The 57,162-nt window shown below is 67.6% G+C and carries 52 protein-coding genes and 1 other RNA gene (2 of these 53 running past the window's edge); 9 read left to right on the forward strand and 44 right to left on the reverse strand.

Annotated features, from left to right (window positions below; genetic code table 11):
- The 15 genes from dnaX to phoB all read right to left on the reverse strand — a co-directional run.
- Nucleotides 1-1,319, reverse strand: partial view of a DNA polymerase III subunit gamma/tau gene (gene dnaX, locus ABSH63_RS10035; protein ID WP_352889470.1) — the 5' portion only. Its footprint begins 250 nt before the window's first position; only the first 1,319 of its 1,569 coding nucleotides appear in the window; the start codon lies at nt 1,317-1,319; the stop codon falls past the left edge of the window.
- A gap of 104 nt (nt 1,320-1,423) precedes the next feature.
- Nucleotides 1,424-1,520: signal recognition particle sRNA small type (gene ffs / locus ABSH63_RS10040), an RNA gene on the reverse strand.
- 91 nt (nt 1,521-1,611) lie between these two features.
- Entirely contained in the window at nt 1,612-2,310 is a 699-nt protein-coding gene (gene tsaB / locus ABSH63_RS10045; protein ID WP_352889472.1) for a tRNA (adenosine(37)-N6)-threonylcarbamoyltransferase complex dimerization subunit type 1 TsaB, read from the reverse strand.
- Nucleotides 2,307-4,280 carry a DNA repair helicase YoaA gene (yoaA, locus tag ABSH63_RS10050; RefSeq protein WP_491630891.1) on the reverse strand — a complete coding sequence of 658 codons (1,974 nt, stop codon included), beginning with the start codon at nt 4,278-4,280 and terminating at the stop codon, nt 2,307-2,309. The genes tsaB and yoaA overlap by 4 nt, the downstream gene beginning before the upstream one ends.
- Nucleotides 4,240-4,794 (reverse strand): tetratricopeptide repeat protein, encoded by a 555-nt coding sequence (locus ABSH63_RS10055; RefSeq protein ID WP_352889475.1) that lies wholly within the window; start codon nt 4,792-4,794, stop codon nt 4,240-4,242. The genes yoaA and ABSH63_RS10055 overlap by 41 nt, the downstream gene beginning before the upstream one ends.
- Nucleotides 4,795-4,839: 45 nt before the next feature.
- Nucleotides 4,840-7,146, reverse strand: a complete 2,307-nt coding sequence (gene mrcB / locus ABSH63_RS10060) for a penicillin-binding protein 1B (protein WP_352889477.1) — start codon at nt 7,144-7,146, stop codon at nt 4,840-4,842.
- 100 nt (nt 7,147-7,246) lie between these two features.
- Complete coding sequence (locus ABSH63_RS10065) at nt 7,247-8,905, reverse strand: choice-of-anchor I family protein (RefSeq protein ID WP_352889478.1); 1,659 nt, start codon at nt 8,903-8,905, stop codon at nt 7,247-7,249.
- A 102-nt stretch (nt 8,906-9,007) separates the two neighbouring features.
- Nucleotides 9,008-9,724 carry a phosphate signaling complex protein PhoU gene (gene phoU / locus ABSH63_RS10070; protein WP_352889480.1) on the reverse strand — a complete coding sequence of 239 codons (717 nt, stop codon included), beginning with the start codon at nt 9,722-9,724 and terminating at the stop codon, nt 9,008-9,010.
- Between the two features lie 42 nt (nt 9,725-9,766).
- Complete coding sequence (gene pstB, locus ABSH63_RS10075) at nt 9,767-10,627, reverse strand: phosphate ABC transporter ATP-binding protein PstB (protein WP_352889482.1); 861 nt, start codon at nt 10,625-10,627, stop codon at nt 9,767-9,769.
- A 26-nt stretch (nt 10,628-10,653) separates the two neighbouring features.
- Nucleotides 10,654-12,369, reverse strand: a complete 1,716-nt coding sequence (pstA, locus tag ABSH63_RS10080; protein ID WP_352889484.1) for a phosphate ABC transporter permease PstA — start codon at nt 12,367-12,369, stop codon at nt 10,654-10,656.
- Between the two features lie 9 nt (nt 12,370-12,378).
- Nucleotides 12,379-14,643: an ABC transporter permease subunit gene (locus ABSH63_RS10085; protein ID WP_352889485.1), complete on the reverse strand. Its 2,265-nt coding sequence runs from the start codon at nt 14,641-14,643 to the stop codon at nt 12,379-12,381.
- 53 nt (nt 14,644-14,696) lie between these two features.
- Nucleotides 14,697-15,845, reverse strand: a complete 1,149-nt coding sequence (locus ABSH63_RS10090) for an OprO/OprP family phosphate-selective porin (RefSeq protein ID WP_352889486.1) — start codon at nt 15,843-15,845, stop codon at nt 14,697-14,699.
- 105 nt (nt 15,846-15,950) lie between these two features.
- On the reverse strand, nt 15,951-17,042 hold the full coding sequence (locus ABSH63_RS10095) for a PstS family phosphate ABC transporter substrate-binding protein (protein ID WP_352889487.1): 1,092 nt from the start codon (nt 17,040-17,042) through the stop codon (nt 15,951-15,953).
- Between the two features lie 116 nt (nt 17,043-17,158).
- Nucleotides 17,159-18,565 carry a phosphate regulon sensor histidine kinase PhoR gene (gene phoR, locus ABSH63_RS10100; protein ID WP_352889488.1) on the reverse strand — a complete coding sequence of 469 codons (1,407 nt, stop codon included), beginning with the start codon at nt 18,563-18,565 and terminating at the stop codon, nt 17,159-17,161.
- 7 nt (nt 18,566-18,572) lie between these two features.
- Nucleotides 18,573-19,265, reverse strand: a complete 693-nt coding sequence (gene phoB, locus ABSH63_RS10105) for a phosphate regulon transcriptional regulator PhoB (protein WP_352889489.1) — start codon at nt 19,263-19,265, stop codon at nt 18,573-18,575.
- 188 nt (nt 19,266-19,453) lie between these two features.
- On the opposite strand from phoB, the gene trxB reads away from it, so the two are divergent.
- Both trxB and ABSH63_RS10115 read left to right on the forward strand, forming a co-directional pair.
- A complete protein-coding gene (gene trxB, locus ABSH63_RS10110; protein WP_352889491.1) occupies nt 19,454-20,410 on the forward strand; it encodes a thioredoxin-disulfide reductase in 957 nt (318 codons plus the stop codon).
- 14 nt (nt 20,411-20,424) lie between these two features.
- Nucleotides 20,425-21,027: a glutathione S-transferase family protein gene (locus ABSH63_RS10115; RefSeq protein WP_352889492.1), complete on the forward strand. Its 603-nt coding sequence runs from the start codon at nt 20,425-20,427 to the stop codon at nt 21,025-21,027.
- On the opposite strand, the gene ABSH63_RS10120 is transcribed toward ABSH63_RS10115, so the two are convergent.
- The 8 genes from ABSH63_RS10120 to ABSH63_RS10155 form a co-directional block, all read right to left on the reverse strand.
- A complete protein-coding gene (locus ABSH63_RS10120) occupies nt 21,028-22,293 on the reverse strand; it encodes a tetratricopeptide repeat protein (RefSeq protein ID WP_352889493.1) in 1,266 nt (421 codons plus the stop codon). It lies immediately after the preceding gene.
- Nucleotides 22,294-22,295: 2 nt separating this feature from the next.
- On the reverse strand, nt 22,296-22,919 hold the full coding sequence (locus ABSH63_RS10125) for an energy transducer TonB (protein ID WP_434223267.1): 624 nt from the start codon (nt 22,917-22,919) through the stop codon (nt 22,296-22,298).
- A gap of 31 nt (nt 22,920-22,950) precedes the next feature.
- The gene (locus ABSH63_RS10130) at nt 22,951-23,355 is read right to left on the reverse strand and encodes an ExbD/TolR family protein (RefSeq protein WP_352889495.1); all 405 of its coding nucleotides are present in this window, start codon (nt 23,353-23,355) and stop codon (nt 22,951-22,953) included.
- A 23-nt stretch (nt 23,356-23,378) separates the two neighbouring features.
- Nucleotides 23,379-23,906, reverse strand: coding sequence for a MotA/TolQ/ExbB proton channel family protein (locus tag ABSH63_RS10135; RefSeq protein ID WP_352889496.1), 528 nt, complete (start codon nt 23,904-23,906; stop codon nt 23,379-23,381).
- Nucleotides 23,890-25,272, reverse strand: a complete 1,383-nt coding sequence (locus tag ABSH63_RS10140) for a MotA/TolQ/ExbB proton channel family protein (RefSeq protein ID WP_352889497.1) — start codon at nt 25,270-25,272, stop codon at nt 23,890-23,892. The genes ABSH63_RS10135 and ABSH63_RS10140 overlap by 17 nt, the downstream gene beginning before the upstream one ends.
- Nucleotides 25,269-26,030 (reverse strand): DUF3450 domain-containing protein, encoded by a 762-nt coding sequence (locus ABSH63_RS10145; protein ID WP_352889498.1) that lies wholly within the window; start codon nt 26,028-26,030, stop codon nt 25,269-25,271. The genes ABSH63_RS10140 and ABSH63_RS10145 overlap by 4 nt, the downstream gene beginning before the upstream one ends.
- Before the next feature lie 285 nt (nt 26,031-26,315).
- Nucleotides 26,316-27,791, reverse strand: coding sequence for a beta-helix domain-containing protein (locus ABSH63_RS10150; RefSeq protein WP_352889499.1), 1,476 nt, complete (start codon nt 27,789-27,791; stop codon nt 26,316-26,318).
- A gap of 33 nt (nt 27,792-27,824) precedes the next feature.
- Entirely contained in the window at nt 27,825-30,923 is a 3,099-nt protein-coding gene (locus ABSH63_RS10155; RefSeq protein ID WP_352889500.1) for a TonB-dependent receptor, read from the reverse strand.
- Between the two features lie 454 nt (nt 30,924-31,377).
- Between ABSH63_RS10155 and ABSH63_RS10160 the strand changes: the two genes are divergently transcribed.
- Complete coding sequence (locus ABSH63_RS10160) at nt 31,378-31,821, forward strand: C40 family peptidase (RefSeq protein ID WP_352889501.1); 444 nt, start codon at nt 31,378-31,380, stop codon at nt 31,819-31,821.
- A gap of 61 nt (nt 31,822-31,882) precedes the next feature.
- Here the strand turns inward: ABSH63_RS10160 and htpG are convergent, their stop codons facing one another.
- The 5 genes from htpG to rpsP all read right to left on the reverse strand — a co-directional run bounded on the left by htpG (nt 31,883) and on the right by rpsP (nt 35,926).
- Entirely contained in the window at nt 31,883-33,769 is a 1,887-nt protein-coding gene (htpG, locus tag ABSH63_RS10165; protein ID WP_352889503.1) for a molecular chaperone HtpG, read from the reverse strand.
- 263 nt (nt 33,770-34,032) lie between these two features.
- On the reverse strand, nt 34,033-34,386 hold the full coding sequence (rplS, locus tag ABSH63_RS10170) for a 50S ribosomal protein L19 (protein WP_352889504.1): 354 nt from the start codon (nt 34,384-34,386) through the stop codon (nt 34,033-34,035).
- 16 nt (nt 34,387-34,402) lie between these two features.
- Nucleotides 34,403-35,140 (reverse strand): tRNA (guanosine(37)-N1)-methyltransferase TrmD, encoded by a 738-nt coding sequence (gene trmD / locus ABSH63_RS10175; RefSeq protein ID WP_352889565.1) that lies wholly within the window; start codon nt 35,138-35,140, stop codon nt 34,403-34,405.
- Between the two features lie 8 nt (nt 35,141-35,148).
- Nucleotides 35,149-35,673, reverse strand: a complete 525-nt coding sequence (gene rimM / locus ABSH63_RS10180) for a ribosome maturation factor RimM (protein ID WP_352889505.1) — start codon at nt 35,671-35,673, stop codon at nt 35,149-35,151.
- A gap of 4 nt (nt 35,674-35,677) precedes the next feature.
- A complete protein-coding gene (gene rpsP, locus ABSH63_RS10185) occupies nt 35,678-35,926 on the reverse strand; it encodes a 30S ribosomal protein S16 (protein WP_352889567.1) in 249 nt (82 codons plus the stop codon).
- Between the two features lie 309 nt (nt 35,927-36,235).
- On the opposite strand from rpsP, the gene ABSH63_RS10190 reads away from it, so the two are divergent.
- Nucleotides 36,236-38,011 (forward strand): SLC13 family permease, encoded by a 1,776-nt coding sequence (locus tag ABSH63_RS10190; RefSeq protein ID WP_352889506.1) that lies wholly within the window; start codon nt 36,236-36,238, stop codon nt 38,009-38,011.
- A 3-nt stretch (nt 38,012-38,014) separates the two neighbouring features.
- On the opposite strand, the gene der is transcribed toward ABSH63_RS10190, so the two are convergent.
- From der to ABSH63_RS10270, 16 genes are all read right to left on the reverse strand, one after another.
- On the reverse strand, nt 38,015-39,418 hold the full coding sequence (gene der, locus ABSH63_RS10195; RefSeq protein ID WP_352889507.1) for a ribosome biogenesis GTPase Der: 1,404 nt from the start codon (nt 39,416-39,418) through the stop codon (nt 38,015-38,017).
- Between the two features lie 80 nt (nt 39,419-39,498).
- Nucleotides 39,499-40,647, reverse strand: a complete 1,149-nt coding sequence (gene bamB, locus ABSH63_RS10200) for an outer membrane protein assembly factor BamB (protein ID WP_352889509.1) — start codon at nt 40,645-40,647, stop codon at nt 39,499-39,501.
- Complete coding sequence (locus tag ABSH63_RS10205; protein WP_352889510.1) at nt 40,647-41,285, reverse strand: YfgM family protein; 639 nt, start codon at nt 41,283-41,285, stop codon at nt 40,647-40,649. The genes bamB and ABSH63_RS10205 overlap by 1 nt, the downstream gene beginning before the upstream one ends.
- Before the next feature lie 19 nt (nt 41,286-41,304).
- The gene (gene hisS / locus ABSH63_RS10210) at nt 41,305-42,600 is read right to left on the reverse strand and encodes a histidine--tRNA ligase (protein WP_352889512.1); all 1,296 of its coding nucleotides are present in this window, start codon (nt 42,598-42,600) and stop codon (nt 41,305-41,307) included.
- A 59-nt stretch (nt 42,601-42,659) separates the two neighbouring features.
- Nucleotides 42,660-43,778 (reverse strand): flavodoxin-dependent (E)-4-hydroxy-3-methylbut-2-enyl-diphosphate synthase, encoded by a 1,119-nt coding sequence (gene ispG, locus ABSH63_RS10215; protein ID WP_352889570.1) that lies wholly within the window; start codon nt 43,776-43,778, stop codon nt 42,660-42,662.
- A 22-nt stretch (nt 43,779-43,800) separates the two neighbouring features.
- Nucleotides 43,801-44,679 carry a helix-turn-helix domain-containing protein gene (locus tag ABSH63_RS10220; RefSeq protein ID WP_352889514.1) on the reverse strand — a complete coding sequence of 293 codons (879 nt, stop codon included), beginning with the start codon at nt 44,677-44,679 and terminating at the stop codon, nt 43,801-43,803.
- Complete coding sequence (pilW, locus tag ABSH63_RS10225; RefSeq protein ID WP_352889516.1) at nt 44,676-45,407, reverse strand: type IV pilus biogenesis/stability protein PilW; 732 nt, start codon at nt 45,405-45,407, stop codon at nt 44,676-44,678. The genes ABSH63_RS10220 and pilW overlap by 4 nt, the downstream gene beginning before the upstream one ends.
- Entirely contained in the window at nt 45,407-46,489 is a 1,083-nt protein-coding gene (gene rlmN / locus ABSH63_RS10230) for a dual-specificity RNA methyltransferase RlmN (protein ID WP_352889572.1), read from the reverse strand. The genes pilW and rlmN overlap by 1 nt, the downstream gene beginning before the upstream one ends.
- A 93-nt stretch (nt 46,490-46,582) precedes the next feature.
- On the reverse strand, nt 46,583-47,014 hold the full coding sequence (gene ndk, locus ABSH63_RS10235; protein ID WP_352889517.1) for a nucleoside-diphosphate kinase: 432 nt from the start codon (nt 47,012-47,014) through the stop codon (nt 46,583-46,585).
- A gap of 123 nt (nt 47,015-47,137) precedes the next feature.
- A complete protein-coding gene (locus ABSH63_RS10240; protein WP_352889518.1) occupies nt 47,138-48,397 on the reverse strand; it encodes a DUF1329 domain-containing protein in 1,260 nt (419 codons plus the stop codon).
- A gap of 273 nt (nt 48,398-48,670) precedes the next feature.
- Entirely contained in the window at nt 48,671-49,012 is a 342-nt protein-coding gene (locus tag ABSH63_RS10245) for a HesB/IscA family protein (RefSeq protein ID WP_352889520.1), read from the reverse strand.
- 16 nt (nt 49,013-49,028) lie between these two features.
- Nucleotides 49,029-49,403, reverse strand: coding sequence for an iron-sulfur cluster assembly scaffold protein (locus tag ABSH63_RS10250; RefSeq protein WP_352889521.1), 375 nt, complete (start codon nt 49,401-49,403; stop codon nt 49,029-49,031).
- Nucleotides 49,403-50,563: a cysteine desulfurase family protein gene (locus tag ABSH63_RS10255; RefSeq protein WP_352889522.1), complete on the reverse strand. Its 1,161-nt coding sequence runs from the start codon at nt 50,561-50,563 to the stop codon at nt 49,403-49,405. Before ABSH63_RS10255 ends, ABSH63_RS10250 begins: the two co-directional genes overlap by 1 nt.
- A complete protein-coding gene (locus ABSH63_RS10260; RefSeq protein WP_352889524.1) occupies nt 50,560-51,699 on the reverse strand; it encodes a cysteine desulfurase family protein in 1,140 nt (379 codons plus the stop codon). Before ABSH63_RS10260 ends, ABSH63_RS10255 begins: the two co-directional genes overlap by 4 nt.
- 37 nt (nt 51,700-51,736) lie before the next feature.
- Entirely contained in the window at nt 51,737-52,540 is an 804-nt protein-coding gene (gene cysE / locus ABSH63_RS10265; protein WP_352889525.1) for a serine O-acetyltransferase, read from the reverse strand.
- A 48-nt stretch (nt 52,541-52,588) separates the two neighbouring features.
- The gene (locus tag ABSH63_RS10270; RefSeq protein ID WP_352889527.1) at nt 52,589-53,401 is read right to left on the reverse strand and encodes an RNA methyltransferase; all 813 of its coding nucleotides are present in this window, start codon (nt 53,399-53,401) and stop codon (nt 52,589-52,591) included.
- Between the two features lie 40 nt (nt 53,402-53,441).
- Between ABSH63_RS10270 and ABSH63_RS10275 the strand changes: the two genes are divergently transcribed.
- The 5 genes in view from ABSH63_RS10275 to rfbD are tightly spaced (at most 12 nt apart) and all read left to right on the forward strand, a layout consistent with a single transcriptional unit that may run on beyond the window.
- Complete coding sequence (locus ABSH63_RS10275) at nt 53,442-54,242, forward strand: inositol monophosphatase family protein (RefSeq protein ID WP_352889529.1); 801 nt, start codon at nt 53,442-53,444, stop codon at nt 54,240-54,242.
- A 10-nt stretch (nt 54,243-54,252) separates the two neighbouring features.
- Nucleotides 54,253-55,323: a dTDP-glucose 4,6-dehydratase gene (rfbB, locus tag ABSH63_RS10280; RefSeq protein ID WP_352889530.1), complete on the forward strand. Its 1,071-nt coding sequence runs from the start codon at nt 54,253-54,255 to the stop codon at nt 55,321-55,323.
- Nucleotides 55,320-56,195 carry a glucose-1-phosphate thymidylyltransferase RfbA gene (gene rfbA, locus ABSH63_RS10285; RefSeq protein ID WP_352889531.1) on the forward strand — a complete coding sequence of 292 codons (876 nt, stop codon included), beginning with the start codon at nt 55,320-55,322 and terminating at the stop codon, nt 56,193-56,195. The genes rfbB and rfbA overlap by 4 nt, the downstream gene beginning before the upstream one ends.
- Nucleotides 56,196-56,207: 12 nt before the next feature.
- Nucleotides 56,208-56,753, forward strand: coding sequence for a dTDP-4-dehydrorhamnose 3,5-epimerase (gene rfbC / locus ABSH63_RS10290; protein ID WP_352889532.1), 546 nt, complete (start codon nt 56,208-56,210; stop codon nt 56,751-56,753).
- Between the two features lie 2 nt (nt 56,754-56,755).
- Nucleotides 56,756-57,162, forward strand: partial view of a dTDP-4-dehydrorhamnose reductase gene (gene rfbD / locus ABSH63_RS10295; protein WP_352889533.1) — the 5' end (the start) only. The gene runs 457 nt beyond the window's last position; only the first 407 of its 864 coding nucleotides appear in the window; it begins with the start codon at nt 56,756-56,758; its stop codon lies beyond the right edge, outside the window.

The raw sequence follows: 57,162 nt of genomic DNA on the forward strand, positions 1-57,162 counted from the left end.
AGATGACGCAGTTTGACATCGAGGCGCAGGCGCACGAGATTGCCCTCTTGCCCGATGAAGGCGCAATGCCGTGCGAGTTGGCGCGCGAAGCCATCGAGCGGGAGCGCGGCAACGCGTGCTTCCCAGGGCAGATCGGCCGCGGCGGAGTGCGCCGCCGAGCCGGCCGCGTCGGCGCCCGTCGCGGCAGCCTGTGCCGACCCGCGCCCGAGCGACGGCGTCGGCACCCCCGCTTCGCCGTCGATCGGCTGGAACGCGAGCATGCGCAGCACACTCATCTCGAAGCCGATGCGCGGCGCCGGCGCCCACGGCAGGTCGCGGCGGCCGTTGACGGCGATCTGGTAGAGCAACTGCACGTGTTCCGGGGTGAACTGCGGCACCAGCGCCAGCAGCGCCTCGTCGTCGTCCTCGCTGCGCGCGCCCGGCAGCATCTGCAGCACGGCGATGCGCTGCAGCGCCGTCGCCAGATCACTGAGCAGCGCGGCGTAGTCCGGCGCCTGGGCGTCGAGCGCCTGCAGACCCTCGCGCAGCGCCTCGGCATTGCCCGCCGAAAGCGCGCGCAGCAGCTCGTACAGACGGTCCCGACCGCTGGTGCCGAGCATCTCCTCGACGCCGCTGTGCGCAAGCGGCTGGCCGCCGGAGAAGGCGATCGCCTGGTCGAGCAGCGACAGACCGTCGCGCATCGAGCCATCGGCCGCGCGCGCGATCTCGGCGACGGCGCCCGGCTCGAATGGGACATTCTCGGCGTCGAGCACCTTGCCGAGCTGCTCGCGGATCACCGCGACCGGCAGGCGTTTGAGATTGAACTGCAGGCAGCGCGACAACACCGTCACCGGTAGCTTCTGCGGGTCGGTGGTGGCGAGGATGAACTTGACGTGCGGTGGCGGTTCTTCGAGGGTCTTGAGCAGCGCGTTGAACGCGCTCTTCGACAGCATGTGCACTTCGTCGATCAGATAGACCTTGTAGCGCCCGCGCGCCGGGGCGTACTGCGCGTTGTCGATGAGCTGGCGCACGTCGTCGACGCTGGTGTTGCTGGCGGCGTCGATTTCGAGCAGATCGACGAAGCGGCCCTGATCGACTTCGACACAGGCCGAGCAGCGACCGCAGGGATTGGCGCTGACCCCGATCTCGCAGTTCAGGCACTTGGCGACGATGCGCGCCAGCGTGGTCTTGCCGACGCCACGGGTGCCGGTGAGCAGGATCGCCGGATGCAGCTTGTCGCCGGCGAGCGCGTGCGCCAGCGCCTTGACGACGTGATCCTGGCCGACCACGTCCTCGAAGCGGCGCGGGCGGTACTTGCGGGCGAGGGCGAGGTAGCTCATCGCGTCAGTTTCCAGTTTCCGGTCGGGGGTTTCCAGTCACGGCGCGTCCTCGCCTCTACTGCAAACTGGAAACTTCCAACCGGAAACCGCCATTGGGTGGTGGACCCGTACCAGCGGACTCCGGCACCCGGCGTCGCCGCTACCGTTGCTCCCTTCCGGGCCTGGCGGGGTTCACGGCTTGCCGTCGCGAAGGGCCGGCACGGGCCACCGTCGAAGCTTGCGCACCGCGGACAGCGTGCGCGAGGGAGCGCGAGTGTGCCTGAATCGGCCGCGCTTCTCCAGCGATGCGCCGCTACGAGCGGCGCGCGCGCTGCTCTTCGAGCGTCAGCGCGACCTTGTTGCGCAGATAGGCCGGCGCCAGCGCATCGGCGCCTATCCCCCGCCCCGCGCGCAAACACGCCAGGCCGATCGCCAGCGCATCGTCGGCGCGCGGCAGCGCCGCGGCATCGACCGCCGATGGCTGCACGCCGGTCGCTGCGCGCAGCGCGTCGGCATAGCGGCCCCAACCGCTGCCGACGGCGATCCACTCGCCCGCCTCGAGCGCCGGTGCCGCCTGCGGCGCGCACACGGTTTCGGCGCGCAGCGTCTGCGGCAGGCCGTCAGCGTCGGCGGCGAAGACGCCGAGGTAGACCTCGTCCAAGCGCGCATCGATGGCCGCGAGCACGCGCGCGGCGCCACTGCGCAGCGGCGGCAAGGCCAGCGTCGCTAGCGAGGATACCGGCGCCACCGGCCGCTCGTGCGCCAGCGCCAGCCCTTTGACGTAACCGACGCCGATGCGCACGCCGGCGAAGCTGCCGGGGCCTATGCCGCAGACATAGCCGTCGAGCTGGGTGATCGACAGGCCGGCCTGCGCCAAGAGCGCGTACACCATGGGCATCAGCCGCTCGGTGTGCGAGCGGCCGGCGACGACGTGGTCCGCGAGGATCTGCCCGTCCACGTGCAGGGCCACCGAGCAGGCCTCGGTCGCGGTGTCGATGGCCAGCAGCTTCATGACCGGATCCTCCTGAGTTGGCGCATCCACGCCATTGCATCCTTAAGCTCGCGCAGCACCGGCATCTTCGGCAGCGCGGCGAGCACCTCGCGGCCATAGCGCTTCTGCGTCAGTCGCGGGTCGCACAGCATCAGCAGGCCGCGATCGGCGTCGTCGCGGATCAGACGGCCGACGCCCTGGCGCAGCATGACGATGGCTTGCGGCAATTGCAGCTCCAAGAACGGATTTCCGCCGGCTTCACGGATCGCGTCGATCCGGGCGTCGAGCACCGGATCGCCGGGTGCTGCAAAGGGCAGACGGTCGATGATCACCAGGCGCAGCGCCTGGCCGCGCACGTCGACGCCTTCCCAGAAACTGCTGGTGCCGACGAGCACGGCGTTGCCGTCGGCGGTGAAGTCGTCGAGCAGCGCCGAGCGCGTGCCCTCGCCCTGCACCAGCACGCGCAGCGCCAGCTTCGCCCGCAACTGCTGGGCGATCACGCGCAGCGCGCGGTGGCTGGTGCACAGCACGAAAGCACCGCCGCCGCCGGCCTCGATCACCGGCACCGCGGCGTCAGCGACCGCCTCGGCATAGCCGGGCTGGTTGGGATCCGGCATCCCGCGGGGCAGATACAACCGCGCCTGCCGTGCGTAGTCGAAAGGGCTGTCGAGGCATGCGGTGCGGGCATCCTCGATCCCCAGTGTGCGCAAGAAGTGCGAAAAGTCACCGCCGGCGGCGAGCGTCGCCGAGGTCAGCACCCAAGCGCCGGGATAGGTCTCGCGCATGCGGCGGAACCCCGCGGCGAGCGCGATCGGCGTCGCGTGGAAGCTGCCGCCCTGCTGCTCGGATTCGACCCAGCGCACCTCGGCCGCGCCATCCACCTCGGCCGGCGCCGCGAGGATGTGCCGCCAGCGTTCGCGCAGGTCGTGCGCGCGTTCGAGCACCGCGGCGATCTCGGCATTGCGCTCCTCCAGCGGCGACAACTGCGCATGCAGGGCATCGAGTGACTCCGAGAGCCGTTCGAGCGGCCGATCGGTGCGCCGATCGTCGCGAAAACGCGCGAGCGGTCGACGGCCGCCGCCGCCGGACGCAAAACAGGCCTCGAGCGCGCTCACGTCGGCGGTCAGGCGCTGCGCGGCCGCGACCAACTCGGGCAGGTCGCCGCAGTTCTGCGCCTCGATCTCGGCATCGCGCGCCAGCTCTAGGATCTGCCGCGTCGACACGCGCCGGCCGAAGAACCGCGCCGCCAGCTCCGGCAACTGGTGTGCCTCGTCGAGGATCACCGCGTCGGCACCGGCGAGGATCTGGCCGAAGCCCTGATCCTTGAGCGTGAAGTCCGACAGCAGCAGGTGGTGATTGACCACGACCAGGTTGGCCGCTTGCGCGCGCCGCCGCGCGATCGCGACGAAGCAGTCGTCGAAGTCCTCGCAGCGGCTGCCCAGACAATTGTCGGCGGTCGAGGTGATCTGCCGCGTCAGCGGCTGGTCCTCGGTAAATTCGCCGAGCTCGGACAACTCGCCGTGCTCGGTCCGCCGCGCCCAGTCCTCGACCTCGCGCAAGCGCTCGGCATGCTCGGACTGCGCCAGCAGGCTGCGCGCGCGCTTCATGCGGTGCAGGCACAGATAGTTGCCGCGGCCCTTGAGCAGCGCGACGCGCACCGAGGGCGCGAGCACCTCGCGCACCCGTGGCAGATCGCGATGGAAGAGCTGATCCTGCAAGGTGCGCGTGCCGGTCGATATCACCGTGCGCAGGCCGGACAGCAGGGCCGGCACCAGGTAGGCATAGGTCTTGCCGGTACCGGTACCGGCCTCGACGACGAGCATCGCACGCTCGCGCAGCGCTGCCTCGACCAACTCCGCCATGCGCTGCTGTGCGGCCCGCGGCGCAAAATCCGGGAGGTGCCGCGCCAGCGGACCGTCCGCGCCAAGCGGCTCGCAACCGGCGTGACGGTTAACGGCCACCGCCGTCCTGCAGCCACTGCTCCAGCTCACGCACGCGCTGCCGCGCGGCGCTCTCGCCGCTTGGGTCGCCAAGCGCCGCGCGCGCGTTGGCGATGGTGCGCCAGTTTTGCAGTTCGACCCAGGGGTTGCCGTGCGCCAGCGCATTGGACTTGGCCGCGACGCTGTCGGCCTGGGCGTAGTTGGCCTGCGCCAGATAGGCCTCGCCGAGCAGCGACCAAACGAAGGGATTGCGCGGCTCGATGCGCAGCGCGCGCTCTAGCGCGGACGCCGCCTGCTGCGGTGCGCCGGCATCGAGGGCCGTACGGGCCTGGCGCATCAGCGCGGTGACCGCGGCGCCGCTCAGGTCCTCCGCGCGCTGCGGCTGGCCCGGCGCGTCGCTGATGCCCGGCGGCGGCAACGGCCGTGCCGGTACCGACGGCGCTGGCGTCGCCACCGGCTGGCCGACGATGGTGGGTTCCTCCGGGGTCCACACTCGACGTTGGCCCTCGCTGCTCGCACACGCCGACAGACCCAGCACCATCCCGAGCACGACGATCCGCTTCACGACACCCCTTGTCCTTGCGCTGCCCGTACGTGAGTTTAGTGTGCTTCAGTCGCCGAAGATCTCGCGCAGCCAGCGCAGCGGCGCCGACTGCTCGCCGCCGTAGGCGCAGGGCGCCCATTCCTGCGGACCCCAGCCGGCCATGAACGGGATCTCGAGGGTATCGGAACAGCCGCCGTCGGCGAGCAGCCCGGTCAGCCGGTCCACGCGCAGCAGCTCGACGCTGGCCGGCGGAATCGGATCGAAATTGCGTACGCCGATGTCGCGCATCACCCGCGCCCAGATCGGCAACGCACCGCTGGCGCCCGACAGCCCGGTGGGCTGGTTGTCGTCGCGCCCGACCCAGATCACGGCGACGCGGTCGGCGGAAAACCCGGCGAACCAGCTATCGCGGTAGTCGTCGGTGGTGCCGGTCTTGCCGGCGACGATGGCGTGACCCGGCAGCGCCGCGTAGACGCCGCGGCCGGTGCCCTCACTGACCACGCGCTGCATGCCCCAGCCGATCAGATACACCGGCCCGTCCGGCAGGGTCTGACGCACCGCGATCGGATAGCGCGACAGCGGCTCGCCGTCCTTGGTCTGCACCTCGCGGATCGCCGACAGCGGCGCCTGGAAACCGCCGGCGGCGAGCGTGCCATAGATCTGCGCCACTTGCAGCGGCGACATGCCGATGGCGCCGAGGAATAGCGACGGCAGCGCCTGGGCGTCGCCCTCATAGCCGGCGCGACGGATCGTGCGCAGCACCTGCTCGGCGCCGACCCGCAGCCCGGTGTAGACCGTCGGCAGGTTGTACGACTGCGCCAGCGCACGATACAGCGGCTGCGGACCGTGCAACTGCCTGTCGTAGTTGCGCGGCGCCCACAGCGCGCCGTGCGGCAGACGCAGCTCGATCGGCTCGTCCGGCAGGATCGAATACAGGTTGAACTCGCCCGGCCGCTCGAGCGCGGTCAGATAGACGAAGGGCTTGACCAGCGAACCGATCGGCCGCTGCGCGTCGAGCGCGCGGTTGAAGCCGGCGAAACGCACCTCGCGGCCGGCGACCAGCGCCAGCACCTCGCCGCCGTCGGCGCTGGTGATCACGCCGGCTGCCTGCAACGTCTGCGGCTTGATCTTGCGCGTCCGCTCGATCTCGGCCAGTCCTTCGACGATGCGCCGCTCCAGCGCCTCCTGTACGCGCGGGTTGAGCGTCGTGAAGATCCGCAAACCCTCGTTGGTCAGATCGGCTTCGTCGTACTGGCCGCGCAACTGACGCTTGACCAGATCGACGAAGGCCGGATAACGCTCGGCGCCACCGCTGCGGCCGCCGTCGACGCCCAGCGGCTGCGCCAGCGCGCGCCGGTACGCGGCCTCATCGATCAGCCCGTCGGCGAGAAAGACCTCGAGCACCAGATTGCGCCGCGCCAGCGCGCGCTCGGCGTGGCGCCGCGGGTTGTAGAACGAGGGCCCCTTGATCAGGCCGACCAAGAGCGCGATCTCCTGCGGCTCCAGCTCGGCCAACGGCTTGTTGAAATAAAAACGCGCCCCCAGGCCGAAACCGTGCACCGCACGGCTGCCGTCCTGGCCCAGATGCACCTCGTTGAGATAGGCCTCGAGAATCTCGTCCTTGTCGTAGTGGCGCTCGATCAGCAGGGCCATGAAGGCCTCGTTGATCTTGCGCGCCCAGGTCTGGCGATTGTTCAAAAAGAAGTTCTTCACCAGCTGCTGGGTGATCGTGCTGCCCCCCTGCACCACGCGGCCGGCGCGCAGATTGGCGAGCATCGCGCGCAGGATCGCGCGCGGACTGACGCCAAAGTGACTGTAAAACTGGCGGTCCTCGACCGCGACGAGGCCGTCGATCAGCAACTGCGGCACCTCGTCGATGCGCACCAGCACGCGGTCCTCGCCGTGGCTGGGCGAGATGCTGCCGATCAGCATCGGATCGAGACGGAAAATATCCACCGGCGCGCCGTCGCCGATACGCGCGATCGAGGCGATGCGCTCGCCACCGAAGCGCACGGCGAGCGTCTGCGCCGGCTGCGGTCCATCCCAAAAAGCGAACTCGCGCACGTGGATGTCGATTTGGCTGCGCGAGGGCACAAAGCTGCCCGGACCGGCGAGGTGCGGGTCTTCGCGGTAGCCCAGGCGGTTGAGCTCATGCACCAGCTCGGTGGGACTGAGCTCGAGCCCGGTATAGATCTCCATCGGCGCCGCATAGACCTGCGCCGGCAGGGCCCAGCGCGCACCGGCGAAGCGCTCGCGAATCTCGCGGTCGAGCCGCAACAGGTAGGCGCTCAGGAACACGAGCCCGACGCTCGCGGCGACGAGCAGCGTGGACGCGAGCGCGATCCTGAGCGTTCGGGGTTTGCGGCGGGCCATGAAGGCGCGCAGTGTAGACGATCGGCGCCGCGCCGGACTCGCGGCGTCGAAAGTATGAGCCGCCGGCATCCGCCGGCGGCTCGCGGTGCCTGCGGGCCGGTCAGTCGAGTTCGATCACGTCGATACGGTAGAACGCCGTGGTGCCGCTGACCTCGTGCCCGACCACCAGCATCGGCACGTCGATCGGGCTGTCCTCGGCGGCGATGAACACCAGCCCCTCGGGGCCGAGGTCGCCGGCCTGGGGATCATCCCCCGGCGTACGGCTGAAATCGCGCGAGTTGAGGTACTGGACGAAGCGCGCGCTCTGCGGATTGGTCACGTCGTAAACCATGATGCCGCCGATGCGTTCCAGACCGATGAACGCGAACGTGCGCCCGGCGATCTGGCCGAGAACCAGGCCTTCCGGCTCCGGCCCCTTGGCATCGCTGCGGTCCTCGGCCTCGTTGCCGTCATGGCTCGCGTTGAAGTTCTGCGGATAGCGCCGCGCCGTGATGCGCTCGAAATCGGCTCCACTGTCGTAGAGCTGCATCGCGCCCTCGCTCCAGATCGAGAACGAACGGCCGCCGAGCACGTACAGCGCGTCGAAGTCGCCGTCGCCATCGGTGTCGCCGTTGAAGCGCGTCGCCGCGAGCCGGCCGATCGCCTCGTCGGCCTGCAGCGTCGCCGCATCTGGGAAGGCCTCGGCATCGAGCGTCAGGGATTTGATGCGCGTCGTCTCCCCGCCTGGGATGAAATCGTTGCGGTCGTCACCCTCGTTCGCGGTGATGTAGTAGGTCTTGCCGTTGAAGGCGTAACTCGCGATCGCATCCGGCTGGTACATGCCGAACACGGGCCAGTTGCGGATGTTGATCGCGCCATCGCGGTCGCTGGCGTCGAGCTCGTTGCCGAGCACGCGATGGTCCTTGTAGCCCAGCGGCAGTACCTCGGTGAACACCGGCGCCGACAGGTCCGATAGGTCGAGCACACCGATCGCATTGGCCTCCTGCAGCGCCACCCAGGCTGATGCACCATTGGGGGCGACGGCGATGTACTCCGGCTCCAGATCCTGCGCGACCGTGGCGCCGGGACCGTAGATGCGCACGCCGGATTCGCGCAGCGCCGCCGCCTGTGCATTGAACGCCGAGAAATCCGCGGTGGCGACGCTCGGGTTCGCAAACCCGCCGCTCACGTCGATGACGCTGACCGAGCCGGGCGGATCGACGGTGTAACCCTCGCTCGGTTCACCTTCGTTGGCGACCAGCACCGCCTTACCATCGGGGGTGAACGTGAGCATGTCCGGCAGCGCGCCGACCCTCGCTTCGCCGAGCTTCTGCAGGCTGGTGGTGTCGTAGAACACGACCTTGCCCGGATCGGTCTTCGGATCGGCCTCGATCGCCACCGCGGCGACGCCGTCGAAGATCGCGACGCTGTTGGCCCCCGCACCCTCGGCGCTGGCATCGATGGTTTCGAGCAGCACCGGCGCGCTCGGATCGGCGACGTCGAGCACGTCGACCGTCGCCGCCGCAGCATTGATCACGAACAATCGCTGGGTCTTGGGATCATGGTCGATGATCTCGGCCGCGCCTTCATCGAACACGTTCGCGGCGTAGCGGCCGATCAGCGACAGGTCGAGCAAGACCTCAGCGCTGCCACCCGGCCCCTGCGGACCGGCGGGCCCCTGCGGACCGGCCGGTCCGGTGGCGCCGTCGTCGCCGTCACAGGCCGAAAGACAAAGTGCCAGTGCCGCGAACGCGGCGGCCAACCCCTGCTTGAAACGCATGCCTGTACACCCCTTGGTCGGATCTGACGAAGGGGCGACTGTAGGCAGCCGCGATGACGGCGGCGTGACGCCGCGATGACGGGCGCGGCCGGCGCGAAGGGCTCAGCCGCCCTTGACCTCGCGTTCCATGGCCTCGATCGAGACGTGGCGCACGTCCTTGCCCTTGACGTAGTAGATCACGTACTCGGCGATGTTCTTGGCGTGATCGCCGATGCGTTCGAGCGCGCGCACGCTCCAGATGATGTCCATGACCCGGCGGATCGTGCGCGGGTCTTCCATCATAAAGGTGATGCACTGGCGCATCAGCGACTCGTACTCGCGGTCGATCGCCTGATCCTCGCGCGCCGCGGCCAGCGCCGCCTCGGCGTCCATGCGCGCGAAGGCGTCGAGCGCGTCGTGCACCATCTGCACCACGTGGCGCGACAGGTGCTGGACCTCCAGCATGCCGACGCTGAGCCGGTCCTGCGAGGACAGGTCGACGGCCATGCGCGCGATCTTCTCGGCCTCGTCGCCGATGCGTTCGAGATCGGTGATGGTCTTGATCACGGCATAGACCAGGCGCAGGTCGCTGGCGGTGGGCTGGCGCCGCGCGAGGATGCGCGCGCATTCCTCGTCGATGAAGACTTCCAGCTCGTTGACCTTGTAGTCGTTCTTCGCGACCTGCTGGCCGAGTTCGCTGTCGGCGTCCATCAGCGCACGGGTCGCATCGACGATCTGCTGCTCGACCAGTCCGCCCATCGCCAGTACGCGCTGACGCACGTCCTCCAGCTCGGCGTTGAACTGACTGGAGATGTGTTGCTTGTAGCCGGGGGTGCTCATAGATGAGTTTCGAATTGCCAGTTTCCAGTCGACCGCCGTCCGTTAGCCGTATCGGCCGGTGATGTAATCCTCGGTCTGCTTCTGCTTGGGCTTGGTGAAGAGCTGGTCGGTGCTGCCGTATTCGATCAGATCACCCAGGTACATGAACGCGGTGTAGTCGGACACGCGCGCGGCCTGCTGCATGTTATGGGTGACGATGACGATGGTGTAGCGGTTCTTTAGATCGTTGATCAGCTCCTCGACTTTGAGCGTCGAGATCGGATCCAGCGCCGAGCACGGCTCGTCGAGCAAGATCACGTCGGGCTGAATCGCAATGGCACGCGCGATCACCAAGCGCTGCTGCTGACCGCCGGACAGGCTCAGCGCGGAATCGTCGAGCCGGTCCTTGACCTCGTCCCACAGCGCCGCGCCCTTGAGCGCCCACTCAACGGTGTCGTCGAGATCGCGCTTGCGGGTGACGCCGGCCAGACGCATGCCATAGGCGACGTTCTCGTAGATCGACTTCGGAAACGGGTTGGGCTTCTGGAACACCATGCCGACGCGCCGGCGTAGCATCGCCACGTCGACGTCGCGATCGAAGATGTTCTTGCCGTGCAGACGGATCTGGCCGTCGATGCGGCAACCGTCGATCAGGTCGTTCATGCGGTTGAAGCAGCGCAGCAACGTGGACTTGCCGCAGCCCGACGGCCCGATGAACGCGGTGACCCGATGCTGGGCGATCTTCAGGCTGATGTTCTTGAGCGCCTGCGCCGCGCCGTAATAGAGGTTCAGTCGATCGACTTCGAGGGCGATCCGCTCGTCGGCCAGCCCCGTGCGGGCCTGTTCGCGCCGCATCGCGTCGATGTCGAGACCTTCGGCCAGTGCCGTCTTGGGTTGAACGCCGGACATAGGGGTGGATTCCATGGGGGATACTCTCGCGCCGGCCGGGATCAATGATCCAGTGCCTTGTAGCGCTCGCGCAAGCGGTTGCGGATCATGACCGCGCTGACGTTGAGCAGCACGACCACCAGCACGAGCAGGAACGAGGTCGCGTAGACCAGCGGCCGCGCGGCCTCGACGTTGGGCGACTGGAAGCCCACATCGTAGATGTGGAAGCCCAGATGCATGAACTTGCGCTCGAAATGGATGAACGGAAAGTTGCCGTCGATCGGCAGTGTCGGCGCCAGCTTGACCACGCCGACCAGCATCAGCGGTGCGACCTCGCCGGCGGCGCGCGCGATCGCCAGGATCAACCCGGTCATCATCGCGGGCGAGGCCATCGGCAACACCACACGCCAGAGGGTTTCGGCCTTGGTCGCGCCCAGCGCCAAGGAGGCCTCGCGCAGCGAGCGCGGGATGCGCGTCAGCCCTTCCTCGGTGGCGACGATTACCACCGGCAGCGTCAGCAGCGCCAGCGTCAGCGAGGCCCAGAGGATGCCCGGCGTGCCGAACACCGGCGCCGGTGCGGCCTCCGGGTAGAACATGCGGTCGATGCCACCGCCGATGAAGTAGACGAAGAAGCCCAGGCCGAACATGCCGAACACGATCGACGGCACGCCGGCGAGATTGTTCACGGCGATGCGGATCGCGCGTGTCATCGCGCCCTGGCGCGCGTACTCGCGCAGGTACAGCGCCGCGAGGATGCCAAACGGCGTCACCACGATCGACATGATGATCACCATCAGCACCGTGCCGAAGATCGCCGGGAAGATGCCGCCTTCGGTATTCGCCTCGCGCGGCTCTGCGGAGACGAACTCCCAGATCTTGCCGAGGAAGTGACCGGTCTTGGCCAGCACGTTCATCTGGTTGGGCCGGTAGCCGTGCACCAGCAGCGCCAGCGGGATCGATCGTACTTGACCGTCGACGGTGCGCACGCGCACCGCGTCACGGCGGATCTCGCGGTTGAGCGCATTGAGCTCGGCGCGCAGCGCCTCGTACTTTTGATCCTGCTCGCGGCGGCGTGCATCAAGCGCGGCGAACTCGCTCGCATGCGTCTCGGGTGACTTGCCGTCGAGCTCCAGCCGGCGGCGCTGCAGGCGGATGCGTTCGATCTCGTAGTTGATCGCGCCGATGCGCCGCTTCTCGATCTCGCGGATCTGCGCGCGCAGCGCATCGACACGGCGCTGTGCCTTCTGGTATGCGGCCCAGGCCTCGTCGCCGCCGATGAGGTTGCCGTCGACCTCCACCGCGTCGAGAAAGCCGTGGAAATTGCCCCATTCGAGGCGCTCGAAGACCACGGCGTCGGCCGGGGTGCTACGGTCGATCAGCCAGTCGGCGATCACGTAGCGGAAATCCACGCCGCCGACGTCGCGATTGCCGATCTTGAGCAGGATGCGCTCGTACAGGTCGCGCTCGGGGTCGACCGGCAAGCCGGCATCGAGCAGACGCGCCGCGGTCACCTCCTCCTGCGAGCGGATCTCGGCCAAAAGCGGCACGACCGGCGCGCCCGGCTGCACGTAACGCGCCTGCACCAGATCCGCCGGCCAGAAGTGCGGCAGGCCGCGCGATGCGGTCAACACCAGCAGCGACAGGGTGATGATGAAGGCGACCGAGATTGCCGCGGCGGTCAGCCAGATCCACGGCTGGCCGGACTTGACGTAGGCGGCGACCGTCGAGGTGTCGCCAGCGGCGAGCTGCTGCGCGTAGGACGGTGAGGTCGGTTCCATGAGCAGGGATCAGAGGTTGCTGTAACGCGCGCGCAGCCGCTGGCGCACGACCTCGGCCAGGGTGTTGAGCAGGAAGGTGAACACGAACAGCACGAGGCCAGCGAGGAACAGCAGCCGGAAGTGCGTGCTGCCGACCTCCGACTCCGGCATTTCGACGGCGACGTTGGCCGCCAGCGTGCGCATGCCCGAGAACATGCTGAAATCGGTGACCGGCGTGTTGCCGGTGGCCATCAGCACGATCATGGTCTCGCCGACGGCGCGACCCAGACCGATCATCACCGCCGAAAAAATGCCGGGGCTCGCGGTCGGCAGCACCACGCGCACCAGGGTCTGCCAGGTGGTCGCGCCGAGTGCCAGCGAACCCAGCGTCAGGTGCCGCGGCACGGTGAAGATCGCGTCCTCGGCGATCGAGAAGGTCACCGGAATCACGGCCACGCCCATGGCGATGCCGACCACCATCGCGTTGCGCTGGTCGTAGCCGATGCCCAGCGTCTGATCCATCCACGCCTGCATGTTGCCGCCGAAGGCCACCGCCTCGATCGGCTTGGCGACGGCAAAGCAAAACCACACCACCAGCGCGATCACCGGCACCAGCAGCGCGGCTTCCCAGCCGGCCGGCACGCGGTAGCGCAGCGCGCGCGGCATGCGCAGCCACGCGTAGCCGAAGATCGGCACCGACAAGGGCAGCAGGATCAGCGTCAAGAACACGCCGGGTAGATTGGTCTCGACGAAGGGTGCGAGCCACAGGCCGGCGAGAAAACCGAGGATCACCGACGGCAGCGCCGCCATGATCTCGACCGTCGGCTTGACCAGCTGGCGCATCTGTGCCGACATGAAGTACGCGGTGAAGATCGCGCCGAGAACCGCCAGCGGGACGGCGAAGATCATCGCGTAGAACGCGCCCTTGAGCGTGCCGAGCGACAACGGCGTCAAGCTGAACTTGGGCTCGAAGTCCGACGTCGCGGCCGCCGATTGCCACAACAGGCGCGGCTCGTCATAGCTTTCGTACCAGACCCTGCCCCACAGCGCCTTGAGCGAAACCTCAGGGTGCTCGTTGTCGACGTCGAAGCCGCGGATCTGGCCGTCGGCGCCGACCGCCATCAGGTATTGCGCACGGGGATTGAAGGCCAGCAGCGCGACCGCGCCGTCGAGCAGCTTTTCGCTGACGATGCGCCGGTGAGCGGTGGCGTGGTACAGCGTGACCTGGCCGTCGGCGTGGCCGACCGCGAACGTGCGGCGGCGCAACTCGACGCCAATCGCCGTCGGCTCGGCGCTGCCCTTGGGCGGGCGCAAGTCGCGCACACGCGCGAGGTAGTAGGCGCCTTGATCGTCGCGCGCCGGGAACCATTGCGAGATCACACCATCGGCCTGGGCGACGACGATCGAGATGCCGCCGGACAGATAACGCGCCGCGCGCACGGCCGAGCCCACTTCGTAAACGCCGACGAGCTGCGCGGTAGCGCCGCCGAGACGGTACATGGCGATGCGCCCGGCCTCGCGGTCGATCACGTACAGCCAGCTCAGCAACGGCTCGAGCAGCAGCATGTCCGCCTTGACCGCCGGTGTGAACCGTTGCAGCGCACCCTCCTCGACCTCGACCTCGCCCAGCAGATTCTCGCGTCGGTCGAAGCGCTTGATCTCGACGTCGCCGCTCGCGTCGATGGCGGCGAGCACCAGCGCATTGCGTTCGGCGCGCGCGACCAGGCCGTGGCCCGGTGCGTCCATGAACGGCAGCGGCGCCTCACCCATCGGATACTCGACATACGGCGTGATCAGGCGTCGGCCATCCGGATAGCTGACGCGATAGCGATGGCGCAGCACGCTGACGCGCCCGTCGGCGAGCTGCACCGCGAGTTCGCCGCGTTCGGCCGAGATTTCGGCGAGGCCGACGACCTGACCGTCGGCCTGCGCGATCGGCTGGCGATCGCGCAGCTCGCCGCTGTATAAGTCGAAGAACACCAGCTCGCCGCTGCCGGTGACGCGCAGGCCGATCTCGCCCTGCTCCTCGGCGGCGACATACAGCGTGGACGCCTGCGGGCCCGGCATCGCAAAACTCTGCCGGGCCTCGATGTGAGCGCCACGGAACAACGGCACGACCTCGGACAGCAGGTAGACGAAGATCAGCAGCAGCGCGCCGATCACGCCCAGCCCGCCCAGCCACACCACCCAACGCGCCACGCCGTCCTTGAGATAGCGTGACCGCATGCCCGGCGCCTTGCCGGCAATGATGCTCTGCATGCCGGGGCTGGCGAGGCTGGACTGGGGTTCGCTCATGGCTGTGGTGTGCGCCCGGGATCGGATGGGTATGGCAATGGCGGGGCCTTGGGTCAGAAGCTGAGCTGCGCCCGCGCCGCCACCAGGCTGCCCTCGACGTTCGAATCGACTTCGCCCTGAATGTACTCGAACATGAAGCGCACGTTCGGGTTGACGAACCAGTTGGCGCCCGCAGAAAGCTGACCGACATCGACGTCCGGATCATTGCCCTTGCGGTCGATACGGTCGTAACGCAGCTTCAACTCCCACGCCCCCAGAGCGCTGGCCGGCTTCGGCGATTTGAACACGCCCTTTTTCACATCATACGGCTTGACCTCGCCCCCCAGCAGCCACGAAAGCTGGACGTACGCGGCCGAGAGCTCAGTATCTTCCCCTGCGGGTTGCGCGAGTGTGACAAAGTGGTATTCGCTCTGCAGCGCCAGCGCGCCGACGCGGCCGGCCAGCTCCAGCCCCAGGCTCTGCTGCTCGTCGGTGGTGCTGCCCAGGCCCTGCGACGGGCCGCGGCGGCCGGCATAGCGCACCGACGCGCCCACGGTCTTGCCATTGGCCGGCTTGTCGAGGCTGGCGATGCCGCCGACGTGGAACAGCACCTCGTCGCCGAGCACCGGCAAGACGTAGCCGCGGGCGGTCACGCCCATACCGTCGGTGTCGTCGTCGCTGTCGGCGCCATTGCGCAGGTTGTAGGCGGCAACCCCCCAGCCGTAGTTCGTGCCGGCGGCGTCCGCGAAGACGCCGGTCTGGTACTGGCGGTAGATGCCCGAGCCGCTCGCGAAGGGGCGCTCCATGAACAGCAGGTCGTTCGAGCTGGTCAGCTCCTCCATGCCGCGATAAGGCTTGGCCTGGCCGAGGCGCAGCTTGACACCAGCCAGCTCGGTGCCGATCCACATCTCGCGGAAGCCCGAGCCGTTGTCGCCGTTCTGGCCGGCAAAGTCGTTCTCGAACTTGTATGTCCAGCCGTAGGCCTCGCCTTCGAGCGTCAGACGCGCGCGGCGGAAGAACACGCCGGTGGGCAGATCGCCGAACTCGTCGTCGTCGATCCAGACGTTGCTGTCGAGATGGATGCGACCGCCCAGCCGCGCGGAAAAACGGCCGTCGTCGGACGTGACCTTGATGCCGCCGCGCGTTTCCACGGTTTCGGCCCAAGCGGGCGCCGCGACGATGCCGGCGAGCAGGACGCCGGTTCCCAACAGGAGTTTATTCATGTGCACTCCCAGGTGACGCCCGCGCCAGCGGGCGCGGGCCTGAACGATGGCAGACTCTGGATACGCCAGGGCGACGACCACCGCCGCCCCGGGCCGGATGCGGGATTACTCGAGGCCGAGATCGCGGCGGATGCGGGCGGCGAGCTTTTCAGGCAGCGGGGTATAGCCGTCCTTCTGCACCACTTCCTGACCCTGGCGCGAGAGCACCATGCGGAAGAACTCGGCTTCCAGCGGCGGCAGCGGCTTGTTCGGCGCCTTGTTCACATAGACGTAGAGCAGGCGCGACAGCGGATAGTCGCCCGACACCGCGTTCTCGTCGGTGGCTTCGACGAAGGGATCACCGTCCTTGGCCGACAACGGCAGCGCGCGCACTCCCGAGGTCTTGTAGCCCAGACCGGAATAGCCGATCGCCGCGAGGCTGGTGGAAACCGACTGCACCACCGAGGCCGAGCCCGGCTGTTCGTTGACGGTGGACTTGAAATCACCCTTGCACAGCGCGTGCTCCTTGAAGTACCCGTAGGTGCCGGACACCGAGTTGCGGCCGTACAACTGGAACGGACGGCTGGTCCACTCGCCGGTCAGCCCGAGATCGCCCCAGCGGGTCAGATCCTTGGCGCCGCCGCACTTGCGCGTGGCCGAGAAGATCGCGTCCACCTGCGGGATCGACAGGCCCTCGATCGGATTGTCCTTGTTCACGTAAATCGCGAGCGCGTCGATGGCGACGCCGACCGCAGTCGGCTTGTAGCCGTATTTTTGCTCGAAGGCCTGGATTTCCTGGTCCTTCATCGGCCGCGACATCGGCCCGAAGTTGGCGGTGCCCTCGGTCAGCGCCGGCGGCGCCGTGGACGAGCCCGCGCCCTGGATCTGGATGTTCACGTTGGGATAGAACTTCTGGTACGCCTCGGCCCACAGCGTCATCAGATTGTTCAGCGTGTCCGAGCCGATGCTGGAGAAGTTGCCCGAGACGCCGGCGACCGGCTGGTACACCGGCAGCGCCGGGTCCACGGTCGTCGAACCCGCCTCGACCGCCCTTTCGGCCGCAGCCGGCTCGGCCGTCGGCGTCGCCTGCGGCACCGCGGTCGCGGGCGCGGCTGCCGGGCTCGGCGCCGCCGGGAGGGTGGGTTCTTCCTTCTTGCCGCAGGCGCCGAGCGCGAGCATCAGGGCCAGAACAGCGGGAGCAGCGATCCAACGTTTCATGGGCGTCCTCGATCCGGTGTTGGTGGGCGGCGCAGTCTGGCCGCAAGACGCGCGCACAGTATGAAACTTTCGTGACAGTTTGATGACAGCGGTCGGCCGGGGTGGCCGCGCCGTGCTCAGTCGCGATTCGATGCCGCTGCGGCGACCGCCGGCAGGCGCAGGGTCCGCTGCGGCGGGAAAACGCAACAGAAGGTGCTGCCGACGCCGACCTCGCTTTCGATCTCCAGACGTGCGTCGAAGGCCTCGAGCGCGTGCTTGACGATCGACAGTCCCAGGCCGGTGCCGCCGCTGGCCTGCGAGCGGCCCACATCGACGCGATAGAAGCGCTCGGTCAGGCGCGGAATGTCCTTCTGCGGGATGCCGATGCCGGTATCGGCCACCGAGAAGCGCACCCCCTCGGCGCTTTCGTGCCAGCGCACGCGGATCGCCCCGCCCGGCGGGGTGTAGCGCACGGCGTTGCCGATCAGGTTGACGAAAATGCTCTGCAATTGCGTTTCGCCGCCGGTCAGCCCCAGGCGCGGGTCGATGTCCAGCTCGAAACGGTGTTGGCCGCGCGAGAGCTGGCGCGCGTCCTCGACCGCACGCTGGATCAGCGCCGGCGCATCGAGCGGGTCCTGCCGCATCTGCGCACGGGCGGATTCCAGGCGCGCGAGCTTGAGCATGTCGTTGATCAGGTTCTCCATGCGCACCGCCTGCTGGCGCATCTCGTCGATCGGCGACCGCCATGGCGCGAGCGTGCCATCCCCCTTGGCCTCGGCCTCCATCAGATCGAGATAGCCGCGGAGCACCGTCAGCGGCGTGCGCAGTTCGTGCGAGGCATTGGCGACGAAATCGCGCCGGGCGGCGTCCAGCAGCAGCCGTTCGGAGACATCACGCGCGATCAGCAGGCGCTGATGGTTGCCGTAAGGCACGATGCGCAGCGACAGGGTCTTGGCGGGGTTGATCGGCGACGGCACCTCGACCTCGCGCGCGTAATCGCCGCCGTCGAAGTACCGGGCGAAGTCGGGATGCCGGATCAGATTCGGCACGCGGATGCCGATGTCTTGCGGCGAGCGCAGACCGAGCAGGCGCTGTGCAGCGCCATTGAACCAGGCGATCTCGCCACGCTCGCCGAGCACCACCGCGCCATCGGGCAGAGCCGCCGTCGACGCCTGGAACTCGGCGAGGATCGCCGCGAGCTTCTTCTTTTTCTTGCGGTTCTTGCGCTGCAGATCGACGAGACCGTCGAACACCTCGCCCCACAGGCCACCGGGCTCGGGCAGCTCGACGCGCTTGGGCGCCTGCAGCCACAGACGCAGGCGGATCACGTGGCGGGTCTGCTGCAACAGCAGCACCAGCAGCACGACGGCGACGCCAACGGCCGCATGCTCCAGCCAGCCGCCGACCAATGCGCCGAGCAGCAAGGCCAGCGCGAGCCGCAGCAGCTCGCGGCGCCACAGGCGCAGCCGCGTCGCCGCAGGCACGACGACGGGCGCCGCGGGGGCGGTCTCGGACCTCGGCCGATCGCCCGCGGCGGCACTCATCCCATCTTCAGATTTTCTCGGAGAAGCGATAGCCGGACCCACGCACGGTCTGAATCATCGCATCGTAACCGAAAGGCTCCAGCGCCTTGCGCAGACGGCGGATGTGCACGTCGACGGTGCGCTCCTCGACGTAGACGTTCTGCCCCCAGACGCGGTCGAGCACTTGCTCGCGCGAGTAGACGCGCTCGGGGTGGCTGACGAAAAAGTGCAGCAGGCGGTACTCGGTCGGTCCGAGCTTGACCGGCTGGCCCCTGGCGGTGACCCGCTGGCTCGCCGCATCGACCACCAAGCCGTTGATCGCCACGCGCTCCTCCTCACCACCCGGCACCGCGCGGCGCAGGACGGCGTGGATGCGTGCAATCAGTTCAGGATACGAAAACGGCTTGGAAACGTAGTCGTCGCAGCCCACGTTGAGCCCGCGGATCGCGTCCTCCTCCTCGGCGCGTGCGGTCACCATGATGATGGGGATGTCCCGGGTCGTGATCTGCGACTTGAGCTCGCGCGTCAGCTCGATGCCGGACACCCCGGGCATCATCCAGTCCATCAAGATCAGGTCCGGTCGCTGGTCGGCGATGCGCAACCGCGCATCCTGTGCCGACTCGGCCTCGACGACACGGAACTCCGCGCGCGACAGCGCGAAGCGCAGCAGCTCGCGGATCGGCGCCTCGTCATCCACCACCAGTATCAACTTGCCCTGCATCGGCATGATCCCATTAAAAAACGGACCAAGGATATGAACAATAGATGACCAATTCGTGACAGGCGCTGCGCCGCTGCCTGCATGGCACTGCGCTATCGCCGTCATCAATCGAAATGCTTTGACCTATCATCCCCCCGCCCGTAGCATGCGGCGCCCCGCGCATCGCGCTGCCACCGGGAACAACACGCATGAACAGCCAGCACCACCGCCTGATCATTCTCGGCTCCGGCCCCGCCGGTTACACCGCCGCGATCTACGCCGCGCGCGCCAATCTGCGTCCGGCGCTGATCACTGGGCTGGAAGTGGGCGGTCAGTTGATGACCACGACCGAGGTCGACAACTGGCCCGGCGACGTCGAGGGTCTGCTCGGCCCGGATCTGATGGCGCGCATGCAAAAGCACGCCGAGCGTTTCGACACACGGCTCATCTACGACCACATCCACACGGTCGATCTGAAGAACCGCCCGTTCACGCTGACCGGGGATCAGGGGCGCTATACCTGCGATGCGCTGATCATCGCCACCGGCGCCAGCGCCAAATACCTGGGCCTCGACAGCGAGCAGGCGTTCCGCGGCAAGGGCGTGTCCGCCTGCGCGACCTGCGACGGCTTTTTCTACAAGAACCAGGACGTCGCCGTGATCGGTGGCGGCAATACCGCAGTCGAGGAAGCCTTGTACCTGTCGAACATCGCGCGCAAGGTCACCGTGGTGCACCGCCGCGACCGCTTCAAGGGCGAGAAGATCCTGCACGACAAGCTGTTCAAGCGACAGGCCGAGGGCAAGGTCGAGATCGTCTGGGATTCGACGCTCGATGAGGTACTCGGCGACGAGAGCGGCGTCACCGGCATGCGCATCCGCCACGTCAAGACCGGCATAACGCGCGAGATCGCCGTCAAGGGCGTGTTCATCGCCATCGGCCACACGCCGAACACCGGCATCTTCGAGGGTCAGCTCGACATGAACGGCGGCTACATCAAGGTCAAGTCCGGCAGCGACGGCGACGCCACCGCAACCAGCGTGCCCGGCGTGTTTGCAGCCGGCGACGTCATGGATCACGTCTACCGCCAGGCGATCACCTCGGCCGGTAGCGGCTGCCAAGCGGCGCTCGACGCCGAGCGCTATCTCGACCAACTCGCCGGCAACTGACCGCCGCAGCCGCCATGCGCCTCTACTGCAGCCTGACCTCGCCGTACTCGCGCAAGGTGCGCGTGGCCTTGATCGAGCAGGGCATCGCGGCCTCGGTCGAGATGATCATGACCGATCCGTTCGCACCGCCGCCCGAGCTGCTCGCGGCGAATCCGATGTCCAAGATCCCGACCCTGGTGACCGATCGCGGGGAGGCGCTGCCGGATTCGAACCTGATTCTCGAATACCTGCAGGCACGTCACGGCGGCTTCGCGCCGCTGCCGCGCGGCAGCCGCCGCTGGGCAACGCTGCGCCTGCAGCGCATCGCCGAGGGCATCATCGATGCCGCGGTGGCCACCGTCTACGAGCGTCGGCGCCCGGAAGGCATCGTCTACATTCCATTCCTGGACCGCCAGGCGCTGGCCATCCAGCGCGCCATCGCCGTGCTGGAGGCGGAATGCGGCGCCTTGTCGCTCACCGGCGTCGGCGTCCTCGAAATCACTGCCGGCGTCGCGCTCAGCTACCTGGACTTTCGGCTGCCCTACCTCGAATGGCGCCAGTCGGCGGCATCGCTGGCCGCCTGGCACGCGCAGTTCGCGCAGCGGCCGTCGATGGTCCAGACCGCGCCACCGACCTGATCAGACCGACGAGCCGAACGCGGCGATGGCGCGCATGCGCTCCTGTTCGCGGGCGATGAACTGCGCCCACTGCTCGGCCACGGTGCGCGAGCGTTCGTCCTCGGCGGCTTTGGCGAAGGCCGCCTGCGCCGCCGGTAACTGATTCAGCTCGTACAGCGCCAGACCGAGCACGACGTTGGCGATGTCCGGGCGACGCAGACCGCCCTTGTCGATCGCGCGGCGCGCGGCCTCGGCGGCCTCGCGCCACTGGCCCTGCTCCATCAACGCCTGCGCCAGGCGCAGTTCCGACTCGCCGTCGCCGGCGACGTGCGCGGCACGGCGTAGTACCTCGATCGCCGCCTCGTAATCCTTGGCGCGCACATAGGCATCGGCCAGCAGGTTCAGATGCTGCGCATCGGCCTCGACCAGCTTCTTGTCGATGCCCTCCTGCAACACCTTGGCGGCGCGATACGGCACGTCGTTGCCGAGCAGCAACTGCGCGAGACCAACGTAGTCCTGGCCGCGCTCGAAATAGCCCTGGTCGTAGGCGGCGAGCATCGCCGCGAGCTGGCGCTTCGGATCGTCGAGCTCGCCGTACACGGCGGCGAGCTGCAGCCAGTACTCGCGCTTCGGATAGAGCGCGGCGAGATCCTTGAGCACCACCATCATGTTGCGGTAGTCACCGGATTCGTAATAGATCGAGCGCAGCAAGAGCAGCCAGTTCTCCTTGACCCGCTCACCGCTGTTCTTGGCGTTGACGATCGCGCGCTCGATCGGCCGCTTGGCCTTGTCGTACTGCTTGAGCTGGAAGTAGGCCTGACCGAGCAGCACGTAGGCGTTCGCACTCGGCGCCTCGGTGTTCTGGAACCATTGTTCGAGCACCGCGGCCGCCTTTGCCCACTGCTCGGTCGCCATGTACATCTGCGCGATCGCATACTGCGTGCCGGCGCGCAGGCTGTCAGGCACGCCCTGTTGCTGCAGCACCTGCTCGTAGGCCGCGATCGCCTTGGCGTTGTCGCCCCGCTCATAGTGGCAGAACGCGAGCAGGTAGTAGGCCTGGGCCTTTTCGTAACCGTTCGCATGGCGATCGTCGGCAATGCGCGTGAGGATCGCGATCGCCTCGGCGTGCTCGTCCCGCTCGGCGAGCTCGCGCGCCTTGCTGAGCTGCTTGAACGTCGCCTCGCGCATCGCGACCGTGCGTTCCCCGCGTGCCGCTGATTCTTCCGCCAGTAGCGCCGGCGAGAACAGGCCAAGCAGGACACCCAGCATCAGGATCGTCTTGCGCATGACTACTTCTCCATCTCGAAACGGATCAGGTTCCGTACGCCGCTGACCGCGACCGGCCTGCCGTCGATGACGCGCGGTTTGTAGCGGAACTTGAGCGCAGCCTCGACCGCCGCTTCCTCGAAGATGCCGGGTGGATCGGCCTCGACCGCGCGCGCGTCCACGACCGCGCCGGTCTCGGTGACGGTGAACTCGACCAGCACCCAACCCTCGATCCTTCGCGCGAGCGCCCGCTGCGGATACACCGGCGCGACCTTGACGATCGGCAGGTAGTCGCCGTCCGCGGCGCCGGCACTGCCCATGCCGGCGGAGACCTCGACCTCGACATCGGCGCTGACCGCGCCGATCGCGAAATCCTGTTTGATCGCCTGTGCGCTGAGCTGCTGCTGCGGCACTTCGGGCTGCGGCGGCGGGCGGTCCGGCGGCGGCGGGCGGTCGGGCCTGCGCTCCTTGCGCTCCACATCCTCGTCCTTTTTGACGCGCACGAAGTCGATGACCCGCCCCTGGACTTGCTCGGTGAACGCCGACTTGCCGGTGGCGATCAGCACCGTCATCACGAAGAAGATCGCGAACGTGACCAGCGCCGCAACCGGCGCCGCGACCGGATAACGCCTGATCAGCGCCGTCATGATCCACTCCGAAGCGGGCCGTCGATCCGGCTCACTGCGACTCCGCGGCGATCGAGATCTCGTAGACGCCGGCCGCGCGCGCAGCGTCCATCACCGCGACCAGCCGCTTGGTCTGCGCTTCCTGGTCGGCCTGGATCACCACCGTGCCCTGCGGGTTCTCGGCATGCAGGCGTTCGATGTTCGCGCGCAGCGCATCGACCTCGACACGGCGGCGGTTGATCCAGATCTCACCATTGCGGTCGATGGCGATCAGGATGTTGGCGCGCTCCTGCTTGGTCGCGGTGTCGGCCTCGGGCCGATTGACCTCGATGCCGGACTCCTTGACGAAGGTCGCCGTCACGATGAAGAAGATCAGCATGATGAAGACCACGTCGAGCATCGGTGTGAGGTCGATGTTCGACTCCTCTTCCTCTGCCTTGGGGAAGATCTGGCGCATGGCGTGGTGACTGGGCGATTGCGTTAGTGGTCGAACGTGAGTTCGTCTTCGAGATGCGTCTTCTTCATCTTGGCCTCGCGGTCGAGGATCGCGGTGAAGAACACGCCGGTGAGCGCGCCGACCATGCCGGCCATGGTCGGTATCGTCGCCTTGGAAATGCCCGAAGCCATATGGCGGGCGCTGCCGGTGCCGGCGATGGCCATGGCGTCGAACACCTCCATCATGCCGGTGACGGTGCCGAGCAAGCCGAGCAACGGACACAGCGCGACCATGGCCTTGATCAGCGGCAGTTGCGACTGCAGCTTGATCTTGGCGTCGGCGACCATGGACTGGCGGATCTGGTGCGCCTCCCAGGAGCGGCGCTCGCGGCGCGCCTCCCAGCGCGCCATGATCTGGCGGGCGAGATGCGGAAAGCCGAGGCGGAAGTACATCAGCCGCTCGATGATCAGCGTCCACATGACGAAGACCAAGAGCCCGATCCACAGCAGGATGGGCCCGCCGCGCTCGAGGAAGATCAAAACCTGATCGTAGGCCTCAAGCAGCGCGTACATGGCCCTCGGTCTCCGCGTGCTCCGCCATGATGCCGACGGCGCGCTCCTCGATGACCTGCGCGATACGCTTGGCGCGGCCCTGCGCGATGGTGTGCAGCAGCACCGTCGGGATCGCGACGCACAGGCCCTGCACGGTCGTCACCAGCGCCTGCGAGATGCCACCGGCCATCAGCTTGGGGTCGCCGGTGCCGAACAGCGTGATCGCCTGGAAGGTATTGATCATGCCGGTGACGGTGCCGAGCAGACCGAGCAGCGGCGCGACCACCGAGATGATCTTCAGCAGCGGTAAAAAGCGCGTGAGAGTCGGCGTCTCCTGGGCAATGGCCTCGGTGAGGCGCAGCTCTAGCGTCTCCTGGTCGGTGCCGCGGTACTTTTGATAAGTCGCCATCACGCGACCGAGCGGATTGTCATCACTCGGCTCGGCGCTCTTCATCTGTCGGCGCACCTTGCCCTCGATCGACGACAGCGCGATCAGCCGCTCGATGAACAGCAGCAGGCCGACAACGCCAAGCGCGATGATGACGTAGCCGACGATGCCGCCCTGATGGACGCGCTCCATCAGGTTCGGCGTCTGTATCAACAGCGCCAGAATCGAGCCGCGCGACGGATCGATCCAGAAGTCCTCGACCCGCCCGGCGGGCGCACGGGCATAGTCCGCGGCGACGCTGGTGTAGCGGCGCGCGGGCTGACGCGCAAGCTCGACCAGGTTGCCCCGCTCGCCGTCGTAGTAGAGGAAATCACCACCGGCGACGGCATTGAACTCGCCGACGCGCGTGACTTCGGCCTGACGCTTGTCGCCATTGGGATCGACGATCTCGGCATTGAACTTCACCGACTTGCCGGACTCGATCGCCTGACGCTGCATCTCGAACCACAGCCTCTCCAACTCCTCGATCGACGGCAGGCGCGAACCCGAGCCGGCCTTCTCGATCAACTCGCCGAGAAACGCCTCACGCGCCGGATACTGCGCACTGACCAGCGAGGACTGCACGACCCCGCGGAAGTCACCCGCGGTTTGCTGCAATACGCCGAACAACTCACGCAGCGCACCGAGCCGCTCGTTCAGACGCGCGCTCTGTTCGGCGAGCCTGGCCTCGTTGGTCTGGTACTGCTGCTCGGCGGCGGCACTGCGCGACTCCAGCTCGCGCAGCTCGGCGCGCGCCGCGTTCAGGCGCTCAGTCTGCTGCGCGAGGTCGGCTTCGAACGCCTGGATGCGGCGACGCTGCTCCGCGGCGTCCTTGGCGACACCCTGTTCGATCAGGCGCAGCAGCTCGTCGACCGTGCGCGCGCCGTCGGTCTGTGCGTGGGAAGAAGGAACGACCAGCGCGATCAGCGCGGCGGTGATGAGAAACTTCAGGCGCTTCACAGGCTGGCTCCGGCGGTCGGGATCGGCAGGCGGATGAGATCGGGCGCGGCTTGCTCTCGTGCGATACGGATGCCCTGCCCGATCTGGCCGCGATACGCCCCGGAGAGCGGTTCGAAAGACTGGCTGAACGAGTTCCAACGACCGACTTCTTTGCCGTCGAGACTTTGATAGAACATCGCGATGCGACCGATGCGCAGCACGTCCACCTCGCGGTCGGTGCCGGGCAGCGTCGTGCGATAGGCCTCGATCGTGCGTCCGTAGTCGATCTCGGTGGTGTAGGCCGCCATCACGTTGCGAAACTTTTCGGCGACGGTCACGTCGGCGCGTTCGAGCAGGCTGCGCAGGCTGGCGACCCGCTCGCGGCGCTCCTGCAGCAAGAACGGCAGATCGAGGCTGACGAACTGCTCCAGGCCGTCGATCATGCGCAGCATCAACGGCACGATCTGACGCTCGATCACGGCGACGTCCTGGATCGACTGCTCGATCTCGGCGAGCTCCGTGGCCTGGTTCTGCAATTGCTTCTGCAGCTGCTGCAGGTAGACGCGCAGACCCTCGGCCTGCTTGGTCACGCGTTTGAACTCGGCGAGCTTGTCGCGCGTCTGGTCATGGATCGCGTCGACCTGGTCCTGGGCCTGCGCAGCGCGCTCCACACGGCTGGACTGCTTGGCGATGGCTTCGTCGAGCTGCGCCGAAGCGCTGCCAATCGCCAGTACGAGGGCCGACAGTATCAGCACCCGCATCGAAGTTAGGCTGAACATGGAAGGATCGTGGGATAGAGAATCGGATGAAGGAGCTGGGTCGATCCTGTGCGTCGCGCAACGACCGCGCGATTGCGCTCGCACGGTCCGCATCGCTATGCGCACCAGCAAATCGAGAGCGAGCGCGAGGCTAAGATCGAAGTGTGACAATCCGATGTCATTTTCGTGACCAATCTGAATCGACCGGTGAGCATCGGTGTACGGATCAAAACGAGACGGCTGCCCGCAAGGGCAGCCGTCCCAGTCTTGCGGCCGGTCACTGCCCGGCCACGACGGTGATGCCAATCAGTTCGCGCTGGGGATCGCCACCGTGCCCGGCAGCGCCCAACCCTGCCACCAGGGGGTCTGACCCGGCTTGACCGCGCCGATGTAATCGGTCTGCTCGAATGCAAAGCCGGAGCCGTTGTCGACCGGCGCCATCGCCATGGGCATCACCTGGGCCTCGGGATTGGTGATCGCAAAGTTGGCGTCGAAGTCGATGTTGGTGAGGAAGGTGATGTCGCCCTCCTGCGGCGGATGACGATTGCTGCCCGTGGCGTAGACCGTCGCGCAGTCACTGCCGAGCACATTGGTGAACGCGGCGAAGGTCTCGGCCGTGGTCGTACCCGGGCCACTGCCGTCGATGTCGGCATCCTGGATGCGCGCGCACTGCGCGGTGAAGCCGGTCACCGCCGAGTTGTACAGCCGCGTCTTCGACGCGCCGCGCAGACGCAGACCGGCTTCATTGGTCTGGTTGCCGGCGATGCCGATGATGGTCAGGTTAGCCAGCGCGCCGGAGGTCTGCGGGACGTACTTGTCATCGTCGCTACCCGCCTCGATGCCACGCGGGTCATTGCCCGCCGCCTGGATGCTCGGCTGCTGAATCACCAGGGCGTACTGCACATTACCGCGCCAGCCTTCGTCGTAATCGATGGCGTCGTCGTCGTTGCCAGTGAGCAGCAGATGGGTGACGTTGACCGTACCCCCGAACCACTCGACACCGTCGTCCTGGTTGTTGTGGATCTGGATGTGGTGGATCTCGGTGCCGTGCCCCACGCCTTGCAGGGTCAGGCCGTTGACCTCGCTGTCGGCACTCTCGATCAGGCCGCCCTCGGCGATGCGCACGTAGGTGAACACGCCGCTGTCGTCGGCATCGTCGTTGCCGCCCCAGCGACCGACGCCACCTTCGCCGCGGACGTTGCAGTAGCTGCGCGTGCCGCCGGTGCAGTCACCCGTGCCGCCGAGTCCGAAACCGCGCGCCCAACCCTGGATGACCACTCCGCCCCACTCGCCGACGCCATCGAAATTCTCGTCGCGGGCGCTGCTGAAGGTGATCGGATTGGTCGCCGTGCCACGCGCATCGATACGCCCTGCTCGAGTGACGATGAGCGCACCATCGTCCAAACCGCGGACGTGGGTTCCAGCGGGAATCGTCAAGGTGACGCGGTTGGCCTTGAGGGCGCTCGCCTGCGCATCGCTGGTGATCTCAGAATTGCCGTTGCCGACGAGCACGAAGCCGCTCAGAAACCAGTTCTTGTCGCCGGTCAGGGTGAAGTTCTTGTCGATGACGGTCTGCTGACCCGATTCGCCGATGATCGCGTTGTCACCGTCACAGGTGACGAAGGTCTCGTCGCAGACGTTCGTGCCCGGCGTCGGAGTGGGTGTCGGCGAAGCCGTCGGTGTCGGCGTGGGGCTCGGACCACCGTTGCCGCCGCCACCGCAGGCGGCGATGCCGAGAGTGGCCGCGCCCAGCACGGCCGCCAGAGACGTTTTGCGCATCATGTCATGCTCCTATTGGGTTTCACATCGAAAGGATCAAAAACTGAGGGAGTACCCCAAAGACAGCGACGTACCGAGCTTGTAGGTCTCGCTCACCTGCCCGCCTTGGGCACGCTCGATGGGCGCATCCAGCAGGTTCTTGATCTTCAGACTGAGCTTGGAGCGCTCGCCGAAGCGCTTGTCTGCCGTGAGGTTGACCTCGGTGCGCGCACGCTCGACGATCGACTCGATGGTGCCGCGCGCGATGGTGTCGAGACGATCGTCGAAGTAGTTGACGGCCAGACTCGCCTGACTGGCCCAGGGAAAGTAATCCCAGGCCAACCGCAGATTGGCGAGCCATGGAGACTGTCCCTGCAGATCACGCTTGCAGTCGCGAGCGACCAGCCCCTCGACGATGCAGGGCTCCAAAGCGAGTTCAACCTCGGACTCGATCCACGCCAGGTTGCCGGACAACAAGAGCGAGTGCGCCGTCGTGTCGAGCAGGCGGACACTGCCGTCGATCTCCGCACCGTAGACATCCGCTGCCTGCGCGTTCTTGTAGGTGCGAATCGGATTGGTCGCCGCGGTGACGGTGATTTCCATCGGCGCCTCGATCTGCTTGTAGAACACGGCAAAACTCACACTGGTCTGGTCGTCGCCGTACCACTCCGCCCGCAGGTCGAAGTTGTCGATGGTCGAGTCCTCACAGCTGGGGCAACCCTCGAAACGACGTCCCTCGTTGTCGAAAAAGACCGTGTCGACGAGCTCGGTGATGTCCGGCCTGGACACCGTGCGGCTGTAGCCCGCGCGTAGCTGCCAGTCGGCCTGCGGCCGCCAGCTCAGATTGATGGCTGGCAGCACATCGGTGCCCTGGCGATCGGCGGTCGCAGACGGATCGACGCCCGCGGCCGGGACGCCGAATGGATAGTTCACGTCCAGCTCGTAGTCCTCGACACGCATGCCGAGCGACAGCGTCCAGTCGTTACCGATGTGCGTCTGCGTATCCAGATAAAGCGCATCGGTCGTGCGCTCCGCCTGGTATGTGTCGACCGATTGCGTATTGGTCCGCAGTCGGAACACGTCGTTGCGAAAGTTCTCGGGCGTGAGCAGGCTTTCCAGATCTTGTGTCAGGTCGGCAGGTCCGGTGCGACGCACCGACAGCCGCACGATGCGGTTGTCGCGATCGCGCCGGTTGCTCGCCACCCCGGCCAACAATGTCGTATCGATGCGGCCCACGCGGAACAGCGGCCAGCGGTAATCGAGCCCCAGATCGAGGCCGTCTTCGCTGAGCTCGGCATAGCTGCGCTCGAAAAAGGTCGGCGAGAACGAGCCCGAGTCATAACGGTAGTCGCGGCGATCGGGGGCATCGCGGACGGTGCGGCTGAGCGCCACGCGCGCGCTCAGCTCGTGATCCGCGAACAGGGGCAGCTTGCCCTCGAACTGCTGTCCGACGAACTCGCGCTCGACCCACTCCAGCGTGGTATCGACCAGATCACGCTCCTCGGTGGTGCCGATGTAATGCTCGATCGAGGTTCGGTCCTCGGTGTCGCGTAGCCAGATGGTCTTGCTCACGAGGCTCCAACCCGCGGCTGCCTCCCAACCGGCGACCAGGTAGGCATTCAGACCGACATTGAAGCTGTCCCAGCGGTAGCTGCCGTCTCGGGCGTTCCTGACCGAATCGAAGCCGATTGCGGCGTCTTGCCGCGACACGTGCTTCTGGTCGTAGGCCAGTGCGCCATAGACCGCAAAGTCGCCGTCGGCACGGCCGTAACGTCGCCCGATGTGGCCGGAGACGCCGATGTCCGGCCCAGCCGACGCCGCATAAGGGTTGTAGATCACCGGCAGGGTCGCCGCCGCTTCGCGCACGGCGTCCTCGGGGACACAATTGGTGGTGATCGGTCCGCCGCAAGGCCGCAGCGTTCCCGATGCCGTGAGCAGGGCAGCCATCGACGCAGGCAGATCTCGGCTGCCGTCATCGAAGCCGGTCCAGTCCGACCCACCACCGCGATACGTCAGTAGCGACTCCCCGGTGGTGCCGGTCACGTGCCCCAGCGATACGGACAGGCCTGCTTCATCCGCGTCCGGCAGGCCGCGTGTCGTCATCTGGATGCTGCCGCCGGTGCTATCGCCGGGCAGCGACGGACTGAAGGTCTTCTGGATCTCGATGGCCCCGAGGATCTCGGCCGGAAACAAATCGAGCTGCACGTCGCGCCGGAACGGGTCCGTGCTGGGCATCAAGCCGCCGTTCAAGGTACTGCCGATGTATCGGGCGTTGAGCCCGCGCACGTTGGCGTACTTGCCGCCCGTGACCGCCACGCCGACGATGCGCCGCAGCGAGGCGGCCACGTCGCTGTCGCCGATGCGCAGCAGCTCGTCGATGCTGATCGCATCGGTGACCGCAAGCGAGAAGCGCTCGGTTTCGACGGTGCTTTCCAGAGGCTTGTAAGAGCCCAGTGCGACGACTTCCTCGACGCCGGTCGGCGGCGCGGCGACCGCGGTCGTCGGCGCCATCGCACCCGCTTGCGGCGCCTCGGCGGCCGCCTGCTTGGGCTTGAGACTGATGTTCGCCGCGACACCGACATTCGCGATCACGCGGATCGCCGCGCCGGTCACCGCCTCGTACTCCGGATGCGTGACCGAAAGGCGGTATTCGCCGCGCGGCACGGTCAGTGAGTAGACACCCTGGCTGTCGGTCGTGGCCGTCGTGCCGCCCGGCTCGAGCTCGACGATGGCGTTGGCGATCGGCGCGCCAGCCTCGTCGCGGACGACGCCGCTCAGCTCGCCGGTCGCCGTGGACTCGGCACCGGGCAGATAGGTGTCGATCGCGACCTCGGGCTTGTGCGCGAAGTCGGTGAAGGTCATGCTGATCTCGGCGTTCTCGCCTTCCTCGACCGCAAAGGCGTACTCGGCCAGCGATGCGCCGTTCTTGACCAGACGGATGACGTGACGGCCAGCATACAGCTCCGTGCGGACATCGCCGCGGCTGCCGGTGACGCCGACGAAACGATCGTTGAGCTCGACGTCGACACCCTTGAGCGGGCTCGACTGCAGGAACACGCTCAAATAGAGCTCCGCGGCCCACGCCGCGGGGCAGAGCAGCAGCGCCACCAGCGCAAGCGCAGCGCGAAGCCGGGGAAAGCCAGGATGCGGGGTCATGAGGTTCGGTTCGGGTGTTGCGTTTAAGGCAACGGGTTCAATGCGGACATTCGGTCGATCCGAGAGCGCGAGCGCGATCGCGCGCGACGCGGTACAGACGCCGTGCGGCGGGAAGCGAGAACGTTCATTCGGGCCTCGGTCCGAAGCACCGACTGGCCTCCAGCGCTGCCGAAGCCACCTTGCCTGCCCGGCTCGTCGCGCGTGGTGCCGGCGCACCCGGCGGCCGCGGTCGAGGGATTCCAATCGCCCGTTCATTCACGCGGCGGCACACTAGAGCGCGCGAATGACGTTTTGATGACGGGAATACGACGGCTTTGCGGCATCTGCACGATGCGGGGAGCCGCCCCGGCACGATGTGCACGGCAGCGCAGAAGGAGAACCGATGGAGTGTCCGAGCGCAGGGACGAGGTCGGCGGACACACGCCGTGAGAGGGCGCGCCGCGGCCCACGCCGCGTGCTGAGCCTATGGCTGTGCGCCGTTCTGCTCACGGGCTGCACCGGCGGCTTCGATGTACGCCCCGATCCGGCGATCCAGCATCGGGTCGTGCTCGAAGCACTGGGCCAGGTCGGTCGCCCCTACCGCTATGGGGGCGCTACGCCAGAGGGTTTCGACTGCAGCGGGCTGGTGCAGTATGTCTATCGTGAGGCCGGCGTCACGCTGCCGCGCACCACCGTCGAGCAGTACCGCGCCGGCACGCGAATCCGGTCAGACGAGCTGGAGCCGGGGGACCTGCTGTTCTACCGCTTCGAGCGCCGGCCGGTCGACCACGTCGCGATCTATCTCGGCGACGGCCAGGCCGTACACGCACCGGCCAACGGCCGCGCCGTGATCGTCGCCAGAGTCGACCTGCCGCACTGGAAGAAGCGCTACGTCGACGCGGTACGCGTGCTGCGGTGAGGTCGTCGTCTTGTTTTGAGAGTCGGGGCCATGGATGGCCCCGGCTTGCGCAGGATGCGCACTACACGATGATGCGTGGCTTGTCGCCCAGATTGCCCAGCACCAATGCATTGAGCCGCTTGACGAAGCCGGCCGGGTCTTCGAGCTGGCCACCTTCGGCGAGCACGGCCTGACCGAACAGCAGCTCGGAAAGATCACCGAAGCTGGCGTCGTCCGCGGACTTGAGGCGCTCGACCAGCGGATGACGGCCGTTGAGTTCGAGGATGGGCCGGGACACCGGCACCTTCTCGCCCGCGCGTTTGAGGATCTCTTCGAGCCGACGCGAGAGGCCCTGCTCGGGCGCGACCAGGCACGACGGCGACTCGGTCAGCCGCGAGGACAGACGCACCGACTCGACGCGCTCGCCGAGCACAGACTGCACGCGCTTGAGCACCTCGGCGAACTCGCCTTCGAGCTGGGCCTTCTCCGGCGTCTCGATCTGACTCTCGACGTCCTTGGACGCACGCGCCACCGATTCCAGAGCCTTGCCCTGGTACTCGTGCAAATGCGCGACCACCCACTCGTCGATGCGATCGGTCAGCAGTAGCACTTCCCAGCCTTTGGCGCGGAAGCCTTCGAGGTGCGGACTGCTGCGCGCGGCCGCGAGCGTCTCGGCGGTCAGGTAGTAGATCTTGGTCTGGCCTTCGGGCATGCGGCCGATGTAGGCGTCGAGCGTGACCTCCTGGGCCTGCGCTTGCACCGTGGATGCGAAGCGGCACAGCTTGGCGATGCGTTCGCGATTGTTCGCGTCCTCGACGATGCCCTCCTTGAATACCGGTCCGAAGGTCGCCCAGAACTTCGCGTAATCCTCAGGGCGCGTCGAAGCCATCTCGTCAAGCAGGTCGAGCACGCGCTTGACCAGTGCGTTGCGAATCTTCTCGACGGTGCGGTTGCCCTGCAGGATCTCGCGCGAGACGTTGAGCGGCAGGTCGGCCGTGTCGACCAGACCGCGCACGAAGCGCAAGTACGGCGGCAGCAGCTCGGCGGCCTTGTCCATGATGAAGACGCGCTTGACGTAGAGCTGCACGCCGCGCGCCTGCTCGCGGTCCCACAGATCGAACGGCGCGCGCGCCGGAATGTAGAGCAGCGAGGTGTATTCGAGCGTGCCCTCGACCTTGTGATGCGCCCAGGCCAGCGGCGCCTCGAAGTCGTGCGCGAGGTGCTGGTAGAACTGCTTGTAGTCCTCGTCCTTGAGCTCGGATTTCGGCCGCGTCCAGAACGCTCGCGCCTGGTTGAGCGTCTCCGGCTCGCCCTTGTCCTTGCGCAGACGGATCGGCAGGCCGATGTGGTCGGAGTAGCGACGCACGATGGCACGCAGGCGGTAGTCCTCCAGGAACTCGCGCGCATCGTCGCGCAGGTGCAGGATCACCTCGGTGCCGCGATCGGTCTTGAACGAGGGCTCGACCGTGAACTCGCCCTGCCCGTCGGACTCCCAGCGCACCGCCTCGGACTCACCGGCCCGCAGCGTCAGCACGCTGACCTTGTCGGCGACGATGAAGGCCGAATAGAAGCCAACGCCGAACTGGCCGATGAGCTGGGCGTCCTTCTTCTGATCACCGGACATCGCCTCGACGAAACGCTTGGTGCCGGAGCGCGCGATCGTGCCGAGGTTGTCGATCACCTCCTCGCGCGACATGCCGACGCCGTTGTCCTTGATCGTCAGCGTGCCGGCGGCGGCATCGGGAATGAGCTCGATCGCCAGCTCGTCGCCACCGAGCAGATCGGGCTTGTCGATCGCCAAGAAGCGCAGCTTGTCGCAGGCGTCCGAGGCGTTGGAAATCAGTTCGCGCAGAAAGATCTCGCGGTTCGAATACAGCGAGTGGATCATCAGGTGCAGCAGTTGCCGCACCTCGGCCTGGAACTCTCGTTTTTCGGCCTGCTGGGCGCTGACCTGCGCGGTCTCGGGCATGCGTCGGACTCCTGCGGATCGATAGCGGATGTTGCGGGTGCAGGTTGCGGCCACGGGGCCGGGGCCGGTGCGCCGCCGACGCGCCCGCAGCGCGCAACCGCGAAGGGACAGCGCTTCGAATTGGGGACGCACCGGCGGGATTCAAGGCCCTCCAGTTCTCGTGAGGGCAAGCGGCGCGCAGGAAAAAGCCCCGGGCGTGCTGGCACGGGGCCTCGTCCTGGGGATCCGACGGCTTCGGGCGTCTCAGGCCCGCAGCCGAGCGGTCAGTCGAGCTTTTCGGCGATGCGCGCCTTTTTGCCCGAGAGGTTGCGCAGGTAGTAGAGCTTGGCGCGACGCACGTCGCCGCGACGCTTCACGGTGATCTCGGCGACCTGCGGGCTGTAGGTCTGGAACACGCGCTCGACACCCTCGCCGTGCGAAACCTTGCGCACGGTGAACGCGGAGTGCAGGCCGCGATTGCGCTTGGCGATGACCACACCCTCGAAAGCCTGCAGGCGCTCACGCTCACCTTCCTTCACCTTCACCTTGACCTCGACGGTGTCGCCGGCCTTGAAGTCCGGGACCGTCTTGGTCATCTGTTCCGCCTCGATCTGGGCAATGATCTTGTTCGCGCGCATCGTCCTTACCTCGTCTTCAAAGTGCCGCTTCGGAGATGAACTCGCGCAGCAGCGTCCGTACCTCGTCACTCATCGCGATCCCGTCCAGCAGGTCGGGCCGCTTCAGCCATGTGTTGCCGAGCGCCTGCTTCAAGCGCCAGCGCGCGATGCGCGCATGGTCACCGGACAGCAGCACCTCCGGCACCGCCTCACCGCGCCAGTTCTCCGGCCGCGTGTAATGCGGGTGGTCGAGCAGACCGGCACAGAACGAATCGTTCTGCGCCGACTCGGCATGACCGAGCACTCCGGGCAACAGCCGCGCGATCGCATCGATCACCGCCATCGCCGCCAGCTCGCCGCCAGACAACACGAAATCGCCCAGCGACAGCTCCAAATCCACTTCCGAGCGCACGAAGCGCTCGTCCAGCCCTTCGTAGCGTCCGCACAGCAGGATCAGACCCTGCTCCCGCGACAGCCGCTGCGCCCAGTGCTGGTCGAAGCGCTCACCCTGGGGCGAGAGCAGGATCACCCGCGCAGCCCCCAGTGCGGCCTTCGACGCCTGCACCGCCGCCGCCAACGGCTGCGGCTCGATCACCATGCCCGGACCGCCGCCGTAGGGCCGATCGTCGACGCGACGCCAGCGATTCTCGCTGTAGTCGCGCAGATCGCGCGTGGTCAGCCTGAGCTGCCCGCCCTCGACCGCAATCCGCGGCATGCCGTGCCGCACCACCTGCTCCACCAGCTCCGGGAACAGGGTGACGACCTCGATCTGCATCGACATCGTCAGTAATCCGCTTCCCACGCGCAGACGATGCGACCCTCGTCCATCTCCACGCGCTTGACGATGTGCTTGAGCACGAACGGGATCAACCGCTGCGTACCCGCCTCGTCGACCACGACCAGGACGTCCTGGCTCGTGTTGCTTGTCAACTCGCGCACCGTGCCCAGCACCGTGCCCGACACGCTGACCACTTGTAGGCCGATCAGGTCGACCCAGTAGTACTGCCCCTTGGGCAGCACCGGCAGCGCCTCGCGCTCGACCTCGATCACTGCCCCGATCCACCGCGCGGCCCGATCGCGATCGTCGAAGGCCACGCCGTTCTCGTCGGTGATGCGGGCGACGACGCCGTTGCCGTGGGACCGCCCCTCGACCACTTGGGCCCGGAAACTGCGTTCGCCTTGCCGCAGCCACCAGCCCGCGTACTTCAGAATCCTTGCCGCCGGGCGTGTCTGCGAATCGATCCGCAGCCAGCCCTTGACGCCGTAGACACCGGCGACGCGGCCCAGCGTCACCCGGCGCGACGACATGGTCTCAGGCGGCCTTGGGCGCGGTCTTCACCAGATAGGCCACGCGCTCCGACAGCTTCGCACCCCGCTTCTGCCACTGCTCGATCTTGGCCAAGTCCAGCACCAGCTTCTGCTCGGCACCGCGCGCGTTCGGGTTGTAGTGGCCGAGGCGCTCGATGAAGCGGCCGTCGCGCGGGCTGCTCTTTTCCGTGGCGACCACGTGGTAGAACGGGCGCTTCTTCGCGCCGGCACGGGCCAATCGAATCGTTACCATCTTTGCGTTATCCAGGACGTGACGGCCCGAGGGGCCGCCGAAAAAGACGGGTATTTTAGCGATTTCGCGGCGGATTTCTACAGCCTGCCCGACGTTGACCGCGCCGGCCTCGACGTGCAGGCGCACAAGGCCACAGACCCTGGCCCCACGCTTTGAGGCCGCATCACCGAGTCGTCTAACCACAGAACTTCACGCGCCGCCGCCGCTGGCAGCGCCGCGAGTGCGCCTTTGCTTGTTATCGTTACACCCCTCGCCGTCGTGGATCCTAGCCCCCGCGGACGGCGACATCCGCCCCCGCCGACGACCCTCATGACCCTCGACGCCTGGATCACCCTGGCCGTTCTGGCCGGCACGCTGTGGCTGCTGATTCGCGACCAGCTCGCGCCCGAATTGGTGCTGTTGCTCGCGATGCTAACGTTGCTGACGCTCGGCGTGCTGACGCCACCGCAAGCGCTCGGCGGCTTTTCCAACGAAGGCATGATCACGGTCGCGGCGATGTACGTCGTCGCCGCCGGCCTGCGCGATACCGGGGCGATCGATCTGGTCGTGCAGCACCTGCTCGGCCGCCCGCGCAAGCTCGCATGGGCGCAGTTCCGGGTCATGGCGCCCACGGTGGCGCTGTCCGCGTTCATCAACAACACGCCGGTGGTCGCGACCTTCCTGCCGGCGATCCTCTCCTGGGCCAAGCGCAACGGCCTCGCCGCCTCGAAGCTCTTGATCCCGCTGAGCTACGCCGCGATCTTCGGCGGAACCTGCACGCTGATCGGCACCTCGACCAATCTGGTGGTCAACGGACTGTGGACCGCCGACGGTCACCCCGGCATCGGCATGTTCGACATCGCCGCCGTCGGCATTCCGAGCGCGCTGGCCGGCATGGCCTATCTGATGCTCGTCGGCCGCCGCCTGCTGCCCGAGCGCCAATCCGGCACCAGCGCGTTCGCCAACCCCCGCGAGTACACGGTGGAGATGCTGGTCGAACCCGACGGCCCGCTGGTGAACAAAACCATCATCGAGGCCGGCCTGCGCCAGCTCGGTCGCCTGTATCTCGTCGAGATCGTGCGCGAAGGCCGCATCGTCCCCGCGGTAAATTCGAGCGAGCGTCTGCGCGCCGACGACCGCCTGGTGTTCGCCGGCGACATCGAGGCCATCGTCGAACTGCAGCGCATCCGCGGCCTGCGCGCCCCGCTGGACGCCGAAGACGCCGCGATCGCGCGTCAGTACCCGGAGCGCAAGCTGGTGGAGGTCGTGATCTCGTCGCGCTGCCCGCTGATCAACCAGACGCTCAAGGAAAGCCGCTTCCACACCTACTACGGTGCCGCGGTCATCGCCATCGCGCGCGACGGCCAGCGCCTGCGTGGCGGCCTGGGCAAGGTCGTACTGCGCGCCGCCGACACCCTGCTGCTCGAAGCGCGGCCGGTCTGGGTCGAGCGTCACCGCCATTCACCGGATTTCCTCGTCGTCAGCGACATCGCCGATTCCGAGGTGCCGCGCTTCGACAAGGCGCTGCGGGCCTGGGCCATCCTCGCCGCCGTCGTCGTCTCGGCGACCGCCGGCTGGGTCGAAATGATCACCGCGGCGCTGCTCGGCGCCGGCGCGACGCTCGCGCTGGGTTGCGTCAGCCTGAGCGCGGCGAGGCGCAGCATCGACACGCAGGTCCTGCTGGTCATTGCATGCTCGTTCGCGCTCGGTAAAGCGCTCGAAGTCACCGGCGCCGCGGCGTCGATCGCCGATCTGCTGCTCGATATCCCCGGCAGCAATCCCTGGGTCGTACTCGCGCTCGCCTACCTGATGACGATGCTGCTCACCGAGATGATCACCAACAACGCGGCGGCCGTGCTGATGTATCCGATCTGCATGGCGGCGGCGAAAACACTGGAGGTCAGCCCCTTGCCGTTCGTGTTCGCGGTGATGATGGCGGCGTCGGCGAGCTTCTCGACGCCGCTCGGCTACCAGACCAATTTGATGGTGTTCGGCCCCGGCGGCTACCGCTTCACCGACTTTCTCAAGGTCGGTATCCCGCTGCAGCTCGTCATGTGCGCGGTCAGCGTCGCGGTGATACCGCTGGTGTGGCCGTTCAACCCCTGATGATCAGCGCTTGACGTGTGCCATCAGGCGCCGCCGCTTTCTGATCTGGCGCGCGGACAGCACGTTCTTCTTGTCCTTGTACGGGTTGTCGCCGGTCTTGAAGGTCAGCAAAAGCGGCACGCCGACGAGTTCGAAGGCGTCGCGGAAGCGGTTGGCCAGATAGCGCTTGTACGCCACCGGCAGCTTCTCGGTCTGGTTGCCGTGGACCACGATGCGCGGCGGATTGCGCCCGCCTTGGTGCGCGTAACGCAGCTTGATGCGACGGCCCAGCACCGCCGGCGGCGGATGCGCCTCGACCGCTTGCTCGAGCACACGCGTGACCTCGGCGGTGGGCAGCTCGCGCATCGTCGATGCGTAGGCCTGCTGCACGAAGGCCATCAATTCCCCCAGACCGGAGCCGTGGCGAGCGGAGATGAAGACGGTCGGCGCGTAATCGAGAAACGGCAGCTTGAGCCCGATCTGATAACGCACCTGCTCGCGCACATCGCCGGCAAGCCCGTCCCACTTGTTGACCGCGAGCACCATCGCGCGACCGCGCTGCGCGATCAGGCCCATCAGCCGCGCATCCTGCTCGCCGATATCGGCTTGCGCGTCGACGACGGCGATGACCACGTGCGCACGCTCGATCGCCTGCAGCGTCTTGACGATGGAGATTTTTTCGACGCCCTCCCAGATGCGCGCTCGGCGCCGCACGCCGGCGGTGTCGATCAGACGGAATGCTCGGCCCTCATACTCGAAGTCCACACTGATGGCGTCGCGCGTCGTGCCGGGCACGTCCGCGGCCAGCAGCCGCTCCTCGCCCAGCAGCCGGTTGACCAGCGTCGACTTACCGACATTGGGACGGCCAACGATGGCCACGCACACCCGGTCATCCTGGTCCTGCGTCGCATCGTCGGGCACCACCGGCAGGCCGTCGAGCACACCTCGCAGCAGCGCGGGCACGCCCTGCCCCTTCTCGGCCGAGATCACGTGCGGAACACCGAGTCCGAGCGCGTGGAACTCGGCCGCCGCCGCGAGCACATCGCGGCCCTCGGCCTTGTTGACCACCAGGGTGAGCACCTGGCCACGCTTGCGCAGTTCGCGCGCGATCGCCACATCCGACGGCGTCAGCCCCACCTTGGCATCGACGAGGAACAGCACGCGGTCGGCCTCATCCAGCGCCATGCGCGCCTGTTCCTCGGCCAACACCGCGAGCGGGTCGCGCGACTCCGGCATCAGCCCGCCGGTGTCGACCACCATGAAGCGGCGGTTCTCGAAGCGCGCCACGCCGTACTGGCGATCGCGCGTCAAACCCGGCAAATCGGCGACCAGCGCGTCGCGCGTCTCGGTCAGGCGATTGAACAGCGTCGACTTGCCGACGTTGGGACGGCCGACGAGAACCACGGTGGGCAGCTTGGCGCTTTGCATGTCGGTCATTCTCCGCCAAGCCGCAGCAAACGAAAAAGGCGGAACGCGCGGTTCCGCCTCGATCGACCGCTGCGCGGCCCTCAGTCGATGCGGATCGCGCTCAGGCGTCCGTGCTGGTCGTGGACGTACAGCAACTCGTCGCCGACCGCGGGCTGGCTGCGGATCGGACCGCCACCGGCACGATGCCGCGCCACCAGGCGACCGTCGCGCGGATCGATCCAGTGCAGATAGCCCTCGAAGTCGCCGACGACGGCGTGCCCCGCGAAGGCCTGCGCCGGTGACAGTCGCCGGTATTTCAGATCCTCGTTGCGCCAAGCCGCAGCGCCGCTGTTGACGTCCAACCCCCAGACCACGCCGGCCTCGTCGGCGACGACGATCAGATCGCCGATCCGCACCGGCCCGGTGTAGCTCTTGAGCCCGCGGCGCCACAAGACTTGCCCGGTCTGGCCATCGAGACGCACCAGCTCGCCGCCGAAACTGGCGACGAACAAATCGCCGTCTTCGAGCAGCAGGTGGCCGTCGACGTCGTTGAGTCGTTCGAGTTCGTTGCGTCCGGCCGGCGCCGTCACGAGTTGCTCCCACAGCGGCTGGCCATCCATCATGCGCAACGCGGCGACGCGGCCGTTGTCCATACCGACGTAGACCAGCGCGCCATCGATCACCGGCATGCAAAGGCCGCGCAGCGTCAGGTTCGGCACGCTGCGGTCGAACACCCAGTTGCGGCTGCCGCTAACCGCGGACAGGGCCTGCACCAGCCCGTCGCCGCCGCGCGCGATCACCAGCGTGCCATCGGAGACCGGCGGTGCCAGCGCCTCGCTGGAAATCTGCGCGCGCCAGTACGGCGCGCCGTCGGCACGCTTGAGCGCGATGACCTCGCCGTCCATGGTGCCGAGGAACACCGCATTGCCGGACACCGTGGGCCCGGAGATCAGCCGCGCGCCGGTGTCCGCACGCCAGATGCGTTTGCCGGTCGCTGGCTCGTAGGCATAGACGCGGCCACGAACGTCGGCGGTGAACACGGCGTCGGGCGCGACCACCGCGCCGAGCGCGCTGCGGTAATCGTCGCTGCCGACACCGGCGCGCGCCGACCACACCGTCTGCGGCTTGAGTTGCGGATGGACGATGTCCTGCAGCTTGGCCGGCTCGCGCACCTTGCCGTCGCTCGAACAGCCGGCCAGCACCGCCGCCAACACCAGCGCAACGGCCTGCGCAGCCGAGATGCGGAGCATCACGACTGCGCCACCGCGAGATCGTCGAGCTTGCGTTGCAGGCTGTCGCGCAGACCGGGGACTTCGTCCCCTAGCGCGTCCAGCGCCTTCTCGTAGGCGCTGCGCGCCGCCGCGCGATCCCCGCGCGCAAGGACGATGTCGCCCCGCAGCTCGTCGAACTGCGCCTGGAACGGGCCCGCCTTGGCATCGAGCAGCGCCAGTGCCGTGTCGGTCTCGCCCTGCTGCCAGACGACCCGTGCCTCGCGCAGCGTCGCGATCTGGCGCACGCCATCGTCGTAGCCGTGCTGGCGCACCCAGGCCAGACGTTCGCGCGCAGCGGCGAAGTCGCCGGCCTTCACCGCCTCGGCCGCGAGGAACAGCGCCGCCGCACTGGCATAGGGGCTGCGGCCGTGTTCGGCGACCAGTGCGTCGCCGATGTCGCGGGCGTCGGCAAGACGCGCATCGGCGATCGCGAGCTTGAGATCTCCATACATGCGCGAAGCGGCCTGGGCGCGCCGGTCCTGATGAGACTTGAAACCTTCCCAGCCGAAGATCGCGCCAAGACCGATGATCAGGCCGCCGGCCAGCGCCGTCCAGTTCTCCCTCCACCACTGCTTGAGGCGTTCTGCCTGGTCTTCGTCGTCGTAATGTGTGGCCACGCGGGATGTCCTGAAAGGTTTACGGTGAATCGAGCAGACCGCCGAGGCGCGCGGGCAGTTCCGTCCACGTCAGGGTCTGTTGCTGCGAGGATGTGGCGCCGGCAGGTGTGGCGCGCAGGGATTTTACTTGAATGTTCGCGGCCGCAAGCTCGGCCTCGCCAAGGATCAGCGCGAGCCGGGCACCGCTTCTGTCGGCGCGCTTGAGCTGGGCGGCGAGCTTGCCGCCGCCGGCGTTGACGACCAGGCGCAGCGTCGGCAGTACATCGCGCAAATGCTCGGCGAGCCTGTGAGCCTGGCGCTGCGCGGCCTCACCCAGCGCGCACAGATAGGCGTGCGGCGCCGCCTCGGGCGCCGTGACGCCCTGCGCCTTCATCAACAGGATCAGCCGTTCGACACCGCTCGCCCAGCCCACCGCCGGCGTCGGCGCGCCACCGAGCTGCTCGACCAGACCGTCGTAGCGGCCACCGGCGCAGACCGTGCCCTGGGCCCCGAGCTGGTCGGTGATCCACTCGAACACGGTGCGGCCGTAGTAATCGAGCCCGCGCACGAGGTGCGGATTGACCGTATACGGGATGCCCATATCCTCCAGGCCCTGCCGCAGCGCATCGAAATGCGCACGCGACTCGGCATCGAGCGCATCGAGCAGCGTCGGCGCCGCGCGCAGCACGTCCTGGGTTTGCGGCGCCTTGGCGTCGAGCACGCGCAGCGGGTTGCGCTGCAGGCGGCGCTGGGAGTCGGGATCGAGGGCGTCGACGTGGCGTTCGAGGTACGCGATCAGCGCCGTTCGATAGCGCGCGCGCGTTTCGCTGCTGCCGAGAGAATTGATTTCGAGCCGTACGCCGGCGATGCCGAGCGCGCGCAAAAGACGCGCCGACATGGCGATGACCTCCACGTCGATGTCCGGCCCGGCCATGCCATAGGCTTCGACGCCGAGCTGGTGGAACTGACGATAACGCCCGGCCTGCGGGCGCTCGTGGCGGAACATCGGCCCGGCGTACCAGAAGCGCTGCTGCTGGTTGTGCAGCAGGCCATGTTCCAGTCCTGCGCGCACGCAGCTCGCCGTGCCCTCGGGCCGCAGCGTCAGGCTGTCGCCCTCGCGGTCCTGGAAGGTGAACATCTCTTTTTCGACGATGTCCGTGACCTCGCCGATCGAGCGCGCAAACAGGGCCGTGTGCTCGACCAAGGGCAAGCGGATCTCGCCATAGCCGTACGCGGAAAAGCAGCGCGCGGCCACCGCGTGCAGGTGCTGCCACAGCGCGCTGTCCGGGGGCAGCACGTCGTTGAATCCGCGGACGGACTGGAAGCGATGGGCCATGGGCGATCTAGTCTGCGGACGAACGCCGATCCACGCGGGTCGGCGCAAGGCGTAGGCGCTCACCCGCGTTCATCTGCGGATTCCACTGTGTCGGATGCTTTCCTCGCCGCGATCTTTTCGCGCACCAGCCGTTCGAGCACGTCGACGAGTTCATGGTTGTGCGCCTTGTGCTGGATCTTGCCGTCGACGTAGATCGAGTTGGGATAGCCGCCGGCGACGCCGATCGCCGCCTCGCGCGCCTCGCCGGGGCCGTTGACGACGCAACCGATCACGGCCACGTCGAGCGGCTCGCTGATGTCGTCGAAGCGCGACTCCAGCTCCTGTACCGCCTTGATCACGTCGAAGTTCTGCCGCGAACACGAAGGACAGGCGACCAAGTTGATGCCGCGGCTCCGCAGGTGCAGGGACTTGAGGATGTCCCAACCGACCTTGACCTCCTCGACGGGGTCGGCGGCCAGCGAGACGCGGATCGTGTCGCCAATGCCCTCGGCGAGCAGCATGCCAAGGCCGATCGCCGACTTCACCGCACCGGCGCGTGCGCCGCCCGCCTCGGTGATGCCAAGGTGCAACGGCTGGTCGATCAGACCGGCGAGCTTGCGGTAGGCGAATACGGTCATGAACACCTCGCTGGCCTTGAGCGAGACCTTGAAGTCCTCGAAGCCGTGGCGCTTGAGGATCTCGATGTGGCGCAACGCCGACTCGACCAGCGCATCGGCGTTGGGTTCGCCGTACTTCTCCTGCAGATCAGCTTCGAGCGAACCGGCGTTGACACCGATGCGGATCGGAATGCCATGGTGCTTGGCGCAGGCGACGACCTCGGCGACCTTGCGGTCGCCGCCGATGTTGCCGGGATTGATGCGCAGGCAATCGGCGCCGGCCTCGGCCGCCTTGAGCGCGCACTTGTAGTTGAAGTGGATGTCGGCCACCAGCGGCACATAACCGACCTGCTTTTTGATCTGGCCGAAGGCCTCGGCCGCCCTGAGCGTCGGCACCGAAACGCGCACGATGTCGGCGCCGGCCTTCACGCAGGCGCGGATCTGCGCCACCGTGGCCGCCACGTCCTCGGTATCGGTGTTGGTCATCGTCTGCACCGCGATCGGCGCATCGCCGCCGATGGTGACGCGACCGACGCGCAGCGCGCGCGAGACACGGCGGCGAATCCGATGATGATGGGTCATGGCCACGGCGAGGCACTCCGCTTCACGGCAGCGGCAGGGTGAAACGCGCGGTGTTGTTGTCGCGCACGTAGGCGCGCACGTCGACGGCGCGGCCCTCGAACTCGATCTCGACGCCAGGGGCGTTGCCGAGGAACACGGCGAGCGGCGCCTGGCCCTGGATCGTCTCGACGGTACCGGCGCGGCGTAGTCCGCTCAAGAGTACGCGGCCGCCGGCATCGTCGATGCGCACCCAGGATTCGGCGACGAAGCGCAGACGCAAGCTGCCCGTGGCCGCCGCCGCGGCAGTGGGCTGGGCAGCGGGTTCGGCGGTCGGCGGCGGCGCGGTTTGCGGCCCGTCGACGCCGACAGCCGTCGCATCGGCCGCAGGCTCGGCCTGCACCTCGACGGTCGACTCCGGCGTCGGCCGTACGACCGCGCCGAGCGGCACTTCCTCGATCACCTCGGCCACCACCGGATAGGCTTGCCGATCCTCGCGTGCGAACCAGATGAAGGCGCAGGCGACGACGGCGACCACCGCGGCAAGCACCGCCATCGATACCGGCAGGCGACTCGACGACCCGAGTTCGGTGCCGGAAGCCAGGCGCAGCTTGGCCGGCGCTTCGGGCGCACGCGGCACCACGCGGGCGTTGTACGCTGCGATCAGGCGCGCCTCGTCGATCTCCAATACCTTGGCGCACTTGCGGTAGTAACCGCGCACGTAGACGGGCTCGAGCAGCGCCTGGTGGTCGTCACGTTCGAGCGCCTCGAGCGTCGCGCGCGCGAGTTTGGTATGCGCCGCCATGTCATCCAGTGACAACCCCGCGCGCTCACGGGCCTCGCGGATCATCGCGCCAGGGCTGGCCGGCGGCACGGCGGCAGCGGATGCCGGCGGGGTCGGTGGGTCCGGTGTTTCGTTGATCATGACGGATCGGACGTAGACTGGACAGCGAACTCGGAGTCGGGGAATTCACGCCGCAGGCGCTGCTCGTAGGCCGCGGCAGCGGCCCGGTCGCCGAGGGCCGCTTCGGCGCGCGCGGCGATGTACAGCAGATACGGGGTGGCGCCGCTGGAAAGATCAAAGCGCTGCAGAAACGCGCGCGTGCGCAAGTAGTCGCCCTGCTGGAAGCTGAGCTGCGCCATCAAGCCGAGTGCCTCGCGATAGCCCGGGTCGATCTGCAGCGCCTTGCGCAGATGTTTCTCCGCCTGCTCCGGTTGCAGCGCCAGCAGGCAGCGGCCAGCGTTGGTCAGCGCCGCCGCCGGCGTCGGATAGCGGCTGTCGCGCGCCGCTTCCAGGAAGTACCGCTCGGCTTCCAGGCTGCGGTCGCGACTGCACAGGAATACGCCGAAGTTGTTCTTCAGCGCCGGATCGTCCGGGCTCAAGCCCAGCGCCTTGCGGTAGTGGTGCTCGGCTCGCTGCGGGTCGCCGAGGCGCTGATAGACATAGGCGATGCCGGCATGCGCGTCGGCGAACTGCGGATCTTGCTTGATCGCGCGCTTGAGCTTGTCGAGCGCGACCTCGAACTGACCACGCTGGATGTAGCTCAGTCCCAGCTGGGTGTTGATGCGCGCGGCATCCTGCGCCTCGCGCGACGGCAGCCCGCCGCAGGCACCGAGCAACGTCGTGAAAAGCAGGATCGCCGTCGTCCGCATTATAGGGAAACGACCGGCACACCGCCGAGCCGGTTCCGCTGCCGGGACTGCACCCTGCCGACGAGTTGACCGCAGGCCGCATCGATGTCGTCGCCGCGCGTCTTGCGCGTGGTCGTGAGGATGTGCCGGTCGCGCAGGATCTGGGCGAAGGCCTGGATCGCCTCGGGGGTGGAGCGCCGGTAGCGCGTTGCCGGGAACGGATTGAACGGAATCAGGTTGACCTTGGCCGGCATGCCGGCCAGCAGCTTGGCCAGCTTGCGCGCCTGTTCCGGCCGGTCGTTGATGCCATCGAGCATCACGTATTCGTAGACGATGTGCGTCTTGCGGTCCTTGCCCGCGGTGTAGCGGCGGCAGGCGTCGATGAGCTCGGCGAGCGGATACTTGCGATTGATCGGCACCAGCTCGTTGCGCAGCGCATCGTCCGGCGCGTGCAGCGAGACCGCAAGGGCGGTGTCCACGTCCTGTCGCAGGCGGTCCATGAACGGCACCAAGCCGGAGGTCGACACCGTCACCCGCCGCTTGGACAGGCCAAAACCGAAATCGTCGAGCAGGATGCGAATCGCCGGCAGCACGGCGTTGTAGTTGGCGAGCGGCTCGCCCATGCCCATGAAGACGATGTTGCTGATGACGCGCTCGTTCTGGAAATCCCCGCCGAGTGTGCGCGCCGCGAACCACACCTGGGCGATGATCTCGGCCGTGGTCAGATTGCGATTGAAGCCCTGCTGCGCGGTCGAACAAAAGGAACAATCCATCGCACAGCCGACCTGCGAGCTGATGCACAGCGTCGCCCGGCCGGCCTCGGGGATATAAACCGTTTCGATGGCATTGCCGCCGTCGAGGCGCAGTACCCACTTGCGCGTACCGTCAACCGACACCTGCTCGGTCACGAGCTCCGGCGTGCGGATCTCGAACTGCCGGGCGAGCCGCGTGCGCAAATCCTTGGAGAGGTTGGACATCGCATCGAAGCGGTCCTGCCCGCGCCGGTAGATCCACTGCATGACCTGATCGGCGCGGAAGGGTTTCTCGCCCATGGCCTCGAAAGCGGCACGAAGCTGCGCCCGGTCCAGGCCGAACAGGTTGATGAGGCCCGGGTCGGTCGACGGCGCCGGAAAACCGGCCGATGTGCGATCACGCTCGCTCGCCCCGGGCCTCACGTCTGACGCCTCCCGTGTGCTTCAGCGCGTGCGCGCGCACAGCTCGGTCGCCCGGAAGAAGTACGCGATCTCGATCGCGGCGTTCTCCAGGCTGTCCGAACCGTGGCAGGCGTTCTCGTCGATCGACGAGGCGAAGTCGGCGCGGATGGTCCCGGGCGCGGCCTTCTTCGGGTCGGTCGCGCCCATGATCTCGCGGTACTTGGCAACGGCGTTCTCACCCTCGAGCACCATCAGCAAAACCGGCCCACTGGTCATGAACTTGACCAGATCGGCGAAGAACGGACGCTCCTTGTGTACCGCGTAAAACCCCTCGGCCTCGGCCTTGGTCAGATGCTGCATGCGCGCGGCGACGATCTTAAGACCGGCCTTCTCGATATAGGAAATCACACCGCCGATGCGGTTCTTGGACACCACGTCCGGCTTGAGGATGGAAAGGGTACGTTCGACCGCCACTGCGCTGACTCCTTGAGCGAGCAAAGGGAAACGGAGCCTGCCGGCGCCAACCGGGTAGGCTCAGGAAAATCAGGTGATTGTAGCGGCCGCTGCTGCAACGCGGCAATGCGTGCGGGCGGCGCGTCAGCGGTTTTTCGCCAGCGCCCGGCGCGCGAGCGCCGCCGGCTCGAAATGGTTGGCGTCGAAAACCGGCTGCTCATCCTCGGCCGGGGCGTCCAGGCGCAGCCCGCTGACCAGATAACGCGTCGATTCGCGGTTGTAGATCACATTGGCGACCAAGCGCGGGCGCTCGAGCCGCGGGTCGTAGACCAGATGCGCCTCCTGGAATTGATAGGCGTCACCGTAGTTGTCGAGCATGTCCACGCTCAGGATCGTCCAACTGTCCTCGTCCACGTAGAAGCGCCGCCGCAGGATCGCGTGGCGCTGCCCCGGCCGCAATGTCGCCTCCACGACCCAGACCCGATGCAGTTCGTAGCGCAGGAACCTGGGATTCAAGTGGGTGGCCAGAACGATCTCGTCGGGGCGCGAACTGGCCTCGTCCAGCAGCACCGCGTTATACGGCACGAAGATCTCACGCTTGCCGACCAGGGTCCAGTCGTAGCGCTCCAACGAGCCGTTGAATACGTCGATCTGATCGAAGAACTGCAATCCGTCGGAGCCCTCGTCGAGCTGATCGAAGGCGGCCTCGGGCGCGCGCCGCTGCCGCGGATCGCCAGGCCGGTAACGCCAGGCGATGCGTCCCTGACTGCCGACGCCGCTGCGCTCGTGGATCAGCACGGTGTGGCCGGCGATGCGCGGGGGCGCCAGTACTTCGCGCAGATAGCGGTAGATGGCGCGCCGCTCGCGGTCGAGCACGCCCGGATGCGCGAGATTGGCGTAGTCGAAAACGATGTCCTCGGCCAGACGGGTGATCGTGTGGCCGCCGTCGGGGCGCACGACGAGCTGGTTGCTGATGCGCGACACCGCATCGCCGCGCCAGCGCAGCTTGTGGTTCCAGATCACCTCGGCACCCGAGCGCGGGATCGGAAACGGAAAGCCGAGGCGGCAGTCGATCGGCGTGTCGGCTCCTTCGAGCGTGCAGCGCGTCGCATTGGCGATGGTCGCGCGCTCGATGGCCTGCGGCCAGCGCACCGTGCGCCGCGACGGGTAGATGTTCATGAAATAAGTGTTCGGATTGGTCTGCAGCAGCGCGAAATGGCTTGCCGTCAGATGCTCGCGGTAGCGATTCAGCGTCGCCGCAGTGATCGCGAACAGCGGCGCCTCGGCGCGCAGCTCGGCGTGATCCGCCGGATCCGGCCACGCCCCGACGCGGGTTGGCGGATCGACGATTTCCTCGAACTCGTCTTCGAAGTCGCTGAGCCCGCCACTGGAACGCTGGGGCATGTCGCCGACCTCGGTGCGCCCGGGCGCACGCTCCGCGCCGACTGGACTCAAGTCCGCTTCGAGGCGCGCGGCCTGACTCGCGGATACCGCGGCAAGGGCCAGACCCGGCGCGGCCCCGAGCCCCACCCATAGACAATGTGCCGCGAATCGCAAACACGCACACGCTCGCATGTCGGTCTCCCCCACGATGACATCGCGCGGACCGACGCTATCATCAAACGATGTCAGACTTCGACGACGCCGGCGCCACGACCGGCTGTCGATGCGGTCAGCTCAGACGGCGAAGCTCTCGCCGCAGCCGCAGTGCGCCTTGGCGTTGGGGTTGAGGAACTTGTAGGCCTGATTGAGCCCCTGCTTCTGAAAGTCCAGGGTCATGCCGTCGAGCAGCGGCAGATGCGCGCGGCACACGACCACGGTTGCCCCGTATTGCTCGAACACCACGTCGTCCGCTTCGATACGGTCGGCGTAATCCAGGGTGTACGCGTGCCCGGAACAGCCGGACTTCTTGACGCCCACGCGCAAGCCCAGGCCATGACCGCGCTGGCGCAACTGCGCCTGAATGCGCTGCGCGGCGCTTTCGGTCAAATGGATGATGGGCTGTGACTCGGTGCTCATCGATTCTTGGTGCATCTCAAACTGCGGGGTTCAAGGCCTTGCGCAGCGCAAGGACCACGTCCTCGCCGAGAAGGGCACAATGGGCCCGGTCCTGCGGAATTTCAAGCGTCGAAAGGATGTGGGCGGCATCGATGCGCTGCAGCGCGGCCACGCCCTCAGTCTCCAGTACCTCGGCGAGCCAGGCCCCCACCGCGATCGTCACCGGGCAACCGAACGCGCGAAACCGCGCCTGCGCCGGCGGACCCGCGCGCAGACTCAGTTCGAGCACGGCCGCGGCCGCCGGCGTGCGCGCCTGGACGCACAAGGCATCCGCGGTGTTAAGCCGTCCGCTGCGCGCCGGCGCCACGAAGCGCCGCCACACCGGATCGGGGTAGGCGAACACGTTGTCCACTACGCGTCCCCCGGCGCCAGTTCGCGCAGCAGGCCCACGGCCGCGCGTACCTGCTGCGCGGCCGCGTCGATGTCGGTCTCGCGCGTCGCGCGCCCCGGCGAGAAGCGTAGCGAAGCGCCGGCGAGTCGGTCGTCGCGGCCGAGCGCGCGCAGCACGTACGAGGGCTCGCGCGTCGCCGACGAGCAGGCCGAACCGCTCGACACCGCAAGCATCGGCAAGCGCGCGCGCAGACTCTCGCCGTCGATGCCGGCGAAGCTCAAGTTGAGGATGTGCGGCGCGGCGTGCGCCGCATCGCCGTTGCGCAACACGCCGGGCAGACTCGTCAGCTGGCGCTCCAGTCGTGCGCACAGCGCGGCGAGCCGCTCGGCATCGCCCGCGCGGCGCGCCGCGGCGAGTCGCGCCGCGACGCCCATGCCGACGATCTGGTGCGTCGCCAGGGTGCCGGAACGCATGCCCTGCTCGTGGCCGCCACCGTGCAACTGCGGCGCAAGACGCGCACGCGGACGCTTGCGCACGAATAGCGCGCCGATCCCCTTGGGACCGTAGAACTTGTGCGCACTCAAGGACAACAGGTCGATCGGCAGCGCGGCAAGGTCGATCGCCAGCTTGCCCGCTGCCTGCACCGCATCGACGTGCAACAGCACGCCGCGCTCGCGTAGAAGCGGCGCGAGCTCGGCCACCGGATTGATCGTGCCGGTCTCGTTGTTGACCCACATCAGCGACACCAACACCGTCTCCGGCCGCAGCGCAGCGATGACCCGCGCCGTGTCGATACGGCCGCCCGGGTCAGGGTCGAGCCAGCTCACGCGCACGCCGCGGGTTTCCAGGTAGCGGCAGGTATCGACGACGGACTTGTGCTCGATGCGGCTGGTGATCAGATGCGCGCGCTCGGCGCCACGGAATTCGAGCGCGCCCTTGATTGCGAGATTGTTCGCCTCGGTCGCCCCCGAGGTCCAGATGATTTCCTCGCTGCTCGCGCCGATCAGCGCGGCGACCTCGGCGCGCGCCGCCTCGACCGCCGCACGTGCGCGGCGGCCGAGCGCGTGATCGGAGGCGGGATTGCCGTAACCGGTGTCGTCGAGCCACTCCAACATGGCCGCGCGCACCGCGGGATCCAGCGGCGTGGTCGCGGCGTGGTCGAGATCGATGAATCCGCTCATACCGGCACCACCGTGCGCGACAGCGACGCATGCAATGCGCGCAGGGTCTCGACGAAGGCGTCGATCTGTTCCGCGGTATTGTCCACACCGAGGCTGACGCGGATCGCGCCGCGCGCGATTTCGGGCTCGACGCCCATCGCCAGCAGCACGTGGCTCGGCTCGTGCTTGCCACTGGCGCAGGCCGAACCGCTGGACACCGCGAATCCCTTGCGATCGAGCTGCATCAGCAAGGCCTCGCCATCGAAACCCGGCAGCGCGAACTGCACGGTGTTGGGCAGGCGCTCGACGCCGGCGGCAAAGACACGCACACCCGGCAGCGTCGCGAGGCCGGCCTCGAGGCGCTCGCGCAGCGCCAGCGTGTGCCGCGTGCGGCGCTCGAGCTCCTGCCGCGCCAGCTCGGCGGCGACGCCGAAACCGACGATGGCAGCGACGTTCTCGGTGCCGCCGCGCAAGCCCTTTTCCTGTGGCCCGCCGTGATGCAGGGGCACGAGGTCGACCTCGGCACGGCGCACGAGTGCGCCGATGCCCTTGGGGCCGTAGAGCTTGTGGCTGGACAGACTCATCAGATCGGCGCCGAGCGCACGAAAATCGACCGCGATGCGTCCGGCGGCCTGCACCGCGTCGACGTGTAGCCAGGCGCCGGCCTCGTGCACCAGCGCCGCGGCGCGTGCGAGATCCTGGACCACACCGGTTTCGTTGTTGGCGCGCATCAGCGCGACCAGCGCCACCGGCCCCTGCGCCAGCTGCGCCGCGAGCGCAGACCAGTCGACGATGCCCTGCGCATCGACCGCCACCGCCGCGACGTCGCGCTCACCGGCCAGCGCCAATGCAGCCTCCATGACCGCGGGGTGTTCGGTCGCGCCGTACAGCAGCCGTCCACGGCGCACCGCGGCCACGCCCTTGACCGCGAGGTTGTTCGCCTCGGTACCACCGGAGGTCCAGACGATCTCGCCCGGCTGGCAGCCGACCAGCGCCGCCACCTGTTCGCGCGCGCGCTCGACGGCATCGCGCGCGGCGCGACCGAAGCGATGCAGCGACGAAGCATTGCCGTAAGGGCCGGACAGGTACGGCAGCATCGCCTCGAGTACGCGCGCATCGAGCGGCGTGGTCGCGTTGTGATCGAGGTAGGTGGGCATCGCGGGTCTACGGGACTTCTGCGGCGGGGCCGTACACCTAGTCCAGTGCGGTGCGCCCGTCGGTGTGCCGGCGATCGGCCGAACCGGCGTTCGGCGCACGCCGGTCTGCTTCGGCTTCGCCCTTGCAGAAGTCCGGCAGCTCCAGACGGCCGAGTTCGAGCTCGGGCATACGGCTGTCCAGCTCGCGCACGATCTTGCACATGCGCGTGATCTGCTCGTCCTGGGCCTGCACGTGCTCCAGGATCTTGGCGATGGCCTTGGCCACCGGATCGGACATGCCCTCGTCGGTGATGCCGTAGGCGTGGAACTCGGTCTTACGCTGTGCATCGATGCCGACGATGCGCGCCGGTATGCCGACCGCGGTCGCGCCTTCCGGCACCGCACGCACGACCACCGCATTGCTGCCGATGTTCGCGCCGTCGCCGACCGTGAACGGCCCGAGCACCTTGGCGCCGGCGCCGACGACGACGTTGCGGCCCAGCGTCGGATGGCGCTTGACCCCGCGCGTGAGCGAAGTGCCGCCCAGGGTCACGCCCTGGTAGATCGTGCAGTCGTCGCCGACCTCGGCAGTCTCGCCGATGACCACGCCCAGACCATGATCGATGAACACGCGCCGGCCGATCCGTGCGCCCGGATGGATCTCGATGCCGGTCAGCCAGCGCGCGAAGTGCGAGTTCAAGCGCGCCAGCCACTTGAACCCGTGCGTCCACAGCCAGTGCGACACCCGGTGAGCCCAGATCGCGTGCAGACCCGGATAACAGGTCACGACCTCCCACCACGACTGCGCGGCGGGATCCCGCTCGCGGATGGAGCGAATGTCTTCGCGGAGCCGATCGAACATGGGCGGATGAGAGGGGCGCGTGGATGGGCGAGCGTGGTCGGACCGAGTCTATTCTAGACCAAATTGGTCCGCATTATCCCCCGCCCCGTCGCGCGGCTGCACGAGACGACGCCGCTTGGGCCGCTCGACGGAGGTCAGGATGCCGCGCAGGATGTTGAGCTCGTTGCGGTCGGGGCCGGCGCGGTTGAAGAAGGTGCGCAGCCGGCGCATGAGCATGCGCGGATTGGCCGGGTCGAGGAAGCCGGTGGCCAACAGGACGCGCTCGAGGTGCGCGTAGAAGCGCTCCATCTCGTCTGCCGTTGGCGGCGCATACCACGGGTGCTGTTTCTTGCTCGCGACCTCGCCCGGCTCGGGCAGTGCCGTACGGCGCAGTTCATAAGCGATCACCTGCACCGCCTGCGCGAGGTTCAGCGAGCGGTACGCAGGATTGGCGGGAATCAGCACGGTGGCGTGGCAACGGTCGACTTCATCGTTGGTCAGCCCGGTGCGTTCGCAACCAAAGACGAAGGCCACCGGCGCCTCGGCGGCAAGCGCGACGGCTCGCGTCGCGGCCTGCCACGGTCGCAGCGGCTCGTCGCCCAGATGGCGCGGACGCGCCGACAGCGCCACGACCCAACCGCAGTCGGCCACGGCCTCGTCGAGCGTGCCGACGACGCGCACACTGTCGAGCACACTGGTCGCGTGCGCCGCGGTGGCCCGTGCCTGCGGATGCGGATAGCGGTCCGGGTTCACCAGAACCAGATGGTGCAAGCCCATCGTCAACATCGCCCGCGCGCTCGCGCCGATGTTGCCCGGATGCTGCGTGGACACCAGAACGATGCGGATGTTCGCGAGAGGATCGACGTCGGAGCGCGGGGCCATGGTGATATTCTAGGCTGCCTTATTTTGTTCCTTCGAGAACATGCACCCGCTGGTCAACATCGCCGTGATGGCTGCGCGCGCAGCCGGCAATTTCATCATGCGCAACTTCGACCGGGCGGACGCGCTCAGCGTCGAGCGCAAGGCGCGCAACGACTTCGTCACTCAGATCGACCGCGGCGCCGAGGCCGAAATCATCCGCCACATCCGCAAGGCCTATCCCGACCATGCGATCCTCGCCGAAGAATCCGGCGCGCTGGAAGGCCGCCGTGGCGCGAGCGAGGTCACCTGGATCATCGATCCTCTGGACGGCACGACCAATTTCCTGCACCGCATTCCGCATTTCGCGGTGTCGATCGGGATCCAGGTGCGCGATCGTCTCGAACACGGCGTGATCTACGCGCCCTGTACGCAGGACCTGTACACGGCGAGCCGCGGCGCCGGCGCGGTGCTCAACAGCCGGCGCATTCGCGTCAGTAGTTGTCGCGATCTGGGACAGGCGCTGATCGGCACCGGCGTGCCGCTGCGCGAGGAGTACCTCGCCCACTACGCGACGATGCTGTGCAATGTCGCGCGCGAGACCGCCGGCATCCGCCGCGCCGGGTCGGCCGCACTCGATCTGGCCTACGTCGCCGCCGGGCGCCTCGAAGGTTTCTGGGAATACAACCTGAAACCCTGGGACATGGCGGCCGGCATCGTCCTGGTGCAGGAGGCCGGCGGCGCCGTGCGCGAGCTCGAGGGTGGCGCCGACGTGCTGACGAGCGGTCATATCCTCGCCGGCACGGTGCCGCTGATCGACCAGCTGGCCGCGCTCTTGCCGCCGCGTCGTGCGGCGGCCGCTTGAGCCACGACCCATGAGCGAGACCCTGCTGATCACAGGTGGCGCCGGATTCATCGGCTCGGCGCTGATCCGCCTGTTGCTGCGCGAGTCCGACTATCGCATCGTCAACGTCGACAAGTTGAGCTACGCGGCGAGCCCCGAAGCGCTGGAGGATGCACCGCAGCATCCGCGCTACCGTTTCGAGCGGGTCGACATCTGCGATGCGGCGGCGTTGACGCGCGTGTTCGCCGAGCATCGCCCCGACGGCGTGCTGCACCTGGCCGCCGAATCACACGTGGACCGCTCCATCGACGGACCGGCCGACTTCATCCAGACCAACATCGTCGGCACGTTCCGGCTGCTCGAGGTCGCGCTCGGCTACTTCCAGTCGCTCGACGGACCCGCACGCGCACGCTTCCGCTTCCACCACGTTTCCACCGACGAAGTCTACGGCTCACTCGGCGAAGACGGCCTGTTCACGGAAACCACACCGTACGCGCCGAACTCGCCGTATTCGGCGAGCAAGGCCAGTTCCGATCATCTGGTCCGCGCCTGGCACCACACCTACGGCTTGCCGGTGGTGGTGACCAACTGCTCGAACAACTACGGGCCTTATCAATTCCCCGAGAAGCTGATCCCGCTGATGATCCTCAATGCACTGGAGTTCAAGCCGCTGCCGGTCTACGGCACCGGCGCCAACGTGCGCGACTGGCTCTATGTCGAGGACCATGCCCGCGCGCTGCGCCTGGTGTTCGAGCATGGCCGCATCGGCGAGCAGTACAACATCGGCGGCCACAACGAGCAGCGCAACCTGGATCTGGTCGAACGGCTCTGCGATCTCATCGACACCTTGCAGCCCGATGCTGTCGGCCGCAAGCGCCGCGAGCTGATCACCTTCGTCGAGGATCGCAAGGGCCACGACCTGCGCTATGCGATCGACGCCGGCAAGATCCGGCGTGAGCTGGGCTGGCGCCCGCGGGAAACCTTCGACACCGGCCTGCGCAAGACCGTCGAGTGGTACCTGGCCAACCGCGCGTGGTGCGAGACCGTGCAGGCGCGCGGCTACCAGCGCCAGCGTCTTGGGCTGGCCAGGAAGGCGTCATGAAGGGGATCATCCTCGCCGGCGGCAGCGGCACGCGCCTTTACCCGGTCACGCAGGCCGTGTCCAAGCAACTGCTGCCGGTCTACGACAAGCCGATGATCTACTACCCGCTGACGACGCTGATGCTGTCCGGCATCCGCGAGATCCTGGTGATCTCGACGCCACAGGACACGCCGCGCTTCGCGGCCCTGCTCGGCGACGGCAGCCAGTGGGGCATCTCGCTGTCTTATGCGGTGCAGCCGAGCCCGGACGGACTCGCGCAGGCCTTTCTCATCGGCGCGGATTTCATCGGCGGCGACGCCTGCGCGCTGGTGCTCGGCGACAACCTGTTCCACGGTCACGATCTGGTGCCGCTGTTGCAACGTGCGGCGGCGCGGCGAGAGGGCGCCACCGTGTTCGCCTATGCGGTGACCGACCCCGAGCGCTACGGCGTCGTCGAGTTCGACGCCGACGGGCGCGTACTGTCGATCGAAGAAAAGCCCAAGGCGCCGAAATCCCGCTACGCCGTCACCGGCCTGTACTACTACGATGCGCAGGTCGTCGAGCTCGCCCGCCGCATCAAGCCCTCGGCGCGCGGCGAGCTGGAGATCACCGATCTAAACCGCCTCTACCTCGAAGCGGGTGCGCTCCACGTCGAGGTCATGGGTCGCGGCATGGCCTGGCTCGACACCGGCACCCACGACTCGCTGCTCGACGCCGGAACCTTCATCCAGACGCTGGAAAAGCGTCAGGGCCTGAAGATCGCCTGCCCCGAGGAGGTCGCCTACCGCAGCGGCTTCATCGACGCCGATCAGTTGCGCAGCCTCGCCCTTCCGCTACTCAAGAGCGGTTACGGCGAGTATCTGCTGCGCGTGCTCGAAGAACGGGTGTACTGAAGAGGTGTGCCCATGCAGGTGATCGCTACCGCCCTGCCCGAGGTGCTGATCTTAGAGCCCAAGCTCATCGGCGATGCCCGCGGTTTCTTCATGGAGAGCTTCCACGCTCGCCGCTTCGCCGAGCTGACCGGCTGCGATGAGGCGATGGTGCAGGACAATCATTCGCGCTCGACACGTGGCGTCTTGCGCGGCCTGCACTACCAATTGCCGCCAAAGGCCCAGGGCAAGCTGGTGCGTGTCGTCGCCGGCGAGATCTTCGACGTCGCCGTGGACATCCGCCGTGGATCGCCGACCTTCGGCCACTGGGTCGGCGTCACGCTGTCGGCCGACAACAAGCGCCAGCTCTGGGTGCCGCCGGGTTTCGCCCATGGCTTCTGCGTGACCTCGGACAGCGCCGACGTGATCTACAAGGTCACTGCCTACTACTCGCCGGAGCACGATCGCGCCATCCGCTGGGACGATCCGGCCATCGGCATCGAGTGGCCGCTCGATGCGCCACCGCAGCTTTCCGGCAAAGACGAGAAGGCGCCGCTGCTGCGTGACGCCGAGGTATTCTGAGCGTGCGCCGCGTCGTCGTCACCGGTGCCGGCGGTCAGCTCGGCGTGGAGCTCGTGCGGCGCGCACCGGTCGGCGTCGAGGTCATCGGTCTTGACCGCACTGCGCTCGACATCGGCGACGGCGTCGCCGTGCATCGAGCGATGCGCGACACCCGACCGAGCGCGATCATCAACGCCGGCGCCTACACCGCGGTCGATCGCGCCGAAAGCGAACCGGATGCCGCCCACCGCGCCAACGCCGAAGGCCCGCGTCATCTCGCTGCGGCGGCAGCGGCAACCGGCGCGCGCCTGCTGCACGTCTCCACCGATTTCGTCTTCGACGGCGGCAAATCCTCGCCCTATCTGCCGGAAGACGACACCGCCCCGCTCGGAGTCTACGGCGCCAGCAAGCTCGCCGGCGAGCAGGCGGT

Source organism: Sinimarinibacterium thermocellulolyticum (assembly GCF_040327995.1).
GTDB classification, from domain to species: Bacteria; Pseudomonadota; Gammaproteobacteria; order Nevskiales; family Nevskiaceae; genus Solimonas; species Solimonas thermocellulolyticum.

Bases quoted from the DNA above. Each gene is read 5' to 3' on its own strand.
- ispG (WP_352889570.1), bottom strand. From the start codon at position 43,778: ATGACCCATCATCATCGGATTCGCCGCCGTGTCTCGCGCGCGCTGCGC.
- ABSH63_RS10090 (WP_352889486.1), bottom strand. From the start codon at position 15,845: ATGAATAAACTCCTGTTGGGAACCGGCGTCCTGCTCGCCGGCATCGTC.
- ABSH63_RS10240 (WP_352889518.1), bottom strand. From the start codon at position 48,397: ATGCCCCAGCGTTCCAGTGGCGGGCTCAGCGACTTCGAAGACGAGTTC.
- ABSH63_RS10095 (WP_352889487.1), bottom strand. From the start codon at position 17,042: ATGAAACGTTGGATCGCTGCTCCCGCTGTTCTGGCCCTGATGCTCGCG.
- mrcB (WP_352889477.1), bottom strand. From the start codon at position 7,146: ATGGCCCGCCGCAAACCCCGAACGCTCAGGATCGCGCTCGCGTCCACG.
- htpG (WP_352889503.1), bottom strand. From the start codon at position 33,769: ATGCCCGAGACCGCGCAGGTCAGCGCCCAGCAGGCCGAAAAACGAGAG.
- hisS (WP_352889512.1), bottom strand. From the start codon at position 42,600: ATGGCCCATCGCTTCCAGTCCGTCCGCGGATTCAACGACGTGCTGCCC.
- ABSH63_RS10115 (WP_352889492.1), top strand. From the start codon at position 20,425: ATGCGCCTCTACTGCAGCCTGACCTCGCCGTACTCGCGCAAGGTGCGC.
- phoU (WP_352889480.1), bottom strand. From the start codon at position 9,724: ATGAGCACCCCCGGCTACAAGCAACACATCTCCAGTCAGTTCAACGCC.
- ABSH63_RS10065 (WP_352889478.1), bottom strand. From the start codon at position 8,905: ATGCGTTTCAAGCAGGGGTTGGCCGCCGCGTTCGCGGCACTGGCACTT.
- pstA (WP_352889484.1), bottom strand. From the start codon at position 12,369: ATGGAACCGACCTCACCGTCCTACGCGCAGCAGCTCGCCGCTGGCGAC.
- ABSH63_RS10150 (WP_352889499.1), bottom strand. From the start codon at position 27,791: ATGATGCGCAAAACGTCTCTGGCGGCCGTGCTGGGCGCGGCCACTCTC.
- ABSH63_RS10135 (WP_352889496.1), bottom strand. From the start codon at position 23,906: ATGTACGCGCTGCTTGAGGCCTACGATCAGGTTTTGATCTTCCTCGAG.
- ABSH63_RS10130 (WP_352889495.1), bottom strand. From the start codon at position 23,355: ATGCGCCAGATCTTCCCCAAGGCAGAGGAAGAGGAGTCGAACATCGAC.
- rplS (WP_352889504.1), bottom strand. From the start codon at position 34,386: ATGCGCGCGAACAAGATCATTGCCCAGATCGAGGCGGAACAGATGACC.
- cysE (WP_352889525.1), bottom strand. From the start codon at position 52,540: ATGTTCGATCGGCTCCGCGAAGACATTCGCTCCATCCGCGAGCGGGAT.
- ABSH63_RS10190 (WP_352889506.1), top strand. From the start codon at position 36,236: ATGACCCTCGACGCCTGGATCACCCTGGCCGTTCTGGCCGGCACGCTG.
- bamB (WP_352889509.1), bottom strand. From the start codon at position 40,647: ATGCTCCGCATCTCGGCTGCGCAGGCCGTTGCGCTGGTGTTGGCGGCG.
- ABSH63_RS10260 (WP_352889524.1), bottom strand. From the start codon at position 51,699: ATGCCCACCTACCTCGATCACAACGCGACCACGCCGCTCGATGCGCGC.
- tsaB (WP_352889472.1), bottom strand. From the start codon at position 2,310: ATGAAGCTGCTGGCCATCGACACCGCGACCGAGGCCTGCTCGGTGGCC.
- phoB (WP_352889489.1), bottom strand. From the start codon at position 19,265: ATGCAGGGCAAGTTGATACTGGTGGTGGATGACGAGGCGCCGATCCGC.
- ABSH63_RS10145 (WP_352889498.1), bottom strand. From the start codon at position 26,030: ATGTTCAGCCTAACTTCGATGCGGGTGCTGATACTGTCGGCCCTCGTA.
- ABSH63_RS10085 (WP_352889485.1), bottom strand. From the start codon at position 14,643: ATGAGCGAACCCCAGTCCAGCCTCGCCAGCCCCGGCATGCAGAGCATC.
- rfbA (WP_352889531.1), top strand. From the start codon at position 55,320: ATGAAGGGGATCATCCTCGCCGGCGGCAGCGGCACGCGCCTTTACCCG.
- ABSH63_RS10220 (WP_352889514.1), bottom strand. From the start codon at position 44,679: ATGATCAACGAAACACCGGACCCACCGACCCCGCCGGCATCCGCTGCC.
- ABSH63_RS10245 (WP_352889520.1), bottom strand. From the start codon at position 49,012: ATGAGCACCGAGTCACAGCCCATCATCCATTTGACCGAAAGCGCCGCG.
- phoR (WP_352889488.1), bottom strand. From the start codon at position 18,565: ATGAGTGCCGCCGCGGGCGATCGGCCGAGGTCCGAGACCGCCCCCGCG.
- der (WP_352889507.1), bottom strand. From the start codon at position 39,418: ATGCAAAGCGCCAAGCTGCCCACCGTGGTTCTCGTCGGCCGTCCCAAC.
- ABSH63_RS10120 (WP_352889493.1), bottom strand. From the start codon at position 22,293: ATGCGCAAGACGATCCTGATGCTGGGTGTCCTGCTTGGCCTGTTCTCG.
- ABSH63_RS10275 (WP_352889529.1), top strand. From the start codon at position 53,442: ATGCACCCGCTGGTCAACATCGCCGTGATGGCTGCGCGCGCAGCCGGC.
- ABSH63_RS10155 (WP_352889500.1), bottom strand. From the start codon at position 30,923: ATGACCCCGCATCCTGGCTTTCCCCGGCTTCGCGCTGCGCTTGCGCTG.
- ABSH63_RS10255 (WP_352889522.1), bottom strand. From the start codon at position 50,563: ATGAGCGGATTCATCGATCTCGACCACGCCGCGACCACGCCGCTGGAT.
- trxB (WP_352889491.1), top strand. From the start codon at position 19,454: ATGAACAGCCAGCACCACCGCCTGATCATTCTCGGCTCCGGCCCCGCC.
- pilW (WP_352889516.1), bottom strand. From the start codon at position 45,407: ATGCGGACGACGGCGATCCTGCTTTTCACGACGTTGCTCGGTGCCTGC.
- trmD (WP_352889565.1), bottom strand. From the start codon at position 35,140: ATGCAGATCGAGGTCGTCACCCTGTTCCCGGAGCTGGTGGAGCAGGTG.
- pstB (WP_352889482.1), bottom strand. From the start codon at position 10,627: ATGGAATCCACCCCTATGTCCGGCGTTCAACCCAAGACGGCACTGGCC.
- rfbB (WP_352889530.1), top strand. From the start codon at position 54,253: ATGAGCGAGACCCTGCTGATCACAGGTGGCGCCGGATTCATCGGCTCG.
- rfbC (WP_352889532.1), top strand. From the start codon at position 56,208: ATGCAGGTGATCGCTACCGCCCTGCCCGAGGTGCTGATCTTAGAGCCC.
- ABSH63_RS10270 (WP_352889527.1), bottom strand. From the start codon at position 53,401: ATGGCCCCGCGCTCCGACGTCGATCCTCTCGCGAACATCCGCATCGTT.
- ABSH63_RS10125 (WP_434223267.1), bottom strand. From the start codon at position 22,919: ATGACGGCGCTGATCAGGCGTTATCCGGTCGCGGCGCCGGTTGCGGCG.
- rpsP (WP_352889567.1), bottom strand. From the start codon at position 35,926: ATGGTAACGATTCGATTGGCCCGTGCCGGCGCGAAGAAGCGCCCGTTC.
- rimM (WP_352889505.1), bottom strand. From the start codon at position 35,673: ATGTCGTCGCGCCGGGTGACGCTGGGCCGCGTCGCCGGTGTCTACGGC.